Source organism: Schaalia naturae (genome assembly GCF_042665795.1).
Classification (GTDB): Bacteria; Actinomycetota; Actinomycetes; order Actinomycetales; family Actinomycetaceae; genus Pauljensenia; species Pauljensenia naturae.
The window spans coordinates 575201-631871 of the sequence record NZ_JBHTEF010000001.1 but is presented as its reverse complement, the minus strand read 5'-3'; the positions used below and the strand labels follow the sequence as shown (position 1 = coordinate 631871).

Annotated in this window: 50 protein-coding genes and 2 tRNA genes (2 of these 52 cut by a window edge); 16 read left to right on the top strand and 36 right to left on the bottom strand. The window is 68.6% G+C overall.

Going from position 1 to position 56671, the window contains the following annotated elements; translation table 11 throughout:
- From ACFQWG_RS02780 to ACFQWG_RS02760, 5 genes are all read right to left on the bottom strand, one after another.
- Positions 1 to 206 carry the 5' end (the start) of an ABC transporter permease gene (locus tag ACFQWG_RS02780; protein ID WP_380976186.1) on the bottom strand. The gene continues 661 nt to the left of window position 1, outside the view, so 206 of the gene's 867 nt are visible here — the first part of the coding sequence; the start codon lies at positions 204 to 206; its stop codon lies off the left edge, out of view.
- Positions 207 to 225: 19 nt separating this feature from the next.
- Positions 226 to 1281, bottom strand: a complete 1056-nt coding sequence (locus ACFQWG_RS02775; protein ID WP_380976184.1) for an NAD-dependent epimerase/dehydratase family protein — start codon at positions 1279 to 1281, stop codon at positions 226 to 228.
- Positions 1282 to 1354: 73 nt separating this feature from the next.
- The gene (locus ACFQWG_RS02770; RefSeq protein WP_380971886.1) at positions 1355 to 2647 is read right to left on the bottom strand and encodes an alginate O-acetyltransferase AlgX-related protein; all 1293 of its coding nucleotides are present in this window, start codon (positions 2645 to 2647) and stop codon (positions 1355 to 1357) included.
- Positions 2644 to 3909: an acyltransferase family protein gene (locus tag ACFQWG_RS02765; RefSeq protein WP_380971884.1), complete on the bottom strand. Its 1266-nt coding sequence runs from the start codon at positions 3907 to 3909 to the stop codon at positions 2644 to 2646. The genes ACFQWG_RS02770 and ACFQWG_RS02765 overlap by 4 nt, the downstream gene beginning before the upstream one ends.
- 18 nt (positions 3910 to 3927) lie before the next feature.
- Positions 3928 to 5796, bottom strand: a complete 1869-nt coding sequence (locus ACFQWG_RS02760; protein ID WP_380971882.1) for a rhamnan synthesis F family protein — start codon at positions 5794 to 5796, stop codon at positions 3928 to 3930.
- Between the two features lie 147 nt (positions 5797 to 5943).
- On the opposite strand from ACFQWG_RS02760, the gene ACFQWG_RS02755 reads away from it, so the two are divergent.
- Positions 5944 to 6993 carry a glycosyltransferase family 2 protein gene (locus ACFQWG_RS02755; protein ID WP_380971880.1) on the top strand — a complete coding sequence of 350 codons (1050 nt, stop codon included), beginning with the start codon at positions 5944 to 5946 and terminating at the stop codon, positions 6991 to 6993.
- Here the strand turns inward: ACFQWG_RS02755 and ACFQWG_RS02750 are convergent.
- Entirely contained in the window at positions 6974 to 7927 is a 954-nt protein-coding gene (locus ACFQWG_RS02750) for a glycosyltransferase family 2 protein (RefSeq protein ID WP_380971878.1), read from the bottom strand. The genes ACFQWG_RS02755 and ACFQWG_RS02750 overlap by 20 nt on opposite strands.
- Positions 7924 to 9030: a glycosyltransferase family 4 protein gene (locus ACFQWG_RS02745; RefSeq protein WP_380971876.1), complete on the bottom strand. Its 1107-nt coding sequence runs from the start codon at positions 9028 to 9030 to the stop codon at positions 7924 to 7926. The genes ACFQWG_RS02750 and ACFQWG_RS02745 overlap by 4 nt, the downstream gene beginning before the upstream one ends.
- A gap of 146 nt (positions 9031 to 9176) precedes the next feature.
- On the opposite strand from ACFQWG_RS02745, the gene ACFQWG_RS02740 reads away from it, so the two are divergent.
- The gene (locus ACFQWG_RS02740; protein WP_380971874.1) at positions 9177 to 10319 is read left to right on the top strand and encodes a glycosyltransferase family 4 protein; all 1143 of its coding nucleotides are present in this window, start codon (positions 9177 to 9179) and stop codon (positions 10317 to 10319) included.
- A 33-nt stretch (positions 10320 to 10352) separates the two neighbouring features.
- Here the strand turns inward: ACFQWG_RS02740 and rfbA are convergent, their stop codons facing one another.
- Both rfbA and ACFQWG_RS02730 read right to left on the bottom strand, forming a co-directional pair.
- Positions 10353 to 11228 (bottom strand): glucose-1-phosphate thymidylyltransferase RfbA, encoded by an 876-nt coding sequence (gene rfbA, locus ACFQWG_RS02735; RefSeq protein WP_380971872.1) that lies wholly within the window; start codon positions 11226 to 11228, stop codon positions 10353 to 10355.
- Between the two features lie 229 nt (positions 11229 to 11457).
- A complete protein-coding gene (locus ACFQWG_RS02730) occupies positions 11458 to 12054 on the bottom strand; it encodes an NlpC/P60 family protein (RefSeq protein WP_380971870.1) in 597 nt (198 codons plus the stop codon).
- A 746-nt stretch (positions 12055 to 12800) separates the two neighbouring features.
- Here ACFQWG_RS02730 and ACFQWG_RS02725 point away from each other — a divergent pair.
- Positions 12801 to 13037, top strand: coding sequence for a ribbon-helix-helix domain-containing protein (locus ACFQWG_RS02725; protein WP_380971868.1), 237 nt, complete (start codon positions 12801 to 12803; stop codon positions 13035 to 13037).
- Positions 13034 to 13528, top strand: a complete 495-nt coding sequence (locus ACFQWG_RS02720; RefSeq protein ID WP_380971866.1) for a PIN domain-containing protein — start codon at positions 13034 to 13036, stop codon at positions 13526 to 13528. Before ACFQWG_RS02725 ends, ACFQWG_RS02720 begins: the two co-directional genes overlap by 4 nt.
- Positions 13529 to 13735: 207 nt before the next feature.
- On the opposite strand, the gene ACFQWG_RS02715 is transcribed toward ACFQWG_RS02720, so the two are convergent.
- The 16 genes from ACFQWG_RS02715 to ACFQWG_RS02640 all read right to left on the bottom strand — a co-directional run bounded on the left by ACFQWG_RS02715 (position 13736) and on the right by ACFQWG_RS02640 (position 30526).
- Positions 13736 to 15028: a nucleotide sugar dehydrogenase gene (locus ACFQWG_RS02715; protein WP_380976182.1), complete on the bottom strand. Its 1293-nt coding sequence runs from the start codon at positions 15026 to 15028 to the stop codon at positions 13736 to 13738.
- A 101-nt stretch (positions 15029 to 15129) separates the two neighbouring features.
- Positions 15130 to 15390: a Txe/YoeB family addiction module toxin gene (locus ACFQWG_RS02710; protein ID WP_380971864.1), complete on the bottom strand. Its 261-nt coding sequence runs from the start codon at positions 15388 to 15390 to the stop codon at positions 15130 to 15132.
- A gap of 3 nt (positions 15391 to 15393) precedes the next feature.
- Positions 15394 to 15642 (bottom strand): type II toxin-antitoxin system Phd/YefM family antitoxin, encoded by a 249-nt coding sequence (locus tag ACFQWG_RS02705; RefSeq protein WP_291500216.1) that lies wholly within the window; start codon positions 15640 to 15642, stop codon positions 15394 to 15396.
- 129 nt (positions 15643 to 15771) lie between these two features.
- On the bottom strand, positions 15772 to 17868 hold the full coding sequence (locus tag ACFQWG_RS02700; protein WP_380971862.1) for a DUF6541 family protein: 2097 nt from the start codon (positions 17866 to 17868) through the stop codon (positions 15772 to 15774).
- Positions 17869 to 17941: 73 nt separating this feature from the next.
- The gene (gene hemW, locus ACFQWG_RS02695; protein WP_380971860.1) at positions 17942 to 19228 is read right to left on the bottom strand and encodes a radical SAM family heme chaperone HemW; all 1287 of its coding nucleotides are present in this window, start codon (positions 19226 to 19228) and stop codon (positions 17942 to 17944) included.
- Between the two features lie 208 nt (positions 19229 to 19436).
- Positions 19437 to 20174: a carboxymuconolactone decarboxylase family protein gene (locus tag ACFQWG_RS02690; RefSeq protein ID WP_380971858.1), complete on the bottom strand. Its 738-nt coding sequence runs from the start codon at positions 20172 to 20174 to the stop codon at positions 19437 to 19439.
- Between the two features lie 111 nt (positions 20175 to 20285).
- Positions 20286 to 21170 carry a helix-turn-helix transcriptional regulator gene (locus tag ACFQWG_RS02685; protein ID WP_380971856.1) on the bottom strand — a complete coding sequence of 295 codons (885 nt, stop codon included), beginning with the start codon at positions 21168 to 21170 and terminating at the stop codon, positions 20286 to 20288.
- A gap of 40 nt (positions 21171 to 21210) precedes the next feature.
- The gene (locus tag ACFQWG_RS02680; protein ID WP_380971854.1) at positions 21211 to 22215 is read right to left on the bottom strand and encodes an aldo/keto reductase; all 1005 of its coding nucleotides are present in this window, start codon (positions 22213 to 22215) and stop codon (positions 21211 to 21213) included.
- Between the two features lie 102 nt (positions 22216 to 22317).
- Positions 22318 to 23334 carry an aldo/keto reductase gene (locus ACFQWG_RS02675; RefSeq protein WP_380971852.1) on the bottom strand — a complete coding sequence of 339 codons (1017 nt, stop codon included), beginning with the start codon at positions 23332 to 23334 and terminating at the stop codon, positions 22318 to 22320.
- A 72-nt stretch (positions 23335 to 23406) separates the two neighbouring features.
- Entirely contained in the window at positions 23407 to 24456 is a 1050-nt protein-coding gene (locus ACFQWG_RS02670; RefSeq protein ID WP_380971850.1) for a zinc-binding dehydrogenase, read from the bottom strand.
- A gap of 112 nt (positions 24457 to 24568) precedes the next feature.
- On the bottom strand, positions 24569 to 25882 hold the full coding sequence (locus ACFQWG_RS02665) for an MFS transporter (protein WP_380971848.1): 1314 nt from the start codon (positions 25880 to 25882) through the stop codon (positions 24569 to 24571).
- Complete coding sequence (trmB, locus tag ACFQWG_RS02660) at positions 25879 to 26646, bottom strand: tRNA (guanosine(46)-N7)-methyltransferase TrmB (RefSeq protein ID WP_380976180.1); 768 nt, start codon at positions 26644 to 26646, stop codon at positions 25879 to 25881. Before trmB ends, ACFQWG_RS02665 begins: the two co-directional genes overlap by 4 nt.
- A 195-nt stretch (positions 26647 to 26841) precedes the next feature.
- Entirely contained in the window at positions 26842 to 28701 is a 1860-nt protein-coding gene (gene lepA, locus ACFQWG_RS02655; protein ID WP_380971846.1) for a translation elongation factor 4, read from the bottom strand.
- 112 nt (positions 28702 to 28813) lie between these two features.
- Positions 28814 to 29194, bottom strand: coding sequence for a hypothetical protein (locus tag ACFQWG_RS02650; protein ID WP_380971844.1), 381 nt, complete (start codon positions 29192 to 29194; stop codon positions 28814 to 28816).
- Positions 29191 to 29403, bottom strand: coding sequence for a hypothetical protein (locus ACFQWG_RS02645; RefSeq protein WP_380971842.1), 213 nt, complete (start codon positions 29401 to 29403; stop codon positions 29191 to 29193). Before ACFQWG_RS02645 ends, ACFQWG_RS02650 begins: the two co-directional genes overlap by 4 nt.
- Before the next feature lie 130 nt (positions 29404 to 29533).
- Entirely contained in the window at positions 29534 to 30526 is a 993-nt protein-coding gene (locus tag ACFQWG_RS02640; protein WP_380971840.1) for a tetratricopeptide repeat protein, read from the bottom strand.
- 172 nt (positions 30527 to 30698) lie between these two features.
- On the opposite strand from ACFQWG_RS02640, the gene ACFQWG_RS02635 reads away from it, so the two are divergent.
- Together ACFQWG_RS02635 and rpsT are read left to right on the top strand one after the other, a co-directional pair.
- Positions 30699 to 31304, top strand: coding sequence for a type II toxin-antitoxin system PemK/MazF family toxin (locus tag ACFQWG_RS02635; protein WP_380971838.1), 606 nt, complete (start codon positions 30699 to 30701; stop codon positions 31302 to 31304).
- A 198-nt stretch (positions 31305 to 31502) separates the two neighbouring features.
- Entirely contained in the window at positions 31503 to 31769 is a 267-nt protein-coding gene (gene rpsT, locus ACFQWG_RS02630; RefSeq protein WP_380971836.1) for a 30S ribosomal protein S20, read from the top strand.
- 115 nt (positions 31770 to 31884) lie between these two features.
- Here rpsT and holA read toward each other — a convergent pair whose 3' ends face one another.
- From holA to ACFQWG_RS02615, 3 genes are all read right to left on the bottom strand, one after another.
- Entirely contained in the window at positions 31885 to 32883 is a 999-nt protein-coding gene (gene holA / locus ACFQWG_RS02625; RefSeq protein WP_380971834.1) for a DNA polymerase III subunit delta, read from the bottom strand.
- 89 nt (positions 32884 to 32972) lie between these two features.
- Complete coding sequence (locus ACFQWG_RS02620; RefSeq protein WP_380971832.1) at positions 32973 to 34622, bottom strand: ComEC/Rec2 family competence protein; 1650 nt, start codon at positions 34620 to 34622, stop codon at positions 32973 to 32975.
- An 89-nt stretch (positions 34623 to 34711) separates the two neighbouring features.
- Positions 34712 to 35458, bottom strand: a complete 747-nt coding sequence (locus tag ACFQWG_RS02615; protein ID WP_380971830.1) for a helix-hairpin-helix domain-containing protein — start codon at positions 35456 to 35458, stop codon at positions 34712 to 34714.
- Between the two features lie 238 nt (positions 35459 to 35696).
- On the opposite strand from ACFQWG_RS02615, the gene proC reads away from it, so the two are divergent.
- The 5 genes from proC (at position 35697) to ACFQWG_RS02590 (ending at position 43956) form a co-directional block, all read left to right on the top strand.
- Positions 35697 to 36506: a pyrroline-5-carboxylate reductase gene (proC, locus tag ACFQWG_RS02610; protein WP_380971828.1), complete on the top strand. Its 810-nt coding sequence runs from the start codon at positions 35697 to 35699 to the stop codon at positions 36504 to 36506.
- A 200-nt stretch (positions 36507 to 36706) separates the two neighbouring features.
- Complete coding sequence (locus ACFQWG_RS02605; RefSeq protein ID WP_380971826.1) at positions 36707 to 38503, top strand: helicase HerA-like domain-containing protein; 1797 nt, start codon at positions 36707 to 36709, stop codon at positions 38501 to 38503.
- A 121-nt stretch (positions 38504 to 38624) separates the two neighbouring features.
- Entirely contained in the window at positions 38625 to 41387 is a 2763-nt protein-coding gene (gene valS / locus ACFQWG_RS02600) for a valine--tRNA ligase (RefSeq protein ID WP_380971824.1), read from the top strand.
- A 93-nt stretch (positions 41388 to 41480) separates the two neighbouring features.
- The gene (locus tag ACFQWG_RS02595; protein ID WP_380971822.1) at positions 41481 to 43493 is read left to right on the top strand and encodes an AMP-dependent synthetase/ligase; all 2013 of its coding nucleotides are present in this window, start codon (positions 41481 to 41483) and stop codon (positions 43491 to 43493) included.
- A 1-nt stretch (position 43494) separates the two neighbouring features.
- A complete protein-coding gene (locus ACFQWG_RS02590) occupies positions 43495 to 43956 on the top strand; it encodes an NUDIX hydrolase (RefSeq protein ID WP_380971820.1) in 462 nt (153 codons plus the stop codon).
- Here the strand turns inward: ACFQWG_RS02590 and ACFQWG_RS02585 are convergent.
- The 5 genes from ACFQWG_RS02585 to tig form a co-directional block, all read right to left on the bottom strand.
- Positions 43910 to 44254: a chorismate mutase gene (locus ACFQWG_RS02585; protein ID WP_380971818.1), complete on the bottom strand. Its 345-nt coding sequence runs from the start codon at positions 44252 to 44254 to the stop codon at positions 43910 to 43912. The two genes, ACFQWG_RS02590 and ACFQWG_RS02585, sit on opposite strands and share 47 nt — an antisense overlap.
- Positions 44254 to 45513, bottom strand: a complete 1260-nt coding sequence (clpX, locus tag ACFQWG_RS02580) for an ATP-dependent Clp protease ATP-binding subunit ClpX (protein ID WP_291500248.1) — start codon at positions 45511 to 45513, stop codon at positions 44254 to 44256. The genes ACFQWG_RS02585 and clpX overlap by 1 nt, the downstream gene beginning before the upstream one ends.
- 140 nt (positions 45514 to 45653) lie before the next feature.
- Positions 45654 to 46325 (bottom strand): ATP-dependent Clp protease proteolytic subunit, encoded by a 672-nt coding sequence (locus ACFQWG_RS02575; protein ID WP_380971816.1) that lies wholly within the window; start codon positions 46323 to 46325, stop codon positions 45654 to 45656.
- Position 46326: 1 nt separating this feature from the next.
- Positions 46327 to 46986, bottom strand: a complete 660-nt coding sequence (locus tag ACFQWG_RS02570; RefSeq protein WP_380971814.1) for an ATP-dependent Clp protease proteolytic subunit — start codon at positions 46984 to 46986, stop codon at positions 46327 to 46329.
- A 237-nt stretch (positions 46987 to 47223) separates the two neighbouring features.
- The gene (gene tig / locus ACFQWG_RS02565) at positions 47224 to 48609 is read right to left on the bottom strand and encodes a trigger factor (RefSeq protein ID WP_380971812.1); all 1386 of its coding nucleotides are present in this window, start codon (positions 48607 to 48609) and stop codon (positions 47224 to 47226) included.
- Between the two features lie 269 nt (positions 48610 to 48878).
- On the opposite strand from tig, the gene ACFQWG_RS02560 reads away from it, so the two are divergent.
- Positions 48879 to 50333 carry an MBL fold metallo-hydrolase RNA specificity domain-containing protein gene (locus ACFQWG_RS02560; protein ID WP_380971810.1) on the top strand — a complete coding sequence of 485 codons (1455 nt, stop codon included), beginning with the start codon at positions 48879 to 48881 and terminating at the stop codon, positions 50331 to 50333.
- An 81-nt stretch (positions 50334 to 50414) separates the two neighbouring features.
- On the opposite strand, the gene ACFQWG_RS02555 is transcribed toward ACFQWG_RS02560, so the two are convergent.
- Positions 50415 to 50488, bottom strand: a tRNA-Gly gene (locus tag ACFQWG_RS02555).
- Positions 50489 to 50604: 116 nt separating this feature from the next.
- On the opposite strand from ACFQWG_RS02555, the gene ACFQWG_RS02550 reads away from it, so the two are divergent.
- From ACFQWG_RS02550 to ACFQWG_RS02535, 4 genes are all read left to right on the top strand, one after another.
- Positions 50605 to 50678 (top strand) — tRNA-Pro (locus ACFQWG_RS02550).
- Positions 50679 to 51349: 671 nt separating this feature from the next.
- Positions 51350 to 53530 (top strand): beta-glucosidase family protein, encoded by a 2181-nt coding sequence (locus ACFQWG_RS02545; RefSeq protein ID WP_380971808.1) that lies wholly within the window; start codon positions 51350 to 51352, stop codon positions 53528 to 53530.
- A gap of 1 nt (position 53531) precedes the next feature.
- The gene (locus tag ACFQWG_RS02540; RefSeq protein WP_380971806.1) at positions 53532 to 54815 is read left to right on the top strand and encodes an MFS transporter; all 1284 of its coding nucleotides are present in this window, start codon (positions 53532 to 53534) and stop codon (positions 54813 to 54815) included.
- 72 nt (positions 54816 to 54887) lie between these two features.
- Positions 54888 to 55475: a TetR/AcrR family transcriptional regulator gene (locus ACFQWG_RS02535; RefSeq protein ID WP_380971804.1), complete on the top strand. Its 588-nt coding sequence runs from the start codon at positions 54888 to 54890 to the stop codon at positions 55473 to 55475.
- Between the two features lie 249 nt (positions 55476 to 55724).
- Here the strand turns inward: ACFQWG_RS02535 and ACFQWG_RS02530 are convergent, their stop codons facing one another.
- Both ACFQWG_RS02530 and ACFQWG_RS02525 read right to left on the bottom strand, forming a co-directional pair.
- Positions 55725 to 56021 carry a ferredoxin family protein gene (locus tag ACFQWG_RS02530; RefSeq protein WP_291500261.1) on the bottom strand — a complete coding sequence of 99 codons (297 nt, stop codon included), beginning with the start codon at positions 56019 to 56021 and terminating at the stop codon, positions 55725 to 55727.
- Positions 56022 to 56035: 14 nt separating this feature from the next.
- Positions 56036 to 56671: the final stretch of an FAD-dependent oxidoreductase gene (locus ACFQWG_RS02525; RefSeq protein WP_380971802.1), read on the bottom strand. The gene runs 663 nt beyond the window's last position; only the last 636 of its 1299 coding nucleotides appear in the window; its start codon lies off the right edge, out of view — the gene reads right to left on this strand; the stop codon is at positions 56036 to 56038.

Sequence of the window (56671 nt, the reverse complement as noted above, 5' to 3'; positions counted from 1 at the left end):
TTGCGGCCAGGCTCCACGGACCCGCGGAAGACGAGCCCGAAGATCAGGGCATAGACGGCAATGGTCGCCAGCGGGTTGATGAAGGACCACAACCGCCCCAGCATCGTTCCCTTGAACTCCGAGGAGATCTGACGCCTGGTCAGCTGGGCGATCAGGTTAAGCGTCGTTCCACGACTCGACGTCGGTTGTGTGAACTGAGCCCGTATGCTCACCACGTGCTACCCATCATGCTTGCTGGGCGTCGATCCAGGAACACAGACGGTCGACACCCTCGCTGACGGAGACCTTCGGCTGCCATCCAAGGGCCGCCTTCGAATCAGTGATGTCCGCCCACGCCGCCCTTACGTCACCATCACGGAACTGACCCGTGACATGAGGATCAGGAGCCCTGTAGTGCCTCGCGATCTCCTGCGCGATCTCCATCATCGTCGTGCGCTCGCCCAGGCCGATGTCATACGGGGTGACATTGGGCCCTGAGTGCAGAACACCGGCGACTACGGCGCTGGCCACGTCGTCAATGAACACGAAATCACGGACGATGTCACCATCCTCGTACACCGGAATCGACGTTCCCGCCTTCGCCAACCGGGCGAAGAGCGAAACGATCCCCGTGTACGGATTGATCAGGGACTGACCCGGACCGTAGACATTCTGCAAGCGGTACAACACCGGCGTGACCCCGAAAGACCCGCACCACGAAGCGATGAGATTCTCCTGGCAGAACTTGGTGGCCGCGTACACGTTCGCGGGAGACGCCTTGACCCTCAAGGAATGCTGAGCCATCGGCTTCAGGCCCGGGAAATCCCACTGGCCGGCCTCCAGCATTGCATGGGTCCGCATCCCCGGGTACGACGTGTTCCCCGCGGCGTCCTCCCACATTCCCTCTCCGTAGGTGGCACGCGAGGATGTGAGGACGATCTTCTCAGGCATGACGTCGTGGCGGACGAAGGCATCGAGCATCCGGGTCGTCCCGATCACGTTCACCTCGGCATGACGGGAGGCCTCCTTCAGGGATTGCGCCGTCCCGGTCTCCGCAGCCAGATGGAGCACGGCGTCTGGGTGGACATCGGAGAGCAGTTCATCCCAGTCGGACTCCAGACGGACGTCGAGACGACGCAGTTCCACGCGCTCGTCGAGCTCCTCGGGACGCTTAGCATTCGCATGGATCTGGGGATGCATGATGTCCACTGCCACCACGCGGTCAAAACTGTCCGCCAGTCCGGAAGACACCGCACAACCGATGAAGCCCGCTCCCCCCGTCACCAGGCACGTCGTGGACATAGCCAACACCCTTCTCCCTGAGAGAGACACGTTCGTGTCCCGAAGCAGATTCCAATGTACAACATGGGGCTCCTCAACCAGCGTCCGCCCCGGTTCCCCCACTCCCCGGGGTCTGGGCGAGGTAACGTTCTGCGAACTCGAGAATCACGACGTCCGGTCGGTACAGATCGACGAGGGCCTCGAGGGCCGTAGGCTGGTCGACATCAAATCCATTGCGGACCTGGATGGTCTGGCGGAAGGACGCCATCATGCCCGTCGATAGCGCGTTGCCCATTGAGTCCCTGGCAACCAGGAGCGTGTGGTCGGGCGCCGACGGATTCGTGGTGGTCACGGGGAGATCGGCGAAGTCGAGACCCCCGCTCACCTGCATCGTCGCAGATACATTGCGTTGGAGGTAGGACACCGAGACGATACCCGGGTCGTAGGCATAGACGGGGACCGTCCAGTCCTGAGGACAGGAAGCCGTCGCACCGAGCGCAGCGAACTCGTCGGGCGCCTCCTCCTGGAGGACGCTCTCAATGTCCGGGCCAGGCAGATCCGTCAACGTCTTGTCCAAAGCGGAAAGACACTCCAGGGTTCTGGCCCACGCTACCGACGCACCGTAGGGCGTCCAGTGTGAGTTGACTCGCGAATAGAGAGGGGTGTCCGGGTCGGCCGTGCGCTCGCCGACCAGGGCACCACGAACGTCGATCCATGGCAGTTCCGGATGAGCCGCCATAAGACGCTCCCGTGACGTCGGTCCTTCGAGCCCGTCTACCCACTCAGGGAGCTTGTCGCGGTACACATCCCATTTCGCCGGTGCAATCATGACCAGGAATTGGGCGCCGTTCTCCTTTGCCACGTGGTAAATACCCGTGATGTAGTCGGCCCATGCCTGGATTTGTGCCTCGTCGACGTGGACCCGTCCGACCGCCTGGGAGATGTTCGCGTTCACGGCGTCACTCCAGAAGAGGTAGTGGTCCTTGCCTTCGACCCATGCCCCCAATCCCTGAGTGACCGAGGTGAATGCCGCCTCGGTCCGAAACGTGTCCGACGCATCCCAAGGCCCCTGATCCGGCTGGGAAACCTGCTTCGCACAGACCCCGGGAAGGGACGACACCCTTGCTGTGGCACTGGACTGGCTGTCGGCGCCCGATTGGGATTGGGGAACCGTGACGGGTTTGTGCGTCTGCTGGTACCAGACACCGACGGTCGTCGCGAGCACTGCCAGACACACCATGAGCACCAGAGGCGTATAACGGAGGACGCGCACCCACCTGGGTTGCCGAGTATCCACAGCCACGTCACGCAGACCGGTGGAGGAGTCGACGAAGACTGTTTCATCTCCCTTGGTGTGGCCGGACCGATCGTCCTTCTCGGCGTTCATCGCGGGTCCCCCTCTGGACCGCGCTCCTCAAGCATGCGCGTTGCGAATCGCGAGGACGAGAAAGCCGGAACTATGAGACGTCTCAACAATTGCTCATATCTCGGCCTGCACCTGTCGATGACCAAATGGACCGGCTTCGGTGTCCAGTTCTTCAACTCCATTGACGGCTTCTCGATCAGGTGCCAGGAAAGGTAGGCGAGAACATGCACCCCCACGACAATCACCAGGTGGTACACGAGCCAGCCTTTGGTCTGCAGACCGAAGAATGCGGAGAAGGTCATGAGCGGCCAGGCGTAGATGTAGATGCCGTAGGAGAGGTCGCCGTGCTTTTCCCAGTTCGTCAGGGGTAAACGAATGGCCAGCCACATGAGGAAGTAGGCAAAACCATACTGGCCCACGATGTTCCAGCCCCCCAAGGCATAGGTCCCGAGCCCCAGCAGGATGCCTGCTACTGCCAAGCGGTCGTCGACGGGAATGCGGTCTCCGTAGAGTGCGAAGAGCATCCCGAAACAGTACGGGGCAAAGAACATCAGGTTGTAGATGTTCCCGAACAGGGGGCTGACGGAGACGACACTCCCAGCTCCCATCCACTGCAGGGCATTGAGCACAATCATGCCACCAGCAAAGAGGCCCCCGAGCTTCCGATTGGCGAGTATTGCCAGCGAGCCGAGGACCGCGACAATGAGGTATGCCCTGAACTCGTACTCCAGAGTCCAGGCGGAACCGTTCCAGTCGTAAGCGCCATGGTTAACGGCATAGGGCAGTTGGCTGCCCATCCCAGCGATGTTGCGCTGCCCGAGGTGCAACCACATGTTCGAGACGAAGTAGGTGAGGGGTGACTCCTTGTCGGGATGGAGATATCCGTGGAGTGTTCCCCCTCCGTGGATCCATGCGATCGGCGCAAGCACCCCGACTGTGAGGAGAAGAGCCGTCCAGAAGGCAGGAAAGATTCGAAGACAGCGGCGCCACAGATAGCGCCAGATGGTCGAACGCCCCATCCGGGACCGTGTGATGAGGAAACCCGAGAAGAAGAAGAAGCCAGCCACGGCCACCCCGCCGAGCGACTGCTCATCGGAGATCTGCACCCCGAGATCCTCCCCGTGGTAGAAACCACCGATCGGACCCGCATGGGAGAAGATCACGAGGAACGCCATGAGCCACCGGAGGAAGCCAATCGAGTTGGACCGCGGATTGAACGCCTGCCCCACCGTGAGCGGCATATGGTTCGCGTGGCGTGTGATCGCTGACTGATGGTCGCTCATGGTTTCAAACCCTTTCGGTCAGGACCGGTGGAGTCTGGCGCGTAGAGCACGCACACCCCCGTAGATGGACTTGGCCGCCCGGTAGGCCGGCTTCAGGGCGTTGCCCAACCGCTGGCTGCGGAGCATGAGGTCGGTCTTGGCAACTCCGAGGAGATTGGGGACCGCACCCAGGCGCGCTTCGAGGTAAGGCACCTGGTCGATGGCGTAGGCCGGGAGAAGAGAGGAGACATTCTGAAGCTTGTACTCGAGGTATCCGTAGTAGAGCGATGCCCACCTCGGGGTCAGCACCGTTCGGCAGTGCAACCCGACACTCAATGAGGCATAGGCAAAGAGCCGCTCCACCACATGCGCGAGAGATCCGTCCGAGTACTGTCCTTCCTCCGGGAAGTCCTCGGCGCTGAGCCCTGCGTCGACCATGAGACGAAGGGCCTGCGGGCGCGCGATGAACATCGACCCATAGGGAGCCAGAGGAGTATGGGCATCGAAAGGAACCGTGATCCCCATGCGCGCTGCCAGTTTCTTCGCAGGATCCACGTTCGCGAACCATGAGTGCCCCATGGTGGGGTAACCCATGTGGGGCACCGGTGGAAAGACCATTCCCAGGCTCTCGTACCGTGTGAAAAGGTCGAGGACGTTCGCCACGTGGTCCGGCGAGTCCAGGAGATTCTCGAACAAGTGCCTCTTGAAGAGGTCCGCTGCGTTGTGGTCGTCCTGGACAGACTTCTTGGAGTGGACCTTCACGACGATGTCGTAGTCGGGTGACCTCAGCACATCGGCACAGTCAATGAGGAACGCCGAGATGTCCCGACCCCGGTTCGTCGACACGAATCGCACATCTGCCTTACGGCCACGTCGGTCCAGAACATCCTGGATGGCGGCCCTACTCTCCTCGGAACTCGTCGTGATGACGAGGTCGTAGCCGGGAGGAAGACAGTCGAGTCTGTCGAGGATCTCGTCCGTCATCTCGGGGTAGAAGATATGAGCGATCGCCACGATCCGTAGCCCCGCGGCCCGTTCGCGCACGACCGGATCGGCAACTGGTGCGATGACCTCGGTGAGGCCCCCGTTGGTGAGCAGGTTGCGGGGTTCGGAACTCCTCGCCAAGTTCGAGAGGATCAGGTCCACCGGGTACCCCGCGGCCTCGACCCGATCCAGCATGTCCCGTCCGATGATTGCGAACCTGTCGAGGTAGAGCGGGTCATGGAAAAGATTCCGTCGCTTGAGGATCGGACATCCGTCATCCAGAAGCATCACGGCATTGTCGAAGACAGGATTCTGTGAAGGGTATTCGTCGACAGGAAACGCAACCCGGTGTGTGAAGCCACGGGAGTCGAAGTACTCGGTGAATCTGGACTCGTGCCACTGGATCGAGTCGTCGTACGAGGTGATCGGCGGCATCTCGTCCCAGTAGCGCCGGAACTCTGCGTCCGCCGCCAACGAATGCCGCACAGCAATCCAATGGGACTGGATGTGCCGGGGCATTTCGGATCTCGCGAGGAACGGGTGGGGACGCACTGTGTCGTGCTCGGTGACCCCCCAGAAGTCGACGTCCCATGAGTCGGTCCGAGCAAAGAGGTCAGCGAAGGGGTGGATGGGCGCGAAGAATGTGTAGTTGAGGAGATGGACCTCGTCGTACTGTCCGAGGGAATCCCACCCGATGCGTTCCAGACCCTCCTTGTACGCCCAGACATCGAATCCCCGGTTCTCACGCACGAGGATGTCGTCGGCGATGTCGGCGAGCTCGGCCCGGGAGGACAGTTCCAACGGAGTGTTCGAGACGACGAGAAGATGCTCAACAAAGGGCCGAAGGTGCGCGAGCGCGTAGATGACGTATTCGTCTGCACGCCCTTGTGCGTCGTAGAGGAAGTAGATCGCGACTCTTCGCATCGGGGCAACTCCATGTCGGGAGACTGGGCGGTCAGACTGGTTCAGCATGAAGGCCGCCGTAATCACGGCGAGTATACCTTCTGGTCCTCCGGGAGCAGGTTGGTGGTAGTAGAGTGATGCTCGATTCCCCGATGACGAAGGATAACCGTGCTCACCACCCCCGTTGCTGTCATCACGAGGACACGGAACCGACCGGTCTTCCTCCATCGCGCTCTGAGGTCCGTCTCCGCACAGACTTTCGAAGACCTTGTCCACGTCGTGGTCAATGATGGTGGCGACCTGGCAGAGGTCGAGCGCGCGGTTGCGGCTCTACCGGACCGCGCCGCCGCCCGCGTGCTGGTGGTGGACAACGAGCACCAGCGAGGGCGCGAAGCCATGGTCAACGTGGGGCTCGATGCGACCCGTTCCGAGTTCTTCGCCATCCATGACGACGACGACTGGTGGGAGCCCTCGTTCCTGGAGCGCACCATCGCACATCTGGTCGACAGGCCCGGAGAAGTAGCAGTGTTCACGCGCTGTGATGTGGTCCATGAACACCTCGAAGATGGTCAATTCATCGAGGACTCCAGGGAGGTGCTTGCAGCAGACCTCCATTCCGTGACTCTCGTCGACACCATGGTCGCGAACACGAATCCTCCCATTGCCCAGGTGGTGCGCCGCACCGTGGCGGACCGCATCGGTCACTGGGACGACACCCTCGAGGTCCAGGCGGATTGGGAGTTCACGCTTCGTCTGCTCCTCGAGGGACCCGTCGGGTTCATCGACGGGGAACCGCTGGCCCACTGGTCCCACCGTCCGCCCATCGACGGAGAGGCAGGAAATTCCGTGGTCTCCGAGCGCCAGGAGCACCACGACATCAATCTCCAGATCCGGGACCGCTACCTTCGGGCTGCAGAGCACGCTCCGGTGGCGGAGGCCTCTGCGGTTGCCCTGACGACCGCGGAATACTTCCGGCGCCTCGACCAGCACGTGGGAGATGCCCTCGGAGTGGCGCTTTCGCGCGCGAGCCGGTCTGCGTCGGACCACACACAACACATCGACGCAGTGCATGCCGACCTGGTGCGTGCCATCAGCGAACAGAACGCCCGACTGGAGGAGATGTCTACCAAACTCGACGAGCTGTTGGCGCGCCAGAACACTTGGCAGCAGCTCCGCTCCCGCCTGTTCGGTGGACGTGTCAGCGATCCCCCACGCTGATCCCCCGGGCACGTCCCACCCGGTCAACCAGCGTCCGCGGCATCCTCGCGACCGCCTCTCCGAGCCCCTGCAATACGGGTCCCCGGTCGGGCCCCTGCAGGGTCCTTCCGACGGTGCGGGCCAACGCCTGCACGACCATCGACACGGGTCCGTGGAGGATAGCGACGAGGATCCTGTTGCGGGCATTGACGCGCAGGAACATCGGCGAGTTCGTGCCCGAGGACGCAGCGTGATCGTGCACGGTCCTCGCTCCCGGTACGTGGACGATGTCCCACCCGGCCTCTCGCAGCCGCCATGACAGCTCCGTGTCCTCGTAGTACATGAAGAAGTCCTCGCGGAACGGTCCGACCTGGTCCCAGGCCTCGCGGAGGATCGCACAGGCCCCCCCGCAGAACCCAAAGACCTCGGCTGGCGCGTCGCCCACGCCCTCTGGCTCCAACCAGTCGCGGTCCGATCCGTTTCCGGAGGAGTCGAGCACGTTCCCCGTCGAGTTGACGAGGACAGTGCCCCCCTCCGTCCTCGTCCACCGGCTCCCGTCCCCTGCGACGAGGGCGTCGGCGCACCCAGGAGGGGCCTGGACCCAGGTCCCGCTGAGGAGGATCTTCCCGGTTGTCGCCCCGACCCGTCCACCCAGGGGCGACGTGATCGCGTCGAGGAAGCCGTCCTGTGCGACGGCGTCGTTGTTGAGCAGGACCAGCGCATCCTCGTCCATTCCGCGGGCGCCGGCATTCACCCCTCCCCCGAAACCGAGATTGCGTCCGGTCTCGACAAGGTCCCACTTGGGTGAGCGCAAGCACGCGGTGGAGTCGTCCCCCGATCCGTTGTCGACCACCACCAGTCGGTCACCGTCTCCCATCTGGGGGAGGACGGAACGGAGCGCACGCAGGGTGAGGTCCGAACGACGCCAGTTAACTACGACGATGCGCCGTCTCATGCGAGCTCCCGGTAGACGTCGGCGTGAGCCCGTGCCGAGCGCTCCCACGTGAACCCGGAGGCCTGCGTCCGCCCCGCGAACGCCAGACGCATGTGGTCGGGACCGGCAGCGGCCTCGATGGCCTCGGCGATCTGATCGGGCGAAACGGGATCGATGAGCAGTCCGGCCGATCCCACCACCTCCGCCATTGATGTGCCCCTCGAGGTCACCACCGGCACCCCCTGATCCATCGCTTCGAGCACGGGCAGACCAAAGCCCTCCCAGACCGAGGGGAAGCAGAACACGCACGCACCGGCATAGGCACAGGCCAGTTCCCGATCGCTCAGATGCCCGACAACGTGGACTCGATCGGAAGGAAGCGCTGAGATCAGCGCCTTCTCCTCCGAGTCGTCTCCCCATCCTGAAGGACCCGCCAAGGCCAGGTCCAGGTCTCCGCCCCGATCCAGCAGGATGCGGTGCGCTCGAAGCAGCGACGGAAGGTTCTTCCGGGGTTCATGCGTGCCGACCCACAGGACATAGGGACGGGTGAGGCCGTGTGTCGTTGCGAAGGAGGCCACCTCGCCCTCGGTCACCTCCGTATGCCGCACGCCATGGGGGATCACGCGGATCCGCGACTCTGGGATGCCAGCGCCGAGGCAGTCTTCCGCTGTCGCCTGGGAGGGGACGATCACCAGGTCGGCTCGCGCCTTCGTCCGCTCGAGAGCACGTGTGAAATAGGCGGCGCCGTGAGAGGTGAAGTGCCCCGGGTCGCGCAGGAACGCCGTGTCATGGACGGTGACCACCAGGGGCCTGCGGGTGGGCGGGATCGCCCATGTCGTGGCATGGACGACGCGGACGCCGCGGCACAGCCGGTCGACCGACGGGAGGGCTAGGCGATCCCATGCGGCGTAGAGCGCGCGCCTCGGAAGACGGGATGCCACGACAGGAATGCCCAGGCCGAGGTCGCGCGCCGAAGGCTCGGAGGCTCCATGGTGCGCGACGATACCCATCGCGGCGACGCCCGTCGATGCCAGTTCGCGCGACAGCTCGACGATGTATCGTCCTGAGCCGCCCGGCACCGGCTGCCAGAGCTGTTCGACCACCAGCGCGACACGAGGATCCATGGGCCCAGCGTATGCGACTCTGCCATCGCCGATGACGCGGCCGCTACGATGAAGCAAGTCTCCAGTCTCCACTGCGAGTGCACAGGGCACGACTCTGCCGACGCGCTCGGCGTGGCCGACGTCAACGCCCCAGGGAAGGTCAGTCTGTGAGCATCGAGTCTCCTCGTGTCCTGTTGGACGGCACAGCGATCCCCGCGAACCTCGGCGGAGTCGGCCGATACATCGATGATCTGGCACCGGAGCTGGTGAACGCGGGTGTCAACCTGTTCATCGCGGTCAAGGAACGCGATGCCGCGCATTTCTCCGAGCGCCTGTCCAGTGCCCGCGTGATCCCCGTCTCTGGGGCGCTCGACGCGCGTCCCGTCCGTATGCTCTGGGAGCAGGCGGGACTGCCGGCTCTCGTTCGCAAGCTCCGCCCGGATGTCCTGCATTCGCCCCATTACACGTCTCCCGCGCGGGCCGGGTGCCCCGTGGCGATCACCCTGCACGATGCGACCTTTTTCTCCCACCCGGAGGCCCACTCCCCTCTCAAGAGGGTTTTCTTCCAAACCGCGATCCGGCGCGCCGTCAAGGTGGCGGACGCCGTGATCGTTCCCTCCGTGGCGACACGCGACGAGACGATCCGCTACGCCGGCGGTGACGCCCGGCATTTCGTCGTCGCTTACCACGGGGTCGACCGAACGGTGTTCCATCCCGTTGATGATGCCGAGAGAAACCGCGTCGCCGCTTCTCTGGGCTTGTCCGGGCGCCGACGCATAGGGTTCCTCGGCACGCTGGAGCCGCGCAAGAACGTGCCGAACCTGGTGCGCGGATGGACCGCCGCCGTCCAGGGGATGGCAGATCCGCCCGCGCTCGTCCTCGCCGGAGGCAGGGGATGGGACGCAGGGGTCGAGCCCGCGCTGGAGGACGTGCCCGAGGGACTCACCGTGGTCCGCCCTGGTTACCTCCCCCTGCAGGATCTGCCTGGATTCCTCTCAGGTTGCGAGGTCCTCGCCTACCCCTCGATCGCCGAAGGATTCGGTTTGCCTGTCCTGGAGGCGATGAGCTGCGGGGCTGCGACGCTGACGACGAGGCTCACGTCCCTGCCCGAGGTCGGCGGCGACGCGGTGGCGTACTGCGAACCGTCAGCGGAGTCCATCGCCACCGAGCTGCGGGCCTTGCTCGACGATCCCGCGCGACGCATCCGACTCAGTCAGGCGGCAGTCGCTCGGGCCGAAAAGTTCACGTGGGCGGCCTCGGCTAAGGCTCACCTTGAGGCCTATCGAGCCGCGATCCGCAACACCCGGTAGCGCCCCCGACACAGGCCCCTCGGGAACACCGTCTCAGTCGTCGTGATCCCCATCGAGCAGATCCAGCAGGTATTGGCCGTATCCGGACTTCACCAGCGGCTCGGCGCGTTCGCGCAGGCCCGCGTCGTCGATGAATCCCATACGCCAAGCCACCTCCTCGGGGCATCCGATCTTCATGCCCTGCCGGGCTTCGACCGTGCGCACGAAGGACGTGGCGTCGGCCAGGGAGTCGAACGTGCCGGTGTCCAGCCATGCCGTCCCTCGCGGCAGGACCTCGACGTTGAGCAGGCCGGCCTTGAGGTACACGCGGTTGACGTCCGTGATCTCATACTCCCCGCGGGCAGAGGGCTTGAGGTCTTTCGCGATGGCGACCACGTCATTGTCGTAGAAGTACAGGCCAGGCACTGCGTAGTTCGACTTCGGCTTCGCCGGCTTCTCCTCGATGGAGATCGCCTTGAAATCCTCGTCAAATTCGACGACGCCGTACTCCCGTGGATTGGAGACGTGGTAGGCGAAGACAGCCCCGCCCTCCGGGTCGACGTGTCGGCGCAGCTTGGTTCCCATGCCGTGCCCATAGAAGATGTTGTCCCCGAGCACCAGAGCAGCTGCGTCACGGCCGATGTGGCCTGCGCCCAAGACGAACGCCTGGGCCAGCCCGTTGGGAACCTCCTGGACCGCGTAGGAGATGCTGACCCCCAGCTGGGACCCGTCGCCGAGCAGACGGTGGAACGCGGAGGCGTCATGGGGCGTCGTGATGACCAGGATGTCCTGGATTCCCGCCAGCATCAGCGTCGTCAGCGGGTAGTAGATCATCGGTTTGTCATAGACAGGCACCAGCTGTTTCGAGGTCCCCAGGGTGATCGGGTTCAGGCGCGTGCCCGACCCTCCGGCCAAAATAATGCCCTTCATCGCGTGGATGCCTCCGCACAGTCGACCATGTCGGCGCACACCGCCGACTGCGTCCCATTATGCCAAGCCCTGGGCTCTATCGTGGTTTCCGCCGAGCGCCAAGTCCAAGGATTATCCAAACAGAAAGGGGTGTCCGACAGCTCCGTCGAGCTGTCGGACACCCCTTTGAGGAAGGACGCCGCACAAACCGAGAATACTCGATCTTGAGACATCTTCAGGATTCGGGCATTCAGTCGGCCTTGTTGCCCATCGTAAGAATCGCCTTGATGACATCGTATTGACGATCGTTGATCTTGTCTTTGATCGTCGGGCTGAATACGGCTAGAACAACCTCGAGTTGCTCCGAGGTTTCAAATGGCCTGAACAAGCCAGGAGAAACCAAAGCATGCGTTCGATTCGGAGACTTTATCACGTACATCTCGTCCTTCTCCTCTGTTATCGGATTCCCACCTGAGGTGAGCAGGGTGATACGCCCACCATACGTAAACGAGTTGTACACAGAGACCCTGTGCACGGGAACGCCCTCTTGGGGAGCCTCTACCAACGTACCGTCGCCCAGCGAGACAGCAACGTGCCCAGTGAACCAGAGAAGCGAACCACGCGTGCTCTTGGCGCCGCTCACTCCCTGCGTCCAGTCCATCCACGGAGCCGCCAGAATCCCCTCTGTGCTCAGCCGGGAGCTCGTAAGGAGTCCGCATTGCCACAGTCCGTACATCACTAGTCCCGAACAGTCGTACGCGTTCGTCGTGTCCGATGGCGACTTGGGATATCCGAACTTATACGGCCTTCCGATCTTTGAAAGGCAGGCATTGACGAAGGTGTCCAAGCTTGGTGTCGCGGCCTGAGCGGCATTTGACCGTGTTCCCACGGCGCCCGCCAAAGCAAAACCGGGAACCAGTACACTGAGGATCTCTAGAAACTCTCTCCTACTGACGCCACCTCTATGAAAGGAATCGTCGTTCGAAGCTTCAATTTCCCGACTCAATCGCAAATCGCCTCATTTCCGCATCATTGCTAAAGTCAAGTTGCCCTATAGGTCTCAGTGATCAACTCGATCGGCCGACACTGGGATCATGGCACTACGTGTCGCAGTAATCTATGCGTCTCACATGATGAACATAGTTGCGGGAGTCAGTCTAGACGAGTTAAAATATATAGCTTAACTAACTGGCTGACTCAGAGGCCGCCCCTTCTCTTTTCTCTTCCCGCCGCTGACCGGGTTTCCTCCAACAGCGGGGAGCCGAGCGCTTGACGGAGTGATGACGACCCCGATGAACGTCCCCGTCCCCGATCAACACAGACTGTCTTGTGCCCTGTTCGCCCAAATCCGCCAGAGACTGGCCGACCGCCTCACCACTGCACAGCACCTTCACGATGCACTCGTCGACCGTCACGTTCTTCAACGTCTAGACTGGATGACTTGTCCGTCGCCTCCAAGCGGAGCCGTTCACCAGCGGGGAAGACTCGGGCCGCTATCCATTCATCGCGACACCGTAGAATCGGGCACTGAGGCCGACGCCTTTGCACACGCGTGTGCAAAGGGCTAGTGTTGTGCCGGAGAAGGGAGTTGACATGGCTGCGAGGACGGTGGGGTTCGCGATCGATGAGTCCATGCGCGCGGATCTTGACGAAGTGGTCGAGCGCTACGCCGATGGCAATCGCAGCGAGTTCCTGCGGGCCGCCGTGCGCAGGTACAAGGCGGACCTCCTGCGCGAGCGCCTGGTCAGTGTCCGCGAGGAGGCGAGGGCCGAGCGAGGGGGAAGGATCTACACCCATGATGAGGTCCTCGAACTGATCGCGCGACCGTGACGGCGCGAACCCCTCTTGCCGTCGTCTTCGACGTCAACGTCTACCTGAACTTCATCCTCGGCGCGGATGGCGCCTACCCGCCGATACTGGACGAAGTGCCTCCGACGTCAGGCAACTCCTCCGCCGACAGTCTCTCCCTGGCTCTTGATGGCAGTTTTGCGCTGTACTCGTCTCCACACATCGCCTGCACCGTGAAGGACGGGATGCAACGGTGCGGTCAGAGCCAACGGCTGATCGGCAAATACCTGGAGCTGCTCGTCGACATCTGGGAGACAAGCGGCGGGCGCGTCGTCGAGCCCGTCGTGCGCGACTTCGGCCTGGAGGATTTCGAGGACAACAACATTCTGGCACTGGCGCTCGATCCGTCCGTCCAGGCGGCGATCGTCGTGTCGAGCGACCATCATCTGCTTGACATCGGCCCCAACTGGCGCGGAACGTGGATCTGTCGTCCGCGGGAGTTCGTCCACGCCCTGATCGGGCGCCGCGTCTGACGTTGCGGCAGAGGTAACGGCGCATGGGAACACGCACTCGCCGACGAGAATGCCGATGCCCTGCTACGGCCAGTTCGACACACGGGGTGGTTGGACGAAGAGAACACACCGACCGCGCGGTGAGCTTGTCGTGTGGACGCACCCCCGCCACGCGGGGCGCCCTCGTCACTGGGGACGTGAACGACCACTCGACGTGGAACCCCCACCTCACGCGGGCGCGCCCATCACCAGACGCGGGGTCCCCGCCCACAGCGCGGGATCGGTGACCCGCCGCCCATCGAAGAGCAGGCGCACGCCGGGAAGGTCATCGGGCGCCAGGCGACGGTACTCCGCGTGATCGGCCTGCACGATCGCGGCATCCACCGGATCGCCCAGGTGGTAGGGCTCCCACCCGAACCCGGCCAGCTCCTCATCGGCGTACATCGGGTCGTGGACCAGGACCTCGGCCCCCCGCGAGCGCAGCGCGGCGACCGTGTCGAAGACCCCGGAGAACGCCGTCTCCTTGACTCCCCCACGGTAGGAGGCGCCCAGCACGGCCACGCGCAACCCGGACAGATCGCCCAGGACCTCTGCCACGCGCCCCACGACATAGGCCGGCATCGCTGCGTTCGCGGCGCGCGCGGTGGACACGATCGAGGCGTCGGGATCGGTGGACAGGTACAGGCGCGGGTAGACGGGGATGCAGTGCCCGCCCACGGCGATGCCTGGCTGGTGGATGTGGCTGTAGGGCTGGGAGTTGCAGGCGCGGATCACCCGCTCGATATCGATGCCGGCCTTGTCGGCGTACACCGCGAACTGGTTCGCCAGTCCGATGTTGACGTCGCGGTACGTCGTCTCCGCGAGCTTCGCCATCTCGGCGGCCTCGGCGCTGCCCATATCCCACACGCCGTTGGGCCGGTCCAGGTCGGGGCGCTCATCGAATTGGAGGACTGACTCGTAGAACGCGATCCCCCGCCGCGTCCCCTCCTCCGACAAACCGCCCACCAGCTTCGGGTAACGGCGCAGATCGGAGAACACGCGACCCGTCAGCACGCGTTCCGGCGAGAACACGAGGTGGAAGTCTCGGCCCTCTGCGAGGCCTGAGACTTGCTCGATCAGCGGCCTCCAGCGGGCCCGGGTGGTCCCCACCGGCAGCGTCGTCTCATAGGAGATCAGTGTGCCCGGGGTGACGTGCTTGGCCAGCGACCGCGTCGCCTGGTCCATCCACCCGAAATCGGGGCGGGACTGGTCGTCGACGAACAGCGGAACCACCAGCACAACGGCGTCGGAGCCGGGGATGGCCTCCGCGTAGTCGGTGGTGGCGCTCAGGGCTCCGGAGAACACAGCCTCGGGCAGGTACTCCGCCAGATGGGTCTCACCCGGAAACGGCTCCTTCCCCTGGTTGACCAGGGACACGGTCCGCTCGTTGATGTCGACGCCGACCACGGTGTGCCCGGACCTCGCGTACTGGACCGCCAGCGGCAGTCCGATCTTCCCCAGAGCGACAACGGCGATGCGCATTCCTGTTCCCTCTCTCATGCGCTGATGATGACGGGGACGGACGGCGACTCGGGTCCCTGCGCTCCGATCCTAACCGCTCATTCCGGGGCCGCCGCGTCGGTCTATTTCACGTAGTGGTACCTGGCAGCGAGGACGATGATGTCTTCGCCATGGATCTGATAGACGAGTCGGTGCTCATCTGTGATCCGTCGTGACCACGCCCCTGCGATGCCGTACTTCAGCGGCTCAGGTTTGCCGATTCCGTGAGCGGGATCGCGAAGTGCATCGTCAATCAGACGGTTGATCCGACGGAGCACCGCCCGGTCCGCGCGCTGCCAGTATGCGTAATCCGCCCATCCGTGGGCGGTGAAGACCACCCTCATCGTTCATGACCGATCAAGAGGATGCTCAACAACCTCGCCGCGCCCCGCTTCTTCTGAGGACTCGACCAGCCACTGTGCGTTCGCGGGCGAACGGAACAGATAGGCGGTCTCCTGCCACGACTCATAGTCGTCAACCGACATCAGGATTGCGTTGCCCCGCCTTGACGTGATCTCCACCGGGGCGCGATCGTCATTGACCTTCTCAATGAGAGGGAAGAGCTCCCGCCGAGCCTGGCTGGCTGTGATGGCCATGTTCACCCTCCTTCTTGTCCCACATATGGTACAAGTCTGGCGGAGCGCCAGCAACACTCACGACTTGTGTTCCCCGCCAATAGGGCGCCCGTGTTCAATGTTCAACGCGGTCCCTGCCGCGGCCCGCAGTCATCCGCATGCCGTGATCCGCACCAGGGACACGGTCTCCGCCCGGCCGAGCACCTCGAAACCGTCGCGGAGGTCGACGTCGTAGAGGCCGGGCGAGACGGCCGACTGGTCGGCGCCCTCGTGCCACGGATCCGAGTCGATCCATGCGTAGCCGATCCCGTCGGAGCGGAGGATCGAGCATACGCGCGGGTTCGTGGAGATCTCGTTGAAGTGCTGGCGAAGATACTCCAGGTCCGTGTTCGACTCGCGGAAGTACAACTGGGGGAAGACGGCCTCGCGATCGCCCAGCACCTGCACGTAGGCCGACCCGTTGAAGGGGTCGCCCAAGACGAGGGCGTCCTCGGGAATCAGCTCGCTCGCCCGTCTGGCCAGTGCCATCGTCTGGTCGGTGAGCGCGATCGTGGAGAACGGGGAGTCAGTGGAGTACATCCTCCAGGTGAGGTCCGCCCTCTGCGGCGCGGTGGCCAGCCCTCCGGCTAGCGGGATGAGCAGTGCCGGAACCAACCCCATCGTCAGCGGAACGTTCCGGGCGGATGCGCCTGCTCCCGCGGGGAGGGATCGACGAGGGCGCCTCGACTGTCCGCGATGCCGCGCCGAGGAGGGACTCAGGACGCGGGCGGCCGCCGAGGTGATTGCGAGCGCGCCGAGCGCCATGAGCGGAAGTTGGGCGACCGCCTGGACCGCCATCGTGCGATGCGTGCTCAGGTACCAGATGCCTGCCAGCCCGAGCAGGGGGCCCGAGCGCATCAGGCTGGTGAGCGTGAGGGCGGAGGCGACCGCCCACGCCGTGACCAGCAGCCTCCCCGCCCGGGTCCGCAGGGCTTCGACCGCACCTGCCACCGTGAGCACGCTGACTGAGACGGCGGCGACCAGGAGCCCCTGCCAGACGCGGTCAGAAGCCTCGAAGTCGACGATCGACCACAGGGACAACGCCTTGAACGGGTTGTACCAGTCGACGTTGGGCACGGTCTGGAAGGCGCTGAGCATCCGGGCGAGCCGCTCATGGAGGAACGGCACCGCGACGGCGAGCACGGCGACCGCGGCGGCGGCCCCGAGGGCGCCCACCGCCTCTCCCCACAGCCTCAGACTCCGACCCGAGCGAGCCAGGCGCCCCCAGCGCCGGCTCATCGCGACGACGGCGGGGCCTGCCCCCAGCAGCCCCAGGGACAACCCGGCCAGCGGATGGATCAGGCAGATCCCCAGGACCTGGACGACCAAGGCTCCCGCCCAGATCGCCAGGGACCGTCGACGCCCGGGAGATCCTGCGGGAAGGAGCCGGACGGCGCGCTGCCCCGTGAGGCCGAGCGCCGCCAGCGCGGGAACCAGGGCCATGCCCAGGGCATTGGGCCAAGCCGGGTACTTCGTCAGCATGTAGGTGGGAAACTCGGCGACCAGGGGCGCCAACGCCACGGTGAGCGCCGGCAGTGCCGGTGTCCCGGGAAGGATCGCCGCGGCCAGGGCTGCCAGCCCCGTGAGCCAGATCAGGGGCACGAGGGCGGAGAAGGAGTTGACCACCGGCACGATCGTGGTGCGTGAGGCGAAGGGCGCGACCAGGGCGTGCCACCCGGCCGGAAAGACCGTGCTCGTCGTGTCCAGCCCGAACATGCGGGTAAGCCCGCCGAAACCGGAGGCGTTGCCGTCCACCAGAATCCGCCACAGGGCGTTCATGTGGAAGACCGTGTCGTGCCCCTGGATCGGGGTGTCAGGCGCAGCCTGGGCCATGAACGGGAATGCGATGGCGGCCCAGCCCAGCGCGAGCGCTCCGACCAAAGGCGCAGACCACCTGTCCGCCCCCGATGACGGAGCAGGCCGGTCGGTCCGCGTGGCCCTCCCGCACAGGGCGCACGCTCCAATCGCGATCAGGAGGCTCGCCGCGAACGTCCGCGCATCCCACCGCAGACCGAGGGCGCCGCACGCGACCGCGCCGATCGCCGCCGTACAGGCCGCCAGGAGCGGGCCGACGGCCACGGCGAGCGGGCCTCGCATCCCTGCGAGCCGGGCGCCCAGGCTACCGGGGAGGAAGAGAACAGCCGTCATGACGAGGAGGCGCGGCACGTCCGCCGCCCACTGCCCCCACACCATCGTCGCGTCGCCCATTCCCATCCCTTCTCCGGGGTCATTGTGCCTGACGCGCCTCCCTGAAATGGACTTCGACCCCGACCCCGTCCGCTCACCGCGTGATGACGCGCGTCACATGGTCGGCCAGCAGCCGTCCTCGCAGCGTGAGCACGATGCGCCCGCTCGCTGCGGGCCCGGCCTCCACCAGCCCGTCGTCCACGAGGCCTGGAACGCCGCCGATGTCGTCGCCCGGTCCCAGCTGGACGCCGTCCGCCGTGCGCACCGCCAGCATGACTCGTTCAAGCTCGCGCGTGTCCGCATCCAGCACCTCGCCGGCCGCAGCCGGCGAGCGCCCCTGCGCCACGAGCCCGGCATGGGCCCGCGGGTGCTTGACGTTCCACCAGCGCAGGCGCCCGACATGTGAGTGGGCTCCGGGCCCCAGACCCCACCAGTCCCAGTCGCGCCAGTAGGCCAGGTTGTGGCGCGACGCGTGGCGCAGCCGCGTGGCGGGCACACCCTCCTCACCCGGCGCGACGCGGGCGAAGTTGGAGATCTCATACCAACGGTAACCGGACTCCCCGAGCAGGCGGTCGGCGGCCTCGTACTTCGCCGCCTCGTCGTCCGGATCGGGCGTGGGCAGCTCGCCGCGCGCCACCTGCGCGCCCATCCGGGTGCCCTCCTCGACGACCAGCGCGTAGGCGCTCACGTGGTCGGGCCGCATGGCGACCGCAGCCTCCAGCGAGCGCCGCCAGTCCGACAGCGACTCCCCCGGCGTGCCGTAGATGAGGTCGACGGACACGTCCAAACCGGCCTCGCGCGCCCAGCCGACCACCTGGGGCACCCGTTCGGGCCGGTGCAGGCGGTCGAGGGTGGCCAGGACCTCCGGGACGGCCGACTGCATGCCGACCGACACGCGGGTGAAGCCAGCCCGAGCCAGGGCGCGCAGCGACTCCGCCGTGACCGTCTCCGGGTTCGCTTCGACGGTGACCTCGGCGTCCTCGGACACTCCCAGCCGTTCGCGCAGCCCGTCGAGGATGCGCGCGAGTTCCCCGGCCTCCAGCATCGTCGGCGTGCCGCCCCCGAAGAACACGGTCCCAGCCACCCGGCCGGCCCCGTCCCCGTCCCCCCTGGCGGATCCGGAACCCCCGAAACCCGCCTCCCCCAGCGCCCTGCGCGCGAGATCCGCCTCCCCCAGGATGGTGCGGGCGTAGGAACCTGGCTCGGCGCCGGGCCCGAACCCCGTGGTGTACGTGTTGAAATCGCAGTACCCGCACCGCACCCGGCAGAACGGGACGTGCACATAGAGGCTGAGGGGTCGCCCGGCCCCGGCCTCGGCGAACGCCGGATCCAGGCGCCCGTCGCCCGGCCAGGGCGCGCCGTCAGGCAGGCGCGGCGTCATCGCGCCCCCGCCACGCCCAGCGCCGGCGCGCCAAACCTCCCCGCCGGCCGGAGAAGGACGGAGACGTCCCGACGGCCGACGAGCCGGATCGGGGAGCGAAGCGGGGAGCGGGGCATGGCCCCATCGTTCCACCCGGCCGGCGCCGCCGCCCACTCCCCGTCTGCCGACGCGGCGTCCCGAACAGGGCAGGGTCCGGCTCGCCGCCTCGTCACAGGCCTCGGTGTTCTTCCAGATCGGGGAACTCCGCCCACTGGACAGCAGGCTCTCCCGGCGCCATTGGGGTGATCGCGACATGCGTGAGGCTTGAGTCCACGGCCGCTCCGTGCCAGTGGCGGACGCCCGGCGGGCAATCGACCACGTCGCCGGGCCCCAGTCGGCGCGCCGGCTTCCCCTCCTCCCGTTCCCAGCCGCGTCCAGCGGTGACCAGGAGCAGCTGCCCCCGAGGATGCGTGTGCCAGCGGTTGACGCATCCGGGAGCGAAGGTGACGTTTCCGACGGAACAGGTTGCCCCGGGCCCCGTCATCATGGACAGCCACGCATTCCCCGTGAAGTTCGCCCTGTCGACCGGGTCGCCCAGGGGGAACGGGCCGTGCTCGATGGGCGCCGTCGGGCCCGGGGGCGGTGCGGCCTCGTCTCCCCAGATGTCGGCGACCAAGGAGAAGGCGGACCATGCCTTGGGCCACCCGGCGTAGAAGGCCAGGTGCGTGAAGGTCTCGACGATCTCCTCGCGGGTGACGCCGTTGTCCCGGGCCATGCGCAGGTGGGTCTCGAGCTGAGGGAAGAGGCCCTGCGACATGAGGGAGGCGCAGGTGACCAGGCTGCGCTGGCGGGCAGGCAGCTCGCCCTGCCTGGACCAGACCTCGCCGAAGAGGACGTCGTCGTTGAGATGGGCGAATGTGGGGGCGAGCGCGCCGAGGACGTCGCGTCCAGCGGTCTGCTTCTTCATGGCGGGGAACCTTTCAGTGGACGGGAGGAGGGAACGCGGTTGGCGGAGGACCCCGCATGAGCCGGGTTCGCCGCCCAGGAGCGCCGGGGACCGACGTGTCCGCCGCGGCCCTCACACGGGATCTGCTGCGCCGCCTGCGGTGAGGGGCACGCGTTGGGAGGCTGCCCACGAGGCGAGGACCCGCAGGGCGTCGGCGGTGGGAGATCCAGCCGGAGCGGTGTAGACGTTGAGCACCAGTCCAGGTTCGCTGGGCAGGTCCATCGACTCGAAGTTCAGATCGAGGTCGCCGACCACGGGGTGATGGATGCGTTTGAGTCCTGAACGATGGAACTTGACGTCTTGGGAGGCCCAGTTGCTCCGGAACAGCTCGCTCTGGGTGGAGAGCTCTCCGATGAGGGCGATCAGCTCCGGGTCGTGCGGCGTTCGTCCGGCCTCCAGGCGCAGCATGGAGGCCGCGTCATGGGCGATCTGGTCGTAGTCGCGCCAGAAGGCGTGCGCGGCGGGATTGAGGTAAGTGAAGCGTGTCGTGTTGGCGGGGCGTCGGGGGTCCTCGAAGACGGGGGCGTACAGGGCCCGTCCCGACTCGTTGGCCGCGATGATGTCGTGGCGCCCATTGCGCACCCAGGCCGGAGCGTCGCTGATCGCATCGAGCACTTGTTTGACGGCCGGACGCACCGAGTCGGCCGGACGAGCGGCGCGGCGCCGCCCGGGTCCCGCGGCTCGGGCGAGGTCGAACAGATACTCCCTCTCGGCCTCGTCGAGGCGGAGGGTGGCGGCGATGGCGTCGAGCACTCCCTCCGATGCTCCGGCCAGGTTCCCCCGTTCGAGCCTGACGTAGTAGTCGACGGAGACCCCCGACAGCATCGCGACCTCTTCGCGTCGCAGACCGGGGACGCGCCGGTTCCCGCCGTAGACGGAGAGTCCCGCCTGTTCGGGGGTGAGGCGTGCCCGCCTCGAGCTGAGGAACTCGCGGACCTGTGCGCGGATGTCGGTCATGATCGGCTTTCTGCTGGCCTGGAGGCCTCCGGTGCTGTGATCAGTAGCCGCTGGGGGTCCCGTAGTAGGTGGGGATGCGAGGCGTGTAGTGGTGCTCCAGTGCGGCAAGCTCATCCTCGGTGAGCTGGATGTCCAGTGCCGCGACCGCCTCCGCGAGGTGTCCGGGGCGGGTGGCTCCCACGATGGGGGCCGAGACCACCGGATTGTGCAGCACCCAGGCGAGCGCGATCTGAGCCATCGAGGCGCCGCGGGATTCGGCGATCCTCTGGACGGCGTCCACAGTCCGCTGGTCCGTCTCCTGCCACAACGGCGTGCCCACGGAGTCTGTCACGGGATTGGACTCTCCGCGAGTCGTCGAGTGATCGCCCCACGGGCGCGTGAGCAGACCGGCCGCCAGCGGCGACCAGGGAATGGAACCGACGCCCTGGTCGGCCAGCAGGGGGAACATCTCCCGTTCTTCCTCCCGCGCGACCAGGTTGTACTGGTCCTGCATGGAGATGAACCGCGACCATCCGTGGATCCGGGCGGTGTATTGCATCTTCGAGAACTGCCAGGCCCACATGCTCGACGCCCCGATGTAGCGGGCCTTGCCGGCTTTCACGACGTCATGGAGGGCCTCCATCGTCTCTTCCACCGGGGTGAGCGGATCAAAACGGTGGATCTGGTAGAGATCGATGTAGTCGGTGTCGAGGCGCCTCAGAGACGCGTCGATCTGCTCGAAGACCGCGCGGCGGGAGAGACCGCGCTGGCCGGGGCCCGCGCCCATCGGGGCGAAGAGCTTGGTCGCCAGGACCACCTGATCGCGGCTGGTGTACGTCCTGATCGCGGCGCCCGTGATCTCCTCGCTGGTGCCGAAGCCGTAGACGTTGGCCGTGTCCCAGAACGTGATGCCGAGCTCGACGGCTCTCCGGAAGACCGGCTCGGCGGCCTCCGCATCGAGGGTCCACGTGCCTTGCCCCTTGCGGCCTCCACTGCCGAAGCTCATGCCTCCGAGTCCGATCCGACTGATGGTGAGACCCGATCGTCCGAGCTTTGTGTATTCCATGATGGCGATCCAATCACTGCAGCGGATGGGAAGGGAGGCCCTGCCGATACCCCTATGGCTGACACCCTCTGCCCACGCCGAGGCGTCTAGCCCATGGTCCGGTCATCGTCGCCTCTGAGTCGTCGTCAGCTCCGAGGTGCCGTAGGAGTTGTCGCTGGGGTTGATGGTGACGCCGGGAGGGACGATCCGGTCGATGCGGTCCAGGACGTCTGCGGGAAGCGTGGTGTCGGCCGCCGGCAGGTAGGACCCGAGTTGTCCCATCGTGCGCGGCCCGACGATCGCCGAGGTCACGGCGGGGTGGTTGAGGACGAAGGCGAGGGCCATCCGGATCAGCGTCATCCCGGCCTCGTCGGCCAGTCGGGCGAGTTGTTCGACGACGTCGAGTTTGCGCTGGTTGGCTGGACTCGTCATGTCGAAGCGGGCGCCGGGGCGCACGGCAGAGGTCGGAGCGGAGGCCGCCCCCGCACGCCACTTTCCCGACAGCCACCCGCCGTCGAGCGGGCTGTAGGTGAGGATGCCCATCCCATGGCGGCGGGCAGTCGGCAGGACATCCTCCTCGATGCCGCGCACGAGGAGCGAGTAGGGCGGTTGCTCGGTGACGAAGCGTTCGAGATGGCGTTCACGGGAGGCCCACTGGGCCTCGACGATCTGCGAGGCTGCGAAGGACGACGATCCGATGTAGCGGACCTTGCCCTGGTGGACCAGGTCGGAGAGGGCTCCGAGCGTCTCCTCGATATCGGTGTCCGCGCTGGGACGGTGGACCTGGTAGAGGTCGATGTGATCGGTCTTCAGACGGCGCAGGGAGTTCTCGACCTCGCTCATGATCCACCGGCGCGAGCCTCCGCGCTCGTTTGGGCCGCCACCCATCGGCATGAAGAATTTGGTGGCGAGGACGACGTCGTCACGGCGCCCTCGAAGCGCCTCTCCGACGATCTCCTCGGAGACGCCGTCGGAGTAGATGTCGGCGGTGTCCACGAAGTTGATCCCCGCGTCGAGGGCGCGGTGGATGATCCGAGTGGAATCGCCTCGGTCGCTGTTGCCCCAGGGACCGAGCATCATGGTCCCCAGGCACAGAGGGCTGACCCGCACCCCTGTGCGGCCGAGCAAGCGGTGCTGCATGATGTCTCCTTCGATCAGACGGTTGAGGGGCGTCCTGCGCGGACCTGGCGCCCGGGGCCGGGTCCGGCACTCTCACGGACGGACCATGACCTTGAGCGCGCGGCGCTCGTTCATTGCCTCGTAAGCGGCGGGCGTCTCGTCGAGGCCGACCTCGACATCGAAGACGCGCCCGGGATTGATCGATCCGTCGAGGACCTGGGGGATCGCGTCCTCGATGTAGGCGCGCACGGGAGCGGGTCCGCCCGCCAGGCGCGCGTTCTTCCCGAACAGGGACCCGAAGCCGATCGGCGCGTCCTCGTATTGGGGGACCCCGACCCGGCTGATGATCCCTCCGGGTCGCACCACGCCGTACGCCTGCTCGTAGGCCGGCATGTGGCCGACGGCCTCGATGACGACGTGGGATCCCTCTCCCCCGGTCAGATCCATGACCGCGGCGATCCCCTCCGGACCCCGCTGGGGAACGACGTCCGTGGCGCCGAACTCGATGCCGAGGTCCGTGCGCTCGCGGTGCCGGCCCATGAGGATGATCCGCTCGGCGCCCAGCCTGCGGGAGGCGAGGACCGCCGAGAGCCCGACAGCACCGTCGCCGACCACCGTGACGGTCCGACCGGGACCTGCTTCGCCCATGTGCGCGCCGTGGTAGCCGGTCAGGTACACATCGGAGAGCGTGAGCAGCGAGGCGAGCATCGACTCCTCGGCGGTATCCGGATCGATGTCCGGGACCCTCACGAGGCTCCCGTCGGCCAGCGGGATCCGGGCGAGTTCGGCCTGCAGGCCGCCGGTCTCGGGAGTGCCGTACCAACCGCCGTGGAGGCACGCGGTCTGCACGCCCTCGCGGCAGAACACGCAGGTGTTGTCCTGGAAGGCGAAGGGCGCGATGACGAAGTCCCCCGGCCTGACAGAGGCGACGGAGCCACCGACCTCCTCGACGACGCCGATGAGCTCGTGGCCCATCGGCACGCCGTCCGGAGCGGGGGGCATGGAGCGGTAAGGGTGCAGATCGGACCCGCACACGCAGGCCCGCACGACGCGCACGACCGCATCGCTGGGCTCCTGGATCACGGGGTCCGCAACGTCCTCGACACGGACATCACGAGCACCGAACATGAACGTCGCTTTCATCGGGCTTCCTCCACCTGGTGGGATCTGAGTGGCCCCATGACACCTCAGCCGGATGGCGCGCGGGAGTGTCCCTTCTTCCGGGTACTCGCAGTGCCTCCCAGACCAGGAGCGATCAGAGGCTGGGCGAGGGCCGCGCCCCGCGCCCGGGCGCCGCGCCCTCGACGCCGAATCCCCGCGCCACCCATTGGGAGCACACGGTCATCGCGGCCAACGCGAGCGTGATCGCCGCCAGCGGGAGCATCCAGCCGCCCGTCGCGTCGCGCAGCCATCCCACGACCACCGGGCCCAGGGACGCCACGACGTAGCCGAGCGTCTGCACCAGGGCCGACGTCCGCCGGTTCTCATCGACCGTTCGCGAGCGTTGGATGATGAGCGTGAACAGGGCGGTGAACAGCGCGCCCTGGGCGACCCCGGAGACGACGCACCACGCGAGCCACCATCCCGGCAACGCCACGAGGCCCACCGGCAGCACCAGCCAGGACGCGCAGACGACGCCCATCACCCGCGTCACGGGCCACCGCAACGCTCCCAGCATGACCGGCACCAGCAGCGGGCCGACGATGCCGGTGAGGTGGAAGACGGACGCCGCCGCCCCCGCTCCGGCCTCGCTCATCCCCTCCGTCTCCCGGAGGATCCTCGGCAGCCACCCGGCTATCGCGTAGTAGGCGAAGGTGTGCCCGCAAAACGCCGCCGCCATCATCCACGCCGCCGGAGAGCGCAGCACCGTCCGCCCCGCCGTCGGGGTGTCCAGGCGCAGCGCCGAGGCGTCGCCGGTCTTCAGCCCCGCGCGCCGCACCACCGAGGCGCGCACCGAACGGGATCCGGCGGGGAAGACCCACGCCCAGACGATCCCCGCGGCCATGGCCGGGATCACGCCCCAGAACGCCGCGGAGCCCCGCCATCCCACGACGTTCGCCAGCGGGACCGCGACCAGGGTCGACAACCAGACGGCGACGTTGACCGCGGCGGAGTACAGGCCCGTCATCGTGGCCGCGCGGCGCCGGAAGTCCCGACCGATGACCATCGGGGCGACGAGGTTCCCCAGGGTGATCCCCGCCCCAATGACGGCCGTGCCCGCGACGGCCGCCCATTGCGTCCCCGAGGAACGAAGCAGGGAGCCGACCAGGACGAGGACGAGGGCGTTGAGCGCACCCAGGTTGATGCCCGTGCGCCGCAGCCACCCCGAGGCGAAGGGCGTCATCGCCCCGAAGCACAGCACCGGGATCGAGGTGAGCAGACCCGCCGCCACATTCGACATCCCGAGATCGCCCTGGATGCGCTCCAGCAGCGGGGGCACCGCGGTCACCGGAGAGCGCAGCACGGTTGTGAACAGCAGGAAGGACGCGGCCGGCACGATCGCCCAGGCCTTCGAGAATCCCCGGCCCGCGTCGCCCTCGTCCCCCGTTCCCGATGGCGACGCGCTCACCGCTCCTCCTGACCTGCGTGCCCCTGGCGCGGCAGGCGGATGCCGATGGCATCGTGGGCCCGGCGTCCGGCCGCGCGCCCGCGCTCCTCGAAGTGCGTGGACACCCGGCCCGCCCACCGCGGCGCGAAGCCGCCGCGCCCCGGCTCCCTGTCCTGCGGGTCCGGGCGCTCTCCCAGGTACGGGTTGGCGAGGTCCGGGCAGGCCTCCACGACGTCACGCATCTGCCAGGCGTAGTCGTCCCAGTCCGTCGCCAGCCGCCACGCCCCGCCGTCCGCCAGCACGCGGGCGACCTGCCGGGCGAAAGCGTCTGAGACCAGGCGCCTCTTGTGGTGGCGCGCCTTGCGCCAGGGATCGGGGAAGAAGGTCCAGACCTCGTCCAGGCACGCGTCCGGGAGGATGACCGGCAGGGCCTGGGCGGCGTCCGCCTCCAGCACGCGCAGGTTGCCCACGCCGGCCGCGACCGCTTTCGACACCGTCTTCGCGATGCCCGGCTCCCACACCTCCAGGGCCAGGAAGTCGCGGTCTGGCCATCTCCGCGCCGCGGCGACGATCTGCTCGCCGGTGCCCGACCCGATCTCCAACGCCACGGGGGCGCTCCGCCCGAACTCGCGGGCCAGGTCGACGCGGAAGCCCTCCGCCACGGTGGTCCACCCCTGCCCGCGCCTGGGCTCGATGACGTAGTCCGCGCCGTGGGCCGCCATCGTGCGCGCCAGGGACTCCGGCAGCGCCCGGGAGCGCCGGGTGAACGACTTCGTCCGAGACATGTAGGGGGCCGCGGTGCCGGTGGGACGCGGATGATGGTGATGGCCCCCGCGGCGTTCCCCGGACTCCGGCGTCCCCGGCGGGCCGCCAGCGCCGGGGGAACCGGCGCCGTCCTCGTCGATGCCGGCGCCCGTCGGGCCGCGCAGGCCGGGCAGGGCCGTCTGGGGGACCTGCTCACCCATGGGAGTCATCCGCCCTCACTTCTTGCCGGTGGGGACGTCGCTGGTGAGCGCCGCGATGAAAGCCTCCTGGGGGACGTCCACGCGGCCGATGGCCTTCATGCGCTTCTTGCCCTCCTTCTGCTTCTCCAGCAGCTTGCGCTTGCGGGTGATGTCACCGCCGTAGCACTTCGCCAGCATGTCCTTGCGCAGGGCCTTGATGGTCTCACGCGCGATGACGCGGGCGCCGACAGCCGCCTGAACAGGGATCTCGAACTGCTGGCGCGGGATGAGCTCCTTGAGGCGCTTCGTCAGGCGCAGGCCGTAGCCGTAGGCGGCGTCCCTGTGGACGATCGCGCTGAACGCGTCGACCTTCTCGCCGCCCAGCAGGATGTCGACCTTGACCAGGTCCGCCGCCTGCTCACCGGCCTCCTGGTAGTCCAGGGAGGCGTAGCCGCGTGTACGGGACTTGAGCTGGTCGAAGAAGTCGAAGACGATCTCCGCCAGGGGCAGCCGGTAATGGATCTCCACCCGGTCCTCGCTGAGGTAGTCCATGCCCTTGAGGGCGCCGCGCCGCTCCTGGCACAGCTCCATCACCGATCCCACGAACTCCGAGGGCGTGAGGACGGTGGCCTCGACCACCGGCTCGCGGACCTCCTTGATCTTGCCTTCGGGGAATTCTGAGGGGTTGTCGACGCGGGCCTGCGTGCCGTCCTCGGCGACGACGTGGTAGATCACGTTGGGGGCGGTCGCGATGAGGTCCAGGTTGAACTCGCGTTCCAGCCGTTCACGGACGATCTCCAGGTGCAGCAGCCCCAGGAACCCGCAGCGGAAGCCGAAGCCCAGCGCGGCCGAGGACTCCGGCTCGTAGGTCAGCGCCGCGTCGTTGAGCTGGAGCCGCTCCAGGGCGTCGCGCAGGTCCGGGAAGTCCGAGCCGTCGACCGGGTAGATCCCGGAGAAGACCATGGGCTTCGGGTCGCGATACCCGGCCAGCGGCTCGGCCGCCCCGCGCACCGCGGTGGTCACCGTGTCCCCGACGCGGGACTGGCGCACGTCCTTCACACCGGTGATGAGGTAGCCGACCTCGCCGGCGCCGATGCCGTCGCTGGGCGTGGGCTCGGGGGAGATCACGCCGATCTCGAGGAGCTCATGGGTGGAGCCCGTGGACATCATCCGGATGCGCTCACGCGTCGAGAGCCGCCCGTCGACGACGCGGACGTAGGTGACCACGCCGCGGTAGGTGTCGTAGACGGAGTCGAAGATCATGGCGCGTGTGGGTGCCTCGGGGTCGCCGCTGGGGGCGGGCACGACCTGGACGATGCGGTCGAGCAGTTCGGCCACGCCCTGACCCGTCTTGCCGGAGACCCGCAGGATCTCCGACTCGTCCACGCCGAGGAGCTGGGCGAGCTCGTGGGCGTGTTTGTCGGGCTGGGCGCCGGGCAGGTCGATCTTGTTGAGGACGGGGATGATCGCGAGATCGTCCTCCATCGCCAGATACAGGTTGGCGAGCGTCTGGGCCTCGATGCCCTGGGCGGCGTCGACCAGCAGCACCGCTCCCTCGCAGGCCGCGAGGGAGCGCGAGACCTCATAGGTGAAGTCGACGTGGCCGGGCGTGTCGATCATGTTGAGCGCGAAGGCCTGGCCGCCCGTGGCCCACGGCATGCGCACCGCCTGGGATTTGATGGTGATGCCGCGCTCTCGCTCGATGTCCATGCGGTCCAGGTACTGGTCGCGCATGTCGCGCTGGCTCACGACCCCCGTCAGCTGCAGCATGCGGTCGGCGAGCGTGGACTTGCCATGGTCGATGTGGGCGATGATGCAGAAGTTGCGGATGCTCTGCTGGGGCGTCGCCGCGGGACGGATGCGCGCCGACTGGTCGGTCGTGGGGATGGGGGCCAACGAATTCCTCCGTCGATGGGTGGGTCGTTCCCATCGTCCCACATCTGGCTCGTCTCCAGCGACGAGGGCGTTCCTGCCATCCCGCCGGACCTCTCAGGAGCCCCGGACCGCCTCAGGAGTTGACGAGTTGATGGGCCCGCTGCGTCGAGACTCCCATGACGGTCCCGATGTCGCGGAGGGTGAGGCCCTCCGAGCGCAGGAGCCGGGCCGCCGCGCGGGATTCCGCAGCGGCCCTGGCCCTGGCCTGTACCGCCCGTCGCGACTCCTGCTCAGAGACGGCACGATGCTCCCGATAGGCGTCCGGAAGCTGCGGCTCGACGCGGATCACGATGTCCGACTCGGGAACACGCGCCAGGTAGGCGATTGCCTCCCTCATCTCATCCGGAGCCTCGCTGAGAGCGCGGACCTGGGAGACGGCACCGACCTCCGGAGCCTCCAGCACCCACCATCCTGATCGCCGCCACTGCGCGGTCACGAGGAACTCCCGACTCATCTCCACCACTCCTTTCCCCCCAGCACGTCGCTGAACTGATCGAAGAACTTCCCGGCGGTGACGTCATCGACCTCCCTGTGCCGTCCGAGGGTCCTCGTCACCGGTCCGACGGTTACCGCCGTATGGCGCGCCAGCTCCCTCTGCGAGTACACGAGCCCGCGGGCATGGGCTTCACGCCGTAGAAGTCGCATGACCGCCGTCCGCTTCATCGTACATCAACCTCTCACTAGATCGAAGAATCAAGGGATCTCTTTAACTCCGATCACCGCGTCTGACCTCGTCGCGCTCCTCACCCCCGCTTGCCACGGGCGGAAGATCGGAGAGAACAACGCCCCGGCCTCACGCCGTGCCGTCCGACCGGTCCAGCCGCTCCCGGGATTCCCGGAGCAGGATCCGGAATCCCTCGGCGTCCTCGTCGGTGAAGTCGCTGGGGAGGTTGTCCAGCAGGACCCGGCACCATCGGGCGACCGCGGCGTCATCCCCATCCTGGATGGACAGGGCGATCTGGAGCGTGCGCTGCCGGGCGGTCTCGGGGGCGCACTCCCCCAGGTGGCGCCGGCAATCCTCGGCCAGGACGCTCCATAGTTCCCGGGCCCGGGCGTGGTCCCCCATGCAGAAGACATTCGAGGCGATCTCATCGCGCAGCCTCAGGACACGGCGGTCCCCCGACGGGCAGGAGGCCACGAGGTCGGCCAGCAGCGCCTCATACAGGGTCGTCGACTCCTCGTACCTGCCATCGCAGGCGAGCGCCTCGGCCAGGTTGTCCCGGGTGGTCAAGACGATCACGTCGGTGTCTTCGAGGACCTCCCCCATGTCGCGCAGCAGCCGGCGGTACACGCGAGCGGCCCCAGCGAAGTCACCGCCCCGCTTGAGCGGCATCGCCGAGTTCGTCCGCGCCGCCCACGCGAGCTGGCTCGTCCGCCCGAGTGCGCGCTCGATGTCACGGATCAGGACCGGGAACCGGTCGCGGGCGACCTCGTCATATCCGGTCACGCACATCCAGTAGAGCTCCGAATGGCGCATGACCAGGGTGAGCTCATGGGCGGCGCCGAGCCGGGCCCGCAGGTCCGCGACCCCCTCGGTGGCGGTCTGCCGGCACTCGTCGAACCGGTCGAGAGCCTCGAGCCACTCGATGAGCAGTTTGCGCGCGTGCATGGAGGCGGCCGGGCCCAGGTTCCCACAGCCCAGCATCTCCGTGACCCCGTCGACGGCTCGGCGGAGATCTCCGCGGTCCGCCGCGCGCAGGGCCGCGGCGAGGCCCGATCGCTGGTCCTTCGTCATGGGCTCGGCGGCCGTCCGAATGCCGGATCGGTCGGTCTCTGCTCCGCTCATCACATTTCCTTTCGGATGATGACTGTTGGTCCTGATCGACTTCGATGAGCATGGCACGTCACGCCTTCGGCCAGGAGGCGGCTCCAACGAGCTTGTGGACAACTCGCCGGTCTCGCGGTCGGCCTGGCTGACCATGACGTCGGCACGCCGCGCCGGCACGTAGAGTCGCTCCATGGCCTCCGTCCTCGCTGAGATCCTGAGCGCGGCCGCGCGCGGCGCCGCCTCACGCCTTCTCTCCCCCATCCGTCGGGCCCCCGGTCGCGTCGGCCGGGCGCCTTCCGCCCCCTCTTCCCGGTCGCCTGGCCAGGCGACCGGCCGCACGCGGGGGGCGGCGCCCTCGTCCACGCGGACGCATCCCGTCGCCGTGCGCGAGGCCCTCGCCTGCGCGTCCTACGACCCCTCGCCCGACGGGGATGCCGATCCGGGCGAGGTCGTGTGGACCTGGATCCCCTACGAGGAGGACGACACGCAGGGCAAGGACCGCCCGGTCGTCGTCCTCGGGCGGGCCGGCGGCGGGGTGTACGTCGCGCAGATGACCTCGAAGGACCACGACCGCGATGCCGACCAGGAGGCGCGGTGGGGGCGGTACTGGATCGACATCGGCTCGGGGCCGTGGGATCCCCGCGGCCGGCCCAGCGAGGTCCGTCTGGACCGCGTGCTGTGGGCGCCGATGGGCGCCGTCCGCCGCGAGGGGGCGGCCCTGGGGCGCGAGTTGTTCGAGACCGTCGTCCAGGGGATCGAGAAGGCGGCCGACCGGGCCGAGGGGATGCGGGGGTGACGGTCTTCACCTGACGCTCGGCGCCTGCGGGCTGGAGGGCGGGACGGTCCGGCTGGTAATGTGGACCGTCGGACTCCCGGCCCGGTCGGGCAGGGGGTCTGGTCCCCACCGTCCGCGGGATGTCCCCACGTCCTGGTCCCGGTGGCGGCACAGCCCTCACCGACTCTGTCCGTGGATTATTCAAGGAGATTTCTGACTGTGGCGAACATCAAGTCCCAGAAGAAGCGCATCCGCACCAACGAGAAGCGCCGTCAGCGCAACCAGGCGGTGAAGTCTGAGCTGAAGACGCTGGTGCGCAAGACGCGCGAGGCCGTCGAGGCCGGCGACAAGGAGAGCGCCGCCGAGGCGCTCCGCGTTGCGGGCAAGAAGCTCGACAAGGCCGCCGCCAAGGGCGTCATCCACAAGAACCAGGCCGCGAACCGTAAGTCGAAGCTGGCCAAGCGCGTGCAGTCGCTGTCCGCCTGACAGCGCGGCCTCGCCTTCCCTGAGGGGGATGGACCATGTGGTCCGTCCCCCTCTCTTTTTCCTTCTCCCCTCTCCACCCCGTTCCCATCTGGCGGGCCGTGTCCCCGCCGGACCCTCAGGACCGATCTCCCCGCAGACGGCAGATCGCCATCACGGCCTTCTCCACGGCCCGCTGAGGGTCGCGGGACAGGCCCTTGACCTCCTCATCCGCCACGGCGACAGCGCTGATCGCGGCGGAGAGGGAACGATCGTCCCATCCGTGCAGCTCACGGCGAGCCCGTTCGATCTGCCAGGGCGCCATGCCCAGCCGGCCCGGGGAGATGTGGCCCGCGACCGAGACCTTCGCCATGCCGCGCAGCTTCATCCCCAGGGCGACCACGAGTGGAACGGGGTCGACGCCGGTGGCGAAGGCGTGCCGCAGCAGGGTGAGAGCGCGCGCGGTCTGACCGGTCACGGCGGCATCGGCGACCTCGAATCCCGAGGTCTCCACACGGCCGGAGTGGTACCGGCGGACGTCCTCGACCGTGATCTCCCCCTCCACGTCGGCCAGGAGCTGCGACACCCCGGCGGCGAGCGAGCGCAGGTCGTCCCCCACCGCGTCGACGAGCGCCTGGGCCGCCCGCTGGTCGATGCGCCGGTGCGCCGCGCGAACATCCGCGTGGACCAGCTCGAGCTTGTCACGGTCGTTCCTCACGGGATCCGCGTTGACGACCGGGTATCCCGCCTTCGCGATCGCGTCGAGGAGCCTTTTCCCGCGCGTCCCCCCGCCGTGGCGCAGGATGAGCCAGACGTCGGGCGCCGGATGGCCGATGTAGGCCAGCAGATCGATGAGCAGGGCGTCGGGCATCGTCTCCAGGTCCGAGATGATGAGGAGCCGGGGCTCCCCGAACAACGAGGGCGAGGTCAGCATGTCGAGCTGGCCCCCCTGATAGCCGGCGGCCGTGAGATCGGTGCGCTCGGTGTGCGGATCCGCGGCCAGGGCTTGGGCGCGCAGCCGGTCCAGGGCGCGGTCGCCCAGGAGGCCCTCCGGCCCCTTGATGAGCACGACAGGTGCCAGATCCACTGCCGACCACGCCACGCCCTTCGCACCGCGTGTGCCGCCTCGCTGGGCCATCGACGTCCCTCCCCGCCCTCGCCGACGCCACGGTGGCGCGGACGCCTCCCAGTCTCCCATGCCCGGCCACCGTCTGGACCGAGGCGCCCTCACCCGCCACGCGCTCCTGATCCGCCCGACCTTCGGAGCCCTCGCGTGTCGCGGCGCCACTTCGCCCACCGTCCGCCGGCCACCGCCAGCATGCCCAGCGCCGCCAACGCGGCCGCCCCGCCGACCCCATCCGGCCAGGGCAGGCGGGCCAGCGGCCAGCCGGAGACCACGCGCCCCACACTTGCGATCCACCCGGTGAAGAGGCTCGCGCCCGTGGCCAGGGCACGCCCGCCCCCGGGCCACCAAGGCGCCGTGCCGGCGGCGGCGAGCCCCAGGAGAGATGCCGGCGCCACCGCCGGGGCCGCCGCGATGTTCGCCACCACGCCCCAGGTGGGCAGCCACGGGTTGAGGAGCAGCAGCACCGGGGCGACCAGCAGCTGGGCCGCGACGGGAACGGCGCCCACGCCCGCCAGCCGCCGCGCCGCCCGTCCGGGGACCGTGTCCTCGCGCAGCGCCGTCCTCGTCCACCGGGTCCATGCTGCGGCCGGGCCGATGACGCCCCAGGTCGCCAGAACGGACAGGGCGAAGCCGAAGGACCGCGCCGACCAGGGATCCACCAGGAGGATCACGCCGGCCACCGCGCACAGTCCTGCCTGGGCCTGACCCGGGCGACGGGTGAGCAGCCCGGTCACCCCGACGCCCGCGGTCGCCACCGAACGCACCACGGACGGCTCGGGCCCCACCACGGCCACCAGAACCGCCATCACGCCCGCCGATGCCGCGGCCCGCCCCCATCCGCGCCCGGGAACCACCCACACGACGACCCCCAGCAGGATCGCCACATGCGACCCCGACACGGCCGTGAGATGCGTGAGCGAACTGGTGCGCATGTCGTCTCGCAGTTCCCTGGTCATCTCGCGGTCGTCTCCCACCGCCATGCCCGGCACCAAGGCCCGCGCCTGGTCGGAGGTTCCCCGCACCGCCTCCGTGAGGGAGGCGCGGACAACGCGGACCATCCCCTTCCACCCGCCGGGGCGGGCGACGAGCTGAGGATCGTCCGCCCGCAGGGTTCCGGCATCAGGGGGATCGGCGTGGAAAGAGGCGTCGGCCCGCGCGCTCACCCGCACGACGTCTCCGCGCGCCAGATGCTCCCATCCCCGTCCCTGGGCCAACATGCGGACCGCGCTGCGGCACGGAGGCGGCCCGGACCCGCCGCCTGCGTCTGGCCCGCCATCTTCCCCGCCGCCGATGGGGGCGATCTGCCGGCCGTTCCCCGGCCGTGCGACGTCGAGGACGCGCACCTCAGCCACCCGCACCCCGTCCGACCATCGAGACGGTGACGGGGCCGGATCCTCCAGGAGCTCCAGCGTGGCGGTAAGCCAGGTGGCGCCTCCACGCATCAGCACGACGACCGGGTCGCGGGCGTGGGCCGCGGAAGCGGCCGTTCCGCAGGCGAGCGCGCACGCCCCGGCGACCGCCGCGAGCGCGGTCCCCAACCGCAGGGAGCCTCCCGGCGTCAGCGCGTGGCTCTGCCTCCGGCGGGGCCGGCTCCGTTGCTCGCGGAGCCACCAGGCGGCCAGCGCGGCGGCGACGGCCGCCAGGATCGCGGCCCCGCCCAGCATGGCTCCCGACGCAGCCCCGGGGGCCGTCGCCGCCCACGTGCCCGCCCAGATGACCACGGCGGAGGGGAGCAGCCGGCGATCAGCCATGGCCGGGACCTGGGGCGGGCTCGCCGGCGCCCCTCTCCGCGACGGTCCGAGCCCAGGCTGGGCACCCCCGCCGCCGGCCCGCGGGGCCCTCACGGGCACGCCCCCGCTGCGATGCGCTGGACCAGGGCCGGCCCGATGCCGGGGACCTCGTCCAGCTGGTCGGCCGACGCGATGGACCCGACCTGGTTCCGATAGGACAGGATGCGTCCCGCCAGCGCGGGGCCCACGCCGTCCAGCGTCTCCAACGCGGTCTGGTCGGCGGTGTTGAGGTCGACGCAGGCCACGGCCATACCTGGGTCCCCGTCCGCGCCGGTTGCGGCTCGCCCGCCCGGAACCGGCTCCTGCGGGGTCTCACCAGGCCGCGTCACCTGGATGTGCTCGCCGTCGACCACGAGGCGCGCCATGTTCACGGCGGCGAGGTCCGCGTCAGACAGGGGCCCGCCGGCCGCGGTCACCGCGTCGACGACGCGCGACCCTGTGGGCAGGGAGACGACCCCCGGGGATCCGACCCGCCCCGTCACGTACACGATGACCAGGTCAGCCGGGCTCGGCGCCCCGCTCGGGTCGCGCCCCGAGGAGGAGGTCCGGGCCTCCGGATCGCCAGGGAGGCCCTGGCCGGACTGCGACGCGCCGGAGGCCGCCGCCGTCTCCTGCCCGCCCGCACCCGCCGTTCCCGCGAGCGCGCGCCACACGGACATGCCGGCGACGAGGATCAGGACCACAGCGAGGACGGCGACGGTCGCGGGACCGGGAAGCACCCGGGCCTGCGACCGTCTCGGCGGTTCTCCCCTCGTATGGGCGGCTCCGCTGTAGACGGCCTCTGTGAGTCGACGCATCCGGCGCCTGCGAAGAGGGTCCACCCGCCAGACGCTACGGGTTCCACCGCCGACGCTCCCCGCGCCGCCGGACCGCCTGTGGACGGGCTCCACGAAGCCGCCTCCGATGTGGACGGATCGCGCCTCCCCGCCCATCGAGCCCCGCGTTCTCGGTGGACGGGACTCGCGGAACAGCCTGCGCCCTCGCTAGCCTGACCGGGGCGGCAGGCGCCCGGCACCGACGAGTGGGAGGATTCGCATGCGCATCGGGTTCATCGGAGCGGGATCCATGGCCTCAGCCATCGCGCGGGGAGCGGTCGGAGCGGGCCTGGACGGATCGGAGATGCTCTTCACCGACGCCCACGGCGTCCACGCCCCGGCTCTGGCCGAGGCCACCGGCGGGACGGTCGCCGCCTCGAACGCGGACCTGGTCTTGCGCTCCGACTACGTGGTCCTGGCCGTCAAACCCCACCTCCAGACGCCGGTCATCGAGCAGATCCGTCAGGCCGTGACCGACCACATGGGCGTGTGCGTCCTCTCAATCGCCGCCGGGCGCACGCTGACCGCGATGGAGAGTGACCTCGGCGCGCCCGTTCCCCTGGCCCGGGCCATGCCCAACGTCAACGCCCAGATCGGCCAGTCGATGACCGGCTTCTGCGTCAACGAGCGTGTCACGGACGCCCAGGTCGCCGACATCCGCACGCTGCTGGACTCGGTGGGCCGCTCGATCGCCATCGACGAGGCCGACTTCCCCGTCTTCTCCGCCCTGGCCGGCTGCTCGCCCGCCTGGGTGTTCGAGATCATCGACGGGCTCGCCCGGGCGGGCGTCAAGCACGGGCTCCGCAAGCAGCAGGCCGTGGCCATTGCGGCCCAGGCCCTGGTCGGGTCCGCGACACTGGTCCTGGAGGCCGCCGGCAAGGAGGTGACCCCCGGGCAGCTGATCGACCAGGTGACCAGCCCCGGCGGGACCACGATCGCGGGGCTGCTGGCCGCGGAGGAGGCCGGACTGTCGACCTCCCTGGTCAAGGCCGTCGACGCGGCGGTCGCCCGCGACCGCGAGCTCTGCTGACTCCTGGCCCCCGGCCTCCAGCTTCCGGCTCCGCGCCCAGCCCGAGGTTCGGCGGTCTGACCGGCCCGGGACTGGCCGGATCCGGTCTCGAACCTCGCGACGGGCGCATGGCCGTCCGGTGCGGCGCCGGATCCGGAGGCGCCCGGCGCGGTGTCCGCGAAGCCCGCCCCTCCTGGGCGAGGCGCCGATAGGATCGCGCCATGAGCGATGACGTGGAGGCCCTGCGCGCCCAGCTGGCCCAGGCGGAGGCGCGCGCGAAGGCCGCAGAGGCCGAGGCGGCCCGCGCGCAGGCGGAGGCGCTGCGGATCGCGGTGGAGGCCGCCGGGACGAACACCGATGCGCTCCCGCAGCCGCCCGCCCCCGCGGGCTCCGCCCCCGAGCTCTCCCCGACCGCCCGGACGATCGCCCAGGGCTATGCCTTCGATGCCCCCGGCATCGCGATCGGCACCCTGATGGACGGCACCGCCCCGGCCCCCGGGCACCACGTCCTCCTCCCCTTGGGCGTCGTCAACCGCCATCTCCTGGTCGCGGGCGCCACCGGCACAGGCAAGACCCGCACGCTCCAGCTGCTGGCCGAGGAGCTGTCGGCATCGGGCTCCCCCGTCCTGCTGTGCGACGTCAAGGGCGATCTCACGGGGCTCGCCGAACCGGGAGCGCCCTCGGAGGGGCTCACGGCCCGCACCGCCGCGAACGGTCAGGCCTGGGCTCCGGCGGCCTTCCCCGTCGATCTCCTCAGCCTGGGCGGGGCCGATGTCCAGTTCCCGGGCGCGACGGTGCGCACGACGATCTCCGACTTCGGCCCGATCCTCCTGGCCCGCGCCCTCGACCTCAACACGACGCAGGAGCAATCGCTCCAACTGGTGTTCTCCTGGGCGGACGCGCGCGGCCTGGAACTCGTCGATCTCGCCGACCTGCGGGCCGTGATCTCCTTCCTCACCTCCGCCGGCGGCAAGGAGGAGCTCGACGGCATCGGCGGTGTCTCGAAGGCGACGGCCGGCGTGATCTTGCGGGCGCTCACCGCTCTGGAAGCCCAGGGCGGCGACCGGTTCTTCGGCGAACCCGCCTTCGACACGGCGGATCTCCTGCGCCGCTCGCCGGAGGGGCGCGGCGTCATCAGCCTCCTCGGCGTCGGAGACATCTCGCAGCGCCCGGCGCTCGTCTCCGCCGTCATCATGTGGCTGCTCGCAGACCTCTTCTCCCACCTGCCCGAGGTCGGGGACCCGCAGCGCCCCGAGCTCGTCTTCTTCTTCGACGAGGCCCACCTGTTGTTCGCGGACGCCACCAAGGAGTTCGAGCGCCAGGTCGTCCAGACCGTGCGCCTCATCCGCTCCAAGGGCGTCGGCATCGTCTTCGTCACCCAGACGCCCAAGGACCTTCCCGCCGACGTCCTGGCCCAGCTGGGCTCCCGCATCCAGCATGCGTTGCGCGCCGTCACCCCGGACGACCAGAAAAGGCTGCGTCAGACGGTGGCGACCTTCCCCGACACGGACCTGGACCTCGAGGAGGTGCTCACCACGCTGGGCACGGGCGAGGCCGCCGTCACGGTCCTCGCGCCGGACGGCCGCCCTACCCCCGTGGCGCCGACGAGGATCTGGGCGCCGGCCTCCGTCATGGGTCCCGCCTCCGCCTCCGCGGTCGCCGAACTGGCCTCGTCGTCGCCGCTGACGGCGAAGTACGCGACGGCCGTCAACCCGGTGTCCGCCCAGGAGAAGCTCGCCGACCGCGCCAGGCGGGCGGAAGAGGCGGCAGCCGCCCAGGCCTCCCGCGAGGCCGACGCGCGCGCCGAGGAGAAGCGGGCGAAGGCCGAGGCCGCGGCCGCCGCCCGGGAGGAGAGAAGACTCCAGGCCGAGGCGGAGCGCGGGGCCCGGGTCGCCGAGAGGGAACGCCAGAAGCGGACCAGCGCCCTGGAGAAGGCCCTCGGCAGCGCCGTCCGAGCCGCCGGGACGCAGCTGGGCCGCGAGATCACCCGCACGCTCTTCGGGACGCGCCGCCGATGACCCTGCGTGCGGCCTCCCCGCGGCCGCCGGCGTCCGCCGCCCCGCGGGACTTTGGTGCCGCGCGCCGCACCTGCGTAGTCTTGGCTTGTTCCCCGCCCATGTCGAACAGGAGTCAATGGCCATGTCCACCCAGCCCACACCCGCCCCGCGATCGGTTCCGGCACCCGTGGTGCCGGATCGCGTAGGCGCCGACGGACTGGAGGCGAAGTGGGGCCAGCGCTGGGAGGAGGCGGGCACCTACGCCTTCGACCGCACTGCCACCCGCCAGCGGGTCTACTCCATCGACACGCCCCCGCCCACGGTCTCAGGCTCCCTGCACGTGGGCCACGTCTTCTCCTACACGCACACCGACCTCGTCGCCCGCTTCCAGCGCATGCGCGGCAAGGAGGTCTTCTACCCGATGGGCTGGGACGACAACGGCCTGCCCACCGAACGCCGCGTGCAGAACTATTACGGCGTGCGGGTGGACACCTCCCTGCCCTACGACCCGGATTTCGTCCCCCCGCACGAGGGCGGGGACGGGAGGTCCATCAAATCCCGGGACCAGATCCCGATCTCACGGCGCAACTTCGTCGAGCTGTGCGAGCGCCTGACCGTCGACGACGAGCGCCAGTTCGAGGCGCTGTGGCGCCACCTGGGCCTGTCGGTGGACTGGACGCACCGCTACCAGACGATCGGCGTGCGCGCCCGCAAGGTCGCCCAGGCCGCTTTCCTGCGCAATCTCGCCCGCGGAGAGGCCTATCAGGCGGAGGCGCCGGGCCTGTGGGATGTCACCTTCCAGACGGCCGTCGCCCAGGCGGAGCTGGAGAGCCGCGAGTACCCGGGTTTCTACCACCGGCTGGCCTTCCACCTCACCGACCCGGAGGCCGCCGCGCGCGCCGCCTCCGCGGGAGCCCCGGTGGAGGACGGCGTGGACGTGTGCATCGAGACGACGCGCCCCGAGCTTCTGCCCGCCTGCGTGGCCCTGGTCGCCCATCCCGATGATCCGCGCTACCAGCCCCTCTTCGGCACGACCGTGACATCCCCGGTGTTCGGCGTCGAGGTCCCCGTCCTCCCCCACCCGGAGGCGGAGATGGACAAGGGCGCCGGCATCGCGATGTGCTGCACCTTCGGAGACACCACCGACATCGACTGGTGGCGGGACCTCCACCTGCCGTTGCGCGCGGTCCTGCGCAAGGACGGGCGCCTCCAGACCGAGACCCCCGAGTGGATCACCGACCCAGCGGGACGCGAGGCTTTCGCCGAGCTGGCCGGGAGGACCACGTTCTCCGCACGCGAGGCCCTGGTGGCGCGCCTTCGGACCTCCGGCGAGATGCGCGGCGAGCCCACGAAGACGCTGCGCCAGACGAACTTCTTCGAGAAGGGCGACAAGCCCCTGGAGATCGTCACCTCCCGCCAGTGGTACATCCGCAACGGCGGGCGCGTCTGGGCCAATCCGGCCACCGGCGCGGACCTCAACGGGGAGTTGGTCGCGCGCGGGAAGGAGCTGGCGTTCCACCCCGACTTCATGCGCGTGCGCTACGAGAACTGGGTGACGGGCCTGAACAACGACTGGCTGGTCTCCCGCCAGCGCTTCTTCGGCGTGCCCTTCCCCCTGTGGTACCGGGTCGGCGCCGACGGCCAGGTGGACCACGACCAGATGCTCACCCCCTCCGAGGACCGCCTGCCCGTCGACCCGGCGACCGACGTCCCCGACGGGTACGCCGAGGACCAGCGCGGCAAGCCGGGCGGTTTCGCCGCGGAGCTGGACATCATGGACACGTGGGCGACCTCGTCCCTGTCCCCGGAGATCGTCTCCGGATGGCTGGAGGACGACGACCTCTTCTCCCGCGTCTACCCGATGGACCTGCGTCCCCAGGGCCAGGACATCATCCGCACCTGGCTGTTCTCCACCGTCGTGCGCGCCCACCTCGAGTTCGGCGCCCTGCCCTGGAGGCACGCCGCGATCTCCGGCTGGATCCTGGACTCCGACCACAAGAAGATGTCGAAGTCCAAGGGCAACGTGGTCACGCCCATGGGCCTGCTGGAGAAGTACGGCTCGGACGCCGTGCGCTACTGGGCGGCCTCGGCCAGGCTCGGCCTGGACCCGGCCTTCGACGAGTCCCAGATGAAGATCGGGCGCCGCCTGGCCATCAAGGTCCTCAACGCCTCGAAGTTCGCGCTCACCATGGGCGCCGAGGGCGCCCCCCTCGACCTGGATCCCGCCCACATCACCGAGGCCCTGGACCGGTCGGTCCTCGCCGAGCTCGCCCGGGTCGTCGAGGTGGCCACGGCCGCCCTGGAGGACTACGACCACGCGAAGGCCCTGGAGGCCACGGAGTCCTTCTTCTGGACCTTCTGCGACGACTACCTCGAACTGGTCAAGGACCGCGCCTACAATCGCGACGGCGCCTGGCCGGAGGAGGCGGCCCAGTCGGCCCGCGCCGCGCTGGCCCTCGTCATCGACACGGTCGTGCGCCTGTTGGCCCCGTTCCTGCCCTTCGTCACGGAGGAGGTGTGGTCCTGGTATCGCCCGGGCTCCGTGCACCGCGCCGCGTGGCCGACCCCGGCGGAGCTCGGCGAGGCCGCCACCTCGGGCGATCCCGCGGTCCTGCGCGTCGCCTCGGCCGCCCTCATCGTCCTGCGCCGCGTGAAGTCCGAGGCGAAGGTCTCCCCGCGGACCCCCTTCCTCGCTGTCACGGTCGCCGCCGCCGAGGACGCGCTGCCCGTCCTCGAGGAGGTCTCCCAGGATCTGCGCGCCGCCACCAAGGTCTCCGGCGGGCTCGGGCTCGTCGCTCTCACCGGGGACGAGGACGGCCCCGCGAACCCCTGGGACGGGATGCGCGTCCAGGACGTCGAGCTGGGCGAGGCCCCGGCGAAGGTCAGGAGGCCGAAGGAGGGCTGAAGCCCTGGCGGCGGACCGGGACGAGCACCATCCGGACGGCCCCGGGCCCCGTCGGGGGGCTGGGGCGTGCGCACACCAGTGAGGAGTGAAGCGATGACGGCACCATCACCACAGCAGAAGAAGGGACCCGGCCGGACGCCCGGCCGAGGCCCGGGTCGCGGCCAGGCGGAGCCCGCCACGGCCATGCCGGCGCCCCTCGGCGTCGAGGAGGCGACGGCGGGAGCCCCCGTGCCCCTGGACTCCCCGTCCTTCCTGCGGGACACGGTCGCCGGCCGGCGCGAGGGCTCGCCCGTGTGGCTGGGCCCCGACCTTGTCACCGTCGAGGAGACGACGACGATCCCGTACCTGCTGCAACGCCGCATCCAGCGTTCCGCCCGCCGCGCGCTCATCGAGGTCAAGTCCGGGATGGGCGACACGTGGACGGCCCTGAGCGCCAGCCAGTTCTACGACCAGGTGCAGGACGTCGCCGCCGGCCTGATCGGCATGGGCCTGGAGTTCGGGGACGCTGTCGCCATCATGTCGCGCACTCGCTACGAGTGGACGCTCCTGGACTACGCCTGCTGGTACGCGGGCCTCGTCCCCGTGCCGATCTACGAGACCTCCTCGCTGGAGCAAGCGCGCTTCATCCTCAGCGACGCCGACGTGAAGCTGGCGGTCGCGGAGACCATGACGATGTCGGAGCTGGTCCGTGCGGCGGGTTCGGACCGCCCGGGCCTGCGGGTGCTGTCGCTGGACCAGGAGGCCATCCACACGATCAAGGATGCCGCGGTGGGCATCACGCGCGCCCAGGTCGGCGCCCGAACGGATCGGTTGAGGGCCTCCGACGTCGCGACGATCGTCTACACCTCGGGCACCACGGGACGCCCCAAGGGCACCGTCATCAGCCACGGCAACTTCGCCGAGGGCATCGTCAACGCCCTGCGGTGGATGCCGGAGGTCAATGCGAGCCCGAACTCCCGGTTCCTGCTGTTCCTCCCCCTCGCGCACGTCTTCGCGCGCTTCATCGAGGTCTTCCAGCTGTCGGGCGAAGGCGTCCTGGGCCACGTCTCGGACACGAAGAACCTGCTCCCCGACCTCCATGCCTTCCGTCCGACCTTCGTCTTCGTCGTCCCGCGCGTCTTGGAGAAGGTCTACAACTCCGCGGACGCGCAGCAGGGGGCCGGCTTCAAGCAGAAGATGTTCCGCTGGGCGGCGAACGTCGCCGTCCAGTACTCCAAGGCCCAGGACACCGCGGAGGGCCCCTCGGCCGCGCTGCGCGCCCAGCATGCCGTCGCCGACAGGCTGGTCTTCTCGAAGATCCGCGCGCTCGTGGGCGGCAACCTCGAGTTCTTCATCTGCGGCGGCGCCCCCCTGTCGGAGCGCCTCGCGCGTTTCTACACGGGCCTGGGGCTCACGGTCCTGGAGGGCTACGGCCTCACCGAGACGGTCGGCCCCATCTCCGTGAGCACGCCGAGCCTCAACAAGATCGGCACCGTCGGCTCCCTGCTGCCGAAGGCCTCGGCGGTGGTCTCCGACGACGGCGAGATCCTGGTCAAGGGGCCGATGGTCTTCCAGCGGTACCACAACGACCCCGACGCCACGTCCGCGGCCTTCACCGAGGACGGCTGGTTCCGCACCGGCGACCTCGGCTCCGTGGACGAGGACGGCTACATCCACGTGACGGGACGGCTCAAGGAGCTCATTGTGACGGCCGGGGGCAAGAACGTCTCCCCCGCAGCCGTCGAGGACGACCTCACCAGCCATCCGCTGATCAGCCAGATCGTGGTCGTGGGCGACAAGAGGCCTTTCATCGCCGCGCTCGTCACACTGGACGCGGAGATGCTGCCCGTGTGGCTGAGGAACCACGGCCTGCCGCAGATGTCGGTGGCGGAGGCCGCCAGCAACATCGAGGTCCTCAACTCGCTCCAGCGCGCGATCGACCGGGCGAACAAGCACGTGTCCCGGGCGGAGTCCATCCGCAAGTTCACGGTCCTCACGACGGACTTCACCGAGGCGAACGGCTTGCTCACGCCCTCGCTCAAGGTCAAGCGCGGCGCGGTGCTCGCCCGTTACAAGGACGTCATCGACGACATCTACGGCGGCCCGGTGCCCGAGGCCGGCCACTGAGGTGCGCGCCCCCTCTCGCGGCCTCCGGCGACTCGTCCCCGCGGCGAGCGCGGTGATCGTGAACGACCTGGGTCACGTGCTGCTCGTTCGCCGCGGCCGCGAACCGCAGCGCGGATTGTGGTCCGTGCCGGGCGGGCATGTCGAGAGGGGCGAGACCTTCCAGGACGCCGCGCGGCGCGAGGCCCTCGAGGAGACGGGCCTGCGGGTGAGGATCGGGCGCGAGCTGTGGAGGCTGACGTCCCCGACCGGCGACGGAAGGCTGTTCGACATCAGGGACTTCGCCGCGACCGTGGTGGGCGGGGAGCTCCGGACGGGCGACGACGCCGACGCCCTGTGCTGGGCGGGACCCGAGGAGCTGGCGTCGCTGCCCCTGACGGACGATTTGGACGTCTATCTCCGAAGGGCGGGAATCGCCGTCACCGGGCCGGCGGGAGGGTCCCCTGCCGGTACTCCTCCTGGATGACCTCGTGGTGACGGATGACCTCCGTGACCATGAAGGACAGGAACTTCTCCGCGAAGTCTGGGTCCAGCCCGGACTCCTCGGCCAGCCGTCGGAGGCGCTCGACCTGTCTGGCCTCCCGGCCCGGATCGGCGGGGGGAAGGCCGTGACGGGCCTTGATATGCCCGACGCGCTGCGTGCAGCGGAACCGCTCGGCGAGGATGTGGATGAGGGCCGCGTCGATGTTGTCGATCGTGGCGCGCGCCTCGATGAGGTCGGCGGGGATCCCGCTCTCCGGGATCGGACCCTCCCCGGGCCCCATCAGGCGATCCTCACGGCGTCAGGCCCCTCGCCCTCGGCGTAGAGCTCGGGGTCGCCCGAACCCTCGACCATCTCCCGCGTGATGACGACCCGGGCGACGTCGGTGCGGCTGGGCATCTCGAACATGAGATCGGACAGGGTCTTCTCCATGATGGAGGCGAGCCCGCGCGCTCCCGTGCCCCGCGAGTTGGCCTGGGCGGCAACGGCCAGCAGCGCGCCCGGCGTGAAGTCCAGGTCGACGCCGTCGAGCTCGAAGAGGTGCTGGTACTGGCGCACCAGGCAGTTCCTGGGCTCGGTGAGGACGCGCGACAGGTCGGACTCGGTGAGCATGTGCGTGCTCGTGATGATCGGCAGGCGCCCGATGAACTCGGGGATCATCCCGAACTTGTGGAGGTCCTCCGGTGTGATCGACTCGTAGAGGTCCCCGTACTCGGAGGCCGACTTCAGATTGGACCCGAAACCGGTGGAGCGCTGCCCCAGACGCTGCTTGACGATCTCCTCGATGCCCGCGAACGCGCCCGCCGCGATGAAGAGGATGCCGGAGGTGTCGATCTCGAGGAACTGCTGGTGGGGGTGTTTGCGTCCGCCCTGGGGCGGCACGGAGGCCACGGTCCCCTCGATGATCTTGAGGAGCGCCTGCTGGACGCCCTCGCCGGAGACGTCGCGCGTGATGGAGGCGTTCTCCCCCTTGCGGCCGATCTTGTCGATCTCGTCGATGTAGATGATGCCGCGCTCGGCGCGCTTGATGTCGCCGTCCGCCTCCTGGATGAGCTTGAGGAGGATGTTCTCGACGTCCTCCCCGACATAGCCGGCCTCGGTGAGCGCCGTCGCATCGACGATGGCGAAGGGGACCTGCAGCATGCGGGCCAGCGAGCGCGCGAGATGGGTCTTGCCGGTGCCCGTGGGGCCCAGCAGGAGGATGTTGGACTTCGTGCCCTCCATGTCCTCGTCGTTGCCGGCCTCGCGCGAGCGCACGCGCTTGTAATGGTTGTACACGGCCACCGACAGCGCCCGCTTGGCGCGCTCCTGGCCGATGACCCACGAGTCGAGGAAGTCGTGGATCTCACGCGGCTTGGGCAGCGGGGTGTCGGAGGCGTGGGGAGCCGGGGAGAGCTCCTCCTCGATGATCTCGTTGCACAGCTCGATGCACTCGTTGCAGATGTAGACGCCGGAGCCTCCGATGAGCTTGCGCACCTGCTTCTGCGTCTTCCCGCAGAACGAACACTTCAGCAGCTCCGCGCCATCCGTCAGCCGGGCCATGGGACCCTCCTCCCCGAATACCTGGTGTCCCTTGTCATCAGCCTATTGCAGCGCTCCGGCCGATGCGACCCGATTCCGCCCGTGTCCCCTCCTGGCGGCGCCTTCTCCGGCGGGCCGGCGGAGAAGGCGCCGCCCGCGGCTCACTCCGCCTTGCGGGAGACGAGCACCTGGTCGATGAGCCCGTAGTCGAGAGCCTCCTGGGCGGTGAGGATCTTGTCGCGCTCGATGTCGCGGCGCACTTGGTCGGCGGTCTTGTTCGAGTGCTTGGCCAGCGTGTCCTCGAGCCACACCCGCATGCGGTCGATCTCGTCGGCGACGATCTGGATGTCCGAGGCCTGCCCCTGCACCCCTTCCATCGCCGGCTGGTGGATGAGGACGCGCGCATTGGGCAGGGCCAGGCGCTTGCCCGGCGATCCCGCCGCCAGCAGCACGGCCGCGGCCGACGCCGCCTGGCCCAGGCACACGGTCTGGATCTGCGGCTTGACGTAGAGCATCGTGTCGTAGATCGCGGTGAGGGCCGTGAAGGAGCCGCCGGGGCTGTTGATGTACATCGTGATGAGGGAGTCCGGGTCCTGGGACTCCAGGACCAGCAGCTGCGCCATCACGTCGTCGGCGGAGGCGTCGTCCACCTGGACGCCCATGAAGACGATGCGGTCCTCGAAGAGCTTCGCATAGGGGTCCTGCCGCTTGAAGCCGTAGGCCGTGCGCTCCTCGAAGGAGGGCAGGACGTAGCGCGACTGCGGCAGCGTCCCCGCCTGGCCGGCTGCGGACATCTGGCGGGAGATCGCCTCGAAGTAGGGTCGGGAGCTCATGTCAGTTCTCTCCGTTCTGGCCGTCGGACTGCGCGTCGTCGGAGGGGGCCGAGGCGCGGCGCCCGACCTCCTGGGGCGTGCTGATGACACGGTCGACGAAGCCGTACTCCAGGGCCTCCTGAGCGGAGAACCAGTGGTCGCGGTCCGAGTCGGCCTCGATCTGCTCGACGGACTTGCCCGTGCGCTCGGCGGTGATGCCCGCCAGCTCCTTCTTCATCTTGAGGATGAGGTCGGCGTTGATGCGGATGTCGGTCGCGGAGCCTCCGGCGCCGCCCGAGGGCTGGTGCATGAGCACGCGCGTGTGGGGTGTGACGTAGCGCTTGCCCGGCGCGCCGGCGGTGAGCAGGAACTGGCCCATGGAGGCCGCCAGGCCCATTGCCACGGTGACGACATCGGGCTTGACGTACTGCATCGTGTCGTAGATCGCCATGCCGGCTGTGACCGAGCCCCCGGGGCTGTTGATGTACAGGTAGATGTCGCGCTCGGGATCCTCGGCGGCCAGCAGCAGCAGCTGCGCGCAGATCGCGTTCGCGTTCTCGTCGCGGACCTCGCCGTTGAGCCAGATGATCCGCTCCTTGAGCAGGCGCTGGTAGACCGAGTCGCCCAGCCCGGTTCCGCTGCCCGTCCCCTCGGCCGTCGCGGTGTTGTGCACGTCGCTCACGTGTCGTCCCTCCGTCCGTGGTCCCCGTTTCGGGGGCCGGTTCCGGGCTCCAACCTATCCGTTCCTCGCGGTGCGGGGATGCCCCCGACCGGGGTTTTCGCTCAAGGCGCAGGCTCGTGCCTGCGGACGGCTCCGGCGATGACGTCGACCGGCGGGGCCGGCCCCGCTGGGAGGCGGCCCCGCCGGTCGCGGGTCCTTGGTCGTCCTCGTCATGGGCGAGGACGCGCGCTCACGCGCTCACTTGACGTCGGTCTCCTCCGCGGCGTCCGCATCGGCGGCCTCGCCGGGATCCGTCTCCTCGGGCGCAGGCGCGGCATCGCCGGAGGCGACGGTCCCGTCGGCGGCCTCGTCCCCGTCCCCATCGTCGCCGAAGAACGGGGTGAGGTCGACATCGCCGCCCTCAGAGTCCTTGACGGTCACCGAACGCAGGGCCTGGATGAGGGCCTTGGTGCGGCCCAGCTGGCCGACCAGCTCGGAGACCTGGGAGGAGTCCTGGATCATCTGGTTGATGTCCATGCCGAAGGTCTGGGACATCTGGATCATGTAGTCGATGAGCTCCTGCTGGGAGACCTTGACCTCGTAGCGCTCGGCCAGGGACTCGGAGAGGATCTCCTCGCGCAGTTCGCGTTCGACGTCCGCGTGCGCCGTCGACCTTTCCTCTTCCGAGGCGTCCTCGGAGACGCGGTGGCCGACCTCGTGGTCGACGACGTCGGCGGGCAGCAGGATCTCGGTGCGCTCCAGGAGGACATCGATCAGCTTGGTTCGGGCCTCGACGGCCTGCTCGGAGCGCTTGGAGTTCGCGGCCTGCTCGCGCAGGTCATCGGTGAGCTCGACGATCGTGTCGAACTCGGAGACCATCTGGGCGAACTCGTCGTCGGCCTCCGGCAGCTCGCGTGTCTTCACGGAGTGGACGTGGAGGGAGACCTCCGCCTCCTCGCCCTCGTGGTCGCCGCCCTTGAGGACGGACGTGAACGTGACGTCATCGCCGGCGTGCGTGCCGCGCAGCGCCTTGTCCTGGCCGTCGAGCATCGTGCCCGAGCCGATCTCATAGGAGACCTCGGAGACGGAGTCGACCTCCTCGCCGTCGACCGTCGCCGTGAGGTCGATGGTGACGAAGTCGCCGGTCTTGGCCTGGCGCTTGACCGGCTTGAGGGAGGCGAAGCGGCCGCGCAGCTCGTCAAGCTCCTTCTGCACGTCCTCATCGGTGACGGCCGTGGCTTGGACCTCGATGACCGTGTCCTCGCCGATCTCGGGCAGCTCGAAGGCGGGGACCACGTCGACCTCGGCGGTGAAGACCATCTGGCCGCCCTGGGCGCCCTTCGTGTTCGGGATCTCCGTGACCTCGACATCGGGCTGGGCCATCGGACGCAGCTTGTTCTCCGCGACCGCGCGGGAATACGTCCCCGGCAGGACCTCGTTGACGGCCTGCTCGATGACGGCCGCGCGGCCGAAACGCTGGTCGATGATGCGAGGGGGCACGTGACCCTTGCGGAACCCGGGGATCGCGACCTGGGACGAGATGTCCTTGTAGGCCTTGTCCATCTCCGGCTTCAGCTCCTCATACGGAACCTCGACCGTCAGACGCACCTTGGTGGGCTCGAGGGTCTCAACAGTGCTCTTCACGTGTGTGCACTCCAACAATTCTTCTGGGACGCCCCGATTCCGGGCGCATGACAACCCGTCAATCCTACGACAGCCATGCGCGCGCTGTCTCCCACGCCCTGGGCCCGTCCCCGCGGCCGGGCCGGTATCCTCGGCGGCGACTCGGGCGGGCTTCCGCGCGATGCGGCGCTGAGACCCCTTCCGCCGCCCGTGAGGCGCCTCGATGACCGGCGTCGACGAGATCGCGTGAGATCTGTGCGCAACGCCACATCATGGGGCACGATGGAGCCATGGGATCGACGACGCTTTCCTTTCTGGGGGCCGCCGGCACGGTCACCGGATCCCAGCACCTGCTCACGATCGACACGGAGGCACCCGGATCCGCCGATCCCCTCCGCCGGCGTCGGATCCTCGTCGACGCCGGGATGTTCCAGGGCGAGAAGCGCCTGCGCCTGATGAACTGGTCGGACTTCCCGGTTCCCCCCGCCGCGATCGGCGACGTCCTGCTCACCCACGCTCACCTGGACCACTGCGGCCTCCTCCCCCGCCTGGCGGCGGCCGGGTTCCGCGGTCGGATCTGGGCGACGCCCGGGACGTGCGAGCTCACGCGCATCGTCCTGCTCGACGCCGCCCACCTGCAGGAACGCGACGCTGCGCATGCCGCGGACCGCGGCTATTCCAGGCATCGGGTCCCCCGGCCGCTGTACACCGTCGCCGACGTGGAGGCCACGCTCCCACTGCTGCGCGAGATCGGCTTCGACGCTCCGCTGGACCTGGGCGGAGGAGTCACCGCGCAGTGGACGCCCGCCGGCCACATCCTCGGCTCGGCCTCGATCCGCGTCGCCACCCCGCATGGCAGCGTCGTGTTCTCCGGCGACCTCGGGCGCCCCGAGCACCCCGTGCTGCGTCCGCGCAGGGTTCCCGAGGGCGCCGACATCGCGGTCGTCGAGTCGACCTACGGCGATCGCGAGCATCCCGACTCCGCCGAGCTCGCGCGGTCCGGCGCCGCTCCTCCCGAGGCCCACGAGCCCCTCGCCGACGCGATCCGCCGGACTGTCGACCGGGGCGGGTCGGTCCTCGTCCCGGCCTTCGCGGTCGATCGCACGGAGGTGGTGCTCAAGGTCCTGTCGGACATGACGGAGGACGGCCGCATCCCGCAGGTGCCGGTGTATGTCGACTCGCCGATGGCCCTGGCCAGTCTGCGGGTCTACCGCGCCCGCGAACATGCCGGGGAGCTGCGCGCCGAGGCCGACGGGCTTCGCCTGCCCGCCCTGGACCTCCGCGAGGTCCGCGACGTCCAGGACTCCCAGAGGCTGAACGCGCCGGACCGCCCCTGTCTCATCATCTCCGCCTCCGGCATGGCGACGGGCGGACGGGTCCTCCACCACCTCGAGCACATGCTCCCCGATCCGCGCCATTGCGTGGTCCTCACCGGCTACCAGGCCGCCGGCACGCGCGGGAGGGCGCTGGCCGAGGGCGCGCGGGCCCTGAAGATGTACGGCGTTTACGTGGCCGTGCGCGCCGAGGTGCTCCAGGACAGCGAGTTCTCCGTCCACGCTGACGCCTCCGAACTCGTGGAATGGGTCCGCGGGCTGTCTCCCGCACCGCGCGGGGTCTTCTGCGTCCACGGCGAGCCCGGCCCGGCCGGCGCTCTGGCCGACCGGCTGGGCGAGGAGCTGGGAGTGGTCGCCGTGGTCCCGGCCCAGGGTGAGACCGTGCGCGTGGGCGGGCCCGGCTCCCGCTGAGGGCGTCGGCCCGCGGGCTCCGCTCGGGATCGACGAGGGCGTGGCGTGCCGCGTCGGCGAATGCGCGGGCCTGAGCCTTGGTGGAGCGGGCGACGGGAATCGAACCCGCGTGATCTGCTTGGAAGGCAGAGGCTCTACCATTGAGCTACGCCCGCGTCGCCCCGTTGCCGGGGCCCCTGAATCGTAGCGTGACACCGGGCGGATTGCGAAACCGATGCGTCGGACACGTATCATCGAGGCGCAGGCCGCGCCCTTTGGCGGCGGCCCGCATCGGGGCGTGGCGCAGCTTGGTAGCGCGCCTGCTTTGGGAGCAGGATGTCGCCGGTTCAAATCCGGCCGCCCCGACGAAGGAGATCCCCCTGACCTGTAGCGATGGGCCAGGGGCTTGTGTCTGCGGCGCGCTGTGAGCGCCGGCCGAGTGAATCGCCGAGCGAATGCGCTCACGCGCCCCTCGGTGAGGAAGCGAGCCTCGAGGATGGCCGCGGAGCCTGCCGGCCCTCCGGTGGTTTCGGCGTCGTGCTGGCGCGTCACCGATTCAGAGTCACCGAGCTGACGCGCCGACTGCGCGCGGTCCCGCGTGCGGTCGCATGCGCTGGGTCCGTGCCGACGCTCGGTGGAGCTCCACGCGCGGCGGACGTCAGTCGGGCGGACACGACCCGGCTCATCTCGCTCGGCCAGGACGAGATCCTCGGTGGCCGGCGTCGCGGGGGCGGAAGCGATCACGCGTTCTGAACCGCTTTATGGGGCGCTGGTGGTGTCGGTGACGAGGCGCATCGCCCCCTACTCGCTTTCCAGCACCACCACATATCCCACCCACGATCTCGCGCACTCCGGACGTTCCCTGGGCGCACCGTCGCTGGCCCGTGAGGGAACCGCAGGCACGTCCGCGGCACGGCCGAGCACCAGCCATAGTTTCGTAGCTCAACTATTGACGGGAGGCTCGCGTCTTCTTAGACTCATCGCTACCTACCGACTAGGTGGTTGGTAGTCCGTTCGTTGAGGAATGAGGATGAGAGATGAGCAATGGAGCCACCGCATTTGAACAGGCCGTGGCCGCCGTCCGCGGGGGGACGCCCTCGGTCAAAGAGGCCAGGAAGCTGTACGACCAGCTGACCGACGACGAGAGACTCGCCCTGCTTGACGGCGACGCTCCGTTCTGGGAGGGCATGGCCGAGATGACGGGCGAGGGCTACAACGTCCGACCGATCTCGCACGGACACATCGAGCGCATGGGCATCCCCGGCACGCAGTTCGTCGACGGGCCCCGGGGCTGTGTGTCCGGACGGGGCACGGCGTTCCCCGTGTCCATGGCGCGCGGTGCCACGTGGGACCTCTCGCTGGAGGAACGGGTCGGCGATGCGATCGGCCAGGAAGTACGGGCTCAGGGCGGCAACTTCTTCGGCGGCGTGTGCATCAACCTGCCTCGGCACCCGGCCTGGGGGCGGGCGCAGGAGACCTACTCCGATGAGCCCTACCAGCTGGGCGAGTTTGGCGCGGCTCTGGTCCGGGGAACCCAGAACTGGGTGATGGCCTGCGCGAAGCACTACGCGTTGAACTCCATGGAGAACGCCCGGTTCACCGTCGATGTGGAGATCGACGAGGCCGACCTGCACGAGATCTATCTTCCGCACTTCAAGCGGGTCGTTGACGAGGGCGTGATGGCGATCATGTCCGCCTACAACTCCGTCAACGGCGAATGGGCCGGTCAGAACGAGTATCTCCTGACCACGGTCTTGCGCGACTACTGGGGCTGGGACGGCATCACCTGCTCGGACTTCATCTTCGGTCTGCGCGACGCCGCCACGTCCCTGAACGCCGGACTGGACCTGGAGGAGCCCTTCGCCCAGCAGCGCGCCGCTCACCTGCGCAGTCAGATGGAGGAGGGCCAGACCGATTGGGCTGCTGTCGAGCGGGCCGGGCTGCACCTGCTCGACACCCAGTTGCGGTCCTACGCCACACGCCGCACCGAGGATCCGGCACCAGATGTCATGGCCTCCCCCGAGCATCGTGAACTCGCGCGCACCGTGGCTGCGCGCTCGATGGTGTTGCTGAAGAACGATCCGGTCGATGTCACCCCCGTGCTCCCGCTACCGCGCGACACATCCCGCATCGCCGTGATCGGCAGGCTCGCCACCGCACCGAACATGGGGGACCTCGGTTCCTCGGCCGTGCGCCCGCCCAGCAACGTCACACCCCTCGAGGGCATCGCCGAGGCCTTCCCCGATGCCGAGATCCTCCTCGTGGAGGACGACGATCCCGACGCGGCGGCGCAGGCCGCCGCCCAAGCCGACGTGGCGATCGTCGTCGCCGGCTTCGACATGCGCGACGAAGGCGAGTTCGTCGGCTCGGACATGATGTCCGCCCCCGAGATCCTCGCCTTGTTCCCGCCCGCTCCCGAGAGCGCCAACACCCTGATCGAGGCCGCGACCTCCGGGGAAGGCGAAGTCGCGCTGATGACGGCCGGAGACGAGTACGGCGGCGACCGCGCCAGCCTCGCTCTGCGCCCCGTCGACGAGCAGATCATCCTCGCCGTGCAAGCCGCGAACCCCCGCACCGTCGTGTCAATCGTCGCCTCGGGAGTGGTCCTCACCGAGAACTGGCGTCACAATGTGCCCGCCATCCTCATGATGTGGTACGCGGGCATGGAGGGTGGACACGCCCTGGCTGACGTTCTGACGGGCGCGCAGAACCCCTCCGGTCACCTGCCGTTCTCGATCCCCACCAGCGCCGAGCACCTGCCCGCCTTCGACCGCGCGGCGACGCGCATTCGTTACGACCACGACCACGGTCAGCGGCTTCTCGACAAGCTAGGCGTCCCCGCGGCCTACCCCCACGGTTTCGGACTGTCCTACACACAGTTCAGCATCCGCGAGGCGCAGCTTGCCGACCAGCAGGGCGACGCACTCACGCTCGAGGTCGAGGTCGAGAACACCGGATCCGTTGATGGCATCCACGTGGTGCAGGTGTACGGGCAGGCCAGTCCCGAGGCCGGCGCCTTCGTCGTCGGATTCGCTCCGGTCGAGATCCCGGCTGGGCAGAGCCGCAGCGTGCGGGTGCCCGTGTCACTGACGCCTCTCGGACGGTGGGACGCCACGCGGAAGGCGATCGTCGTCCCAGATGGAACCATCGATCTCAAGGTCGCCTCCCACGCGCACGACCCGAAGGCCATCGCGCTGCGCCTCACGGTGGAGCACTGATATGGCCACCAACACACCCCTGGAGGCGACGGCCGACACCGCGGCGCCCGTTCCCGACGACGAGAAGATTGTGACGCATCCCGTTCGCTTCGGCGTGGCCGTCTTCCTCGGAACGGTCATGTGGGTCGCTCCGTTCCTGGGGCTCAACACGGTCCTCTTGCCCGCGCGGCTCGCCGAGATCGCACCGGACCAGAAGGTGGCGCTGGTGTCGACGCTGGCCGTGGTCGGCTCCATCGTCGCTCTCGTGGCGAACATCTTGTTCGGCGCCTTCTCCGATCTGACCCGGAGCCGGTTCGGCCGGCGCAATCCCTGGCTCGTCGTGGGCTCGATCGGAACGTTCCTGGCTGTCATGCTCCTCATGCAAGCCTCAAGCGTCGCGGCAATCGTCGCGGCATGGTGCCTGTTCCAAATGTTCCTCAACGCACTGGTGGCGCCCCTGGTGACGGTCATCCCCGACCGAGTCCCCGTCACTCAACGGGGTTCATACTCAGCGGTGTATGGCGTGGCGATGATGGTGGGGGCCTCCATCGGCCAGCTCCTCGCCTCCCGCTTCGTCACGGACACCACGACGGGCATGTGGGTCATGGCGATCATCCTGCTGCTCGACGCCCCCGTGTTCTGGCTGCTGGCTCCGGAGCAATCGAACAAGGACCACCCGCGGGCGCCGTTCTCCGCCAGCATGCTCGTGGAGAACTTCGTCTTCCCGGTGAAGAATTGCCGCGACTTCTATCTCGCGCTGTCCGGGAAACTGCTATGTGTGCTGGGGATGTTCGCCATCACGGGGTACCAGCTCTACATCCTCACCGACTACATGAAGCAGTCCACCGAGCAGGCCGGCGACCTCATCGCGGTGATCTCGATGATCACCCTGGTGACGGGACTTGTCTTCGGGACGATCTCCGGTCCGCTCTCCGATCGGCTAGGCCGTCGGAGGAAGGTCTTCGTCATCGGCGCCGCGTGGCTGATCGCTGTGGCGGCGCTGTTCCCCTTCGCCGTGGCCCGGCCCTGGGCGATGCTGGTGTACGCGGCCCTCGCCGGCATCGGCCAGGGTGTGTACAACTCGGTCGACCAGGCCTTGAACTATGAGGTTCTGCCCAATCCCGGCACGGCCGCCAAAGACCTCGGCATTCTCAACATGGCCAACACCGGGGGTCAAATCCTCGCTCCGGCCGTGACGGGCGGCATCGTGGCAGCCTTCGCCGGATACGGACCAGTGTTTCTGGCCAGCGCGGCGATCATGGTCGCGTCCTCGCTGCTGATCGCGCCGATCAAGAAGGCACGATAGTCCGACGCATAGGATGTCTCCCGGTGGCATGTGCCGCCGGGAGACATCTGGGTGTGAAAAGGAAATGTGCTCGTGCGACAGCGATGGGACAAGCAGAAGCGACTCACCCAGATCGTCGACCACGCCACGACACTCATCGGCCGGAGCGGATACCACGGGTTCTCCGTCCAGGAAGTGGCCGAGAGCTGCGGACTATCGATGGCCGGGCTGCTGCACCACATCGGCTCGAAGGAGAACCTCCTCATCATGGTGCTCCAAGAGAGGGATCGCCGCGACGGCGAAAACGTTTCTCTGCGCCAACCTCTCCAAGACACGCCTCTCACAGCCGATGACTTCGTGGACATGCTCCATGCCGTCGTGGAGCGCAATGCCCTCCAGCCAGAGATCATCCGCCTCTACACGATCCTCCGTGCGGAGTCGATCGATGAGAACCACCCCGCACATGCCTACTTCGATGAACGCGACCAGATGGCGCTGACCATGTTCGAGCAGGCCGCCGCTGGAATCACCCCGGACGCGCGGTCCCTGGCCCGCCAGCTCTTGGCCCTCATGGGGGGCTTAGAGGAACAATGGCTGCGCGAGCAAGACTCCATGGACCTCGTGGCCGAGTGGGACACAGGGATCCGCGCGCTCCTGCAAGGTCACGGCGTCAGCATCTGAACCCGACTCCGGTCAGCGCCTCCGAGGGCCGAGGGCACCTGGCCGCAGGCGACACGCCGACGGCCGCGACCGCCTCCTCCGAGGTCGCATTCTGCCTTTCAAGAACTGCTGCTCCACGCTGCGTCTCGCCCCGGGTGCGCTAGGAGAAGGACGCCGCCGGTTCGAGTCCGACCGCCCCGACCGGCAGGTGAGGCGTTCTGGGGGCCGGCCCGAGCGGCCGGCCCCCAGAACGCCCGTTCCCGCTGAGGGTCAGCCCTCGCGGAAGACGATGCCCATCGCCGAGGCCGGATAATGCCACGTGAGGGCGCCGGGGGCGGCGACCGCCAGGCACGTCCCGCATTCGAGGCACGCGGCGTATTCAACGGAGATCGTCCCGTCCGGCTCCTCGCTGTAGACGTGCGCTGGGCACACCTTGACCAGCAGCCTGCCGGTGCCGGTGGCGCGGGCGATGTCCTGGTGTACTTCGATATGGGGGTTGCCCTCGTCGACCTCGTACATGTTGTGCGCGAGGCGGTCGGGCACGGACCCCGGGGTGTATCGGCTCATCGCATGCTCCTCTCTCACAGTGCCCGGATGGCCTGGACGCCGATCCTCGCCAAGCGCCGGAGCTTCAGCCCGGACGCCTTGAGGGCTTCCCTGGCCGTGGCCAGCAGATGCTTGCGCGGGGTGAGGTCCAGGTTGTAGACGCCGTACAGGACGTCGGAGACCAGCGAGCCGAGCCGTCCGTACATCTCCTCGTTCTCGAGGAAGGCCGGGGCCTTGGCGTAGGTGGCCATGTCGGCCCCGACGAAGGAGGCCTCGTAGTTGGTCACGTACCGCTGCAGACCGGCCCGGGAGACGTCCCCGGCGTCGAGGGCGTCCCCGATCGCCTGGGCGGCGGCCCGGGCGGATCCTGCGGCCAGGTCCATCCCACGTACGGTGAAACCCGTGTTGAGAGTGAAGCCCGCGGCGTCGCCGACGACGACCAGCCCGTCGCGCACGAGGTCGTGCTGCATCTCGGCGCCGCCCTCGGCGACCAGGTGGCATCCGTACTCGAGCAGCTCCCCGTCCGCCAGATAGGGCTCGATCGCCGGATGGGTGAGGAAATGGTCGTGCAGGTCGGAGGCGGCGAGTCCCTTCGCAGCGAGGTCGTCCAGGCGGGCGACGATCCCGATCGACACGGAATCCCTGTTCGTGTACATGAATCCACCGCCGGC

What these genes read in the sequence shown, in the direction of transcription:
- ACFQWG_RS02775 (WP_380976184.1), bottom strand. Translation starts at nt 1,281, where the DNA reads ATGTCCACGACGTGCCTGGTGACGGGGGGAGCGGGCTTCATCGGTTGT.
- ACFQWG_RS02770 (WP_380971886.1), bottom strand. Translation starts at nt 2,647, where the DNA reads ATGAACGCCGAGAAGGACGATCGGTCCGGCCACACCAAGGGAGATGAA.
- ACFQWG_RS02765 (WP_380971884.1), bottom strand. Translation starts at nt 3,909, where the DNA reads ATGAGCGACCATCAGTCAGCGATCACACGCCACGCGAACCATATGCCG.
- ACFQWG_RS02760 (WP_380971882.1), bottom strand. Translation starts at nt 5,796, where the DNA reads ATGCGAAGAGTCGCGATCTACTTCCTCTACGACGCACAAGGGCGTGCA.
- ACFQWG_RS02750 (WP_380971878.1), bottom strand. Translation starts at nt 7,927, where the DNA reads ATGAGACGGCGCATCGTCGTAGTTAACTGGCGTCGTTCGGACCTCACC.
- ACFQWG_RS02745 (WP_380971876.1), bottom strand. Translation starts at nt 9,030, where the DNA reads ATGGATCCTCGTGTCGCGCTGGTGGTCGAACAGCTCTGGCAGCCGGTG.
- rfbA (WP_380971872.1), bottom strand. Translation starts at nt 11,228, where the DNA reads ATGAAGGGCATTATTTTGGCCGGAGGGTCGGGCACGCGCCTGAACCCG.
- ACFQWG_RS02725 (WP_380971868.1), top strand. Translation starts at nt 12,801, where the DNA reads ATGGCTGCGAGGACGGTGGGGTTCGCGATCGATGAGTCCATGCGCGCG.
- ACFQWG_RS02715 (WP_380976182.1), bottom strand. Translation starts at nt 15,028, where the DNA reads ATGCGCATCGCCGTTGTCGCTCTGGGGAAGATCGGACTGCCGCTGGCG.
- ACFQWG_RS02710 (WP_380971864.1), bottom strand. Translation starts at nt 15,390, where the DNA reads ATGAGGGTGGTCTTCACCGCCCACGGATGGGCGGATTACGCATACTGG.
- ACFQWG_RS02705 (WP_291500216.1), bottom strand. Translation starts at nt 15,642, where the DNA reads ATGGCCATCACAGCCAGCCAGGCTCGGCGGGAGCTCTTCCCTCTCATT.
- ACFQWG_RS02700 (WP_380971862.1), bottom strand. Translation starts at nt 17,868, where the DNA reads ATGGGCGACGCGACGATGGTGTGGGGGCAGTGGGCGGCGGACGTGCCG.
- hemW (WP_380971860.1), bottom strand. Translation starts at nt 19,228, where the DNA reads ATGACGCCGCGCCTGCCTGACGGCGCGCCCTGGCCGGGCGACGGGCGC.
- ACFQWG_RS02690 (WP_380971858.1), bottom strand. Translation starts at nt 20,174, where the DNA reads ATGAAGAAGCAGACCGCTGGACGCGACGTCCTCGGCGCGCTCGCCCCC.
- ACFQWG_RS02685 (WP_380971856.1), bottom strand. Translation starts at nt 21,170, where the DNA reads ATGACCGACATCCGCGCACAGGTCCGCGAGTTCCTCAGCTCGAGGCGG.
- ACFQWG_RS02680 (WP_380971854.1), bottom strand. Translation starts at nt 22,215, where the DNA reads ATGGAATACACAAAGCTCGGACGATCGGGTCTCACCATCAGTCGGATC.
- ACFQWG_RS02675 (WP_380971852.1), bottom strand. Translation starts at nt 23,334, where the DNA reads ATGCAGCACCGCTTGCTCGGCCGCACAGGGGTGCGGGTCAGCCCTCTG.
- ACFQWG_RS02670 (WP_380971850.1), bottom strand. Translation starts at nt 24,456, where the DNA reads ATGAAAGCGACGTTCATGTTCGGTGCTCGTGATGTCCGTGTCGAGGAC.
- trmB (WP_380976180.1), bottom strand. Translation starts at nt 26,646, where the DNA reads ATGTCTCGGACGAAGTCGTTCACCCGGCGCTCCCGGGCGCTGCCGGAG.
- ACFQWG_RS02650 (WP_380971844.1), bottom strand. Translation starts at nt 29,194, where the DNA reads ATGAGTCGGGAGTTCCTCGTGACCGCGCAGTGGCGGCGATCAGGATGG.
- ACFQWG_RS02645 (WP_380971842.1), bottom strand. Translation starts at nt 29,403, where the DNA reads ATGAAGCGGACGGCGGTCATGCGACTTCTACGGCGTGAAGCCCATGCC.
- ACFQWG_RS02640 (WP_380971840.1), bottom strand. Translation starts at nt 30,526, where the DNA reads ATGAGCGGAGCAGAGACCGACCGATCCGGCATTCGGACGGCCGCCGAG.
- ACFQWG_RS02635 (WP_380971838.1), top strand. Translation starts at nt 30,699, where the DNA reads ATGGCCTCCGTCCTCGCTGAGATCCTGAGCGCGGCCGCGCGCGGCGCC.
- holA (WP_380971834.1), bottom strand. Translation starts at nt 32,883, where the DNA reads ATGGCCCAGCGAGGCGGCACACGCGGTGCGAAGGGCGTGGCGTGGTCG.
- ACFQWG_RS02620 (WP_380971832.1), bottom strand. Translation starts at nt 34,622, where the DNA reads ATGGCTGATCGCCGGCTGCTCCCCTCCGCCGTGGTCATCTGGGCGGGC.
- ACFQWG_RS02615 (WP_380971830.1), bottom strand. Translation starts at nt 35,458, where the DNA reads ATGCGTCGACTCACAGAGGCCGTCTACAGCGGAGCCGCCCATACGAGG.
- proC (WP_380971828.1), top strand. Translation starts at nt 35,697, where the DNA reads ATGCGCATCGGGTTCATCGGAGCGGGATCCATGGCCTCAGCCATCGCG.
- ACFQWG_RS02605 (WP_380971826.1), top strand. Translation starts at nt 36,707, where the DNA reads ATGAGCGATGACGTGGAGGCCCTGCGCGCCCAGCTGGCCCAGGCGGAG.
- valS (WP_380971824.1), top strand. Translation starts at nt 38,625, where the DNA reads ATGTCCACCCAGCCCACACCCGCCCCGCGATCGGTTCCGGCACCCGTG.
- ACFQWG_RS02595 (WP_380971822.1), top strand. Translation starts at nt 41,481, where the DNA reads ATGACGGCACCATCACCACAGCAGAAGAAGGGACCCGGCCGGACGCCC.
- ACFQWG_RS02585 (WP_380971818.1), bottom strand. Translation starts at nt 44,254, where the DNA reads ATGGGGCCCGGGGAGGGTCCGATCCCGGAGAGCGGGATCCCCGCCGAC.
- clpX (WP_291500248.1), bottom strand. Translation starts at nt 45,513, where the DNA reads ATGGCCCGGCTGACGGATGGCGCGGAGCTGCTGAAGTGTTCGTTCTGC.
- ACFQWG_RS02575 (WP_380971816.1), bottom strand. Translation starts at nt 46,325, where the DNA reads ATGAGCTCCCGACCCTACTTCGAGGCGATCTCCCGCCAGATGTCCGCA.
- ACFQWG_RS02560 (WP_380971810.1), top strand. Translation starts at nt 48,879, where the DNA reads ATGGGATCGACGACGCTTTCCTTTCTGGGGGCCGCCGGCACGGTCACC.
- ACFQWG_RS02545 (WP_380971808.1), top strand. Translation starts at nt 51,350, where the DNA reads ATGAGCAATGGAGCCACCGCATTTGAACAGGCCGTGGCCGCCGTCCGC.
- ACFQWG_RS02540 (WP_380971806.1), top strand. Translation starts at nt 53,532, where the DNA reads ATGGCCACCAACACACCCCTGGAGGCGACGGCCGACACCGCGGCGCCC.
- ACFQWG_RS02530 (WP_291500261.1), bottom strand. Translation starts at nt 56,021, where the DNA reads ATGAGCCGATACACCCCGGGGTCCGTGCCCGACCGCCTCGCGCACAAC.